This is a genomic window from Algoriphagus sp. (assembly GCF_024305035.1).
In the GTDB taxonomy this organism is placed as follows: domain Bacteria; phylum Bacteroidota; class Bacteroidia; order Cytophagales; family Cyclobacteriaceae; genus Algoriphagus.
Map to the genome: position 1 here is coordinate 1 of NZ_JAMWZB010000032.1, position 54,094 is coordinate 54,094.

47 protein-coding genes are annotated in these 54,094 nt (G+C 40.0%); 38 read left to right on the plus strand and 9 right to left on the minus strand.

Annotation, left to right across the window (positions count from 1 at the left end; genetic code table 11):
* The first annotated feature begins 110 nt into the window (after nucleotides 1-110).
* The 7 genes from Q0L00_RS16285 (at nucleotide 111) to Q0L00_RS16315 (ending at nucleotide 8,638) form a co-directional block, all read left to right on the plus strand.
* The gene (locus Q0L00_RS16285) at nucleotides 111-326 is read left to right on the plus strand and encodes a hypothetical protein (protein ID WP_297337950.1); all 216 of its coding nucleotides are present in this window, start codon (nucleotides 111-113) and stop codon (nucleotides 324-326) included.
* Nucleotides 327-578: 252 nt separating this feature from the next.
* On the plus strand, nucleotides 579-986 hold the full coding sequence (locus Q0L00_RS16290) for a hypothetical protein (protein WP_297337951.1): 408 nt from the start codon (nucleotides 579-581) through the stop codon (nucleotides 984-986).
* A gap of 922 nt (nucleotides 987-1,908) precedes the next feature.
* Complete coding sequence (locus Q0L00_RS16295) at nucleotides 1,909-2,844, plus strand: glycosyltransferase family 2 protein (protein WP_297337952.1); 936 nt, start codon at nucleotides 1,909-1,911, stop codon at nucleotides 2,842-2,844.
* Nucleotides 2,841-3,521, plus strand: a complete 681-nt coding sequence (locus Q0L00_RS16300; RefSeq protein ID WP_297337953.1) for a GNAT family N-acetyltransferase — start codon at nucleotides 2,841-2,843, stop codon at nucleotides 3,519-3,521. The genes Q0L00_RS16295 and Q0L00_RS16300 overlap by 4 nt, the downstream gene beginning before the upstream one ends.
* Nucleotides 3,522-3,567: 46 nt before the next feature.
* Entirely contained in the window at nucleotides 3,568-4,773 is a 1,206-nt protein-coding gene (gene rffA, locus Q0L00_RS16305) for a dTDP-4-amino-4,6-dideoxygalactose transaminase (RefSeq protein WP_297337954.1), read from the plus strand.
* 528 nt (nucleotides 4,774-5,301) lie between these two features.
* A complete protein-coding gene (locus tag Q0L00_RS16310) occupies nucleotides 5,302-6,987 on the plus strand; it encodes a DUF6044 family protein (protein ID WP_297337955.1) in 1,686 nt (561 codons plus the stop codon).
* Complete coding sequence (locus tag Q0L00_RS16315; RefSeq protein ID WP_297337956.1) at nucleotides 6,974-8,638, plus strand: DUF6044 family protein; 1,665 nt, start codon at nucleotides 6,974-6,976, stop codon at nucleotides 8,636-8,638. The genes Q0L00_RS16310 and Q0L00_RS16315 overlap by 14 nt, the downstream gene beginning before the upstream one ends.
* Here Q0L00_RS16315 and Q0L00_RS16320 read toward each other — a convergent pair.
* Nucleotides 8,628-10,028, minus strand: coding sequence for a hypothetical protein (locus Q0L00_RS16320; protein ID WP_297337957.1), 1,401 nt, complete (start codon nucleotides 10,026-10,028; stop codon nucleotides 8,628-8,630). The genes Q0L00_RS16315 and Q0L00_RS16320 overlap by 11 nt on opposite strands.
* Nucleotides 10,029-10,299: 271 nt before the next feature.
* Between Q0L00_RS16320 and Q0L00_RS16325 the strand changes: the two genes are divergently transcribed.
* The 23 genes from Q0L00_RS16325 (at nucleotide 10,300) to Q0L00_RS16430 (ending at nucleotide 34,238) form a co-directional block, all read left to right on the plus strand.
* Nucleotides 10,300-11,472 (plus strand): hypothetical protein, encoded by a 1,173-nt coding sequence (locus Q0L00_RS16325; protein ID WP_297337958.1) that lies wholly within the window; start codon nucleotides 10,300-10,302, stop codon nucleotides 11,470-11,472.
* 893 nt (nucleotides 11,473-12,365) lie between these two features.
* Nucleotides 12,366-13,142, plus strand: a complete 777-nt coding sequence (locus Q0L00_RS16330) for an ABC transporter permease (protein ID WP_297337959.1) — start codon at nucleotides 12,366-12,368, stop codon at nucleotides 13,140-13,142.
* A 330-nt stretch (nucleotides 13,143-13,472) separates the two neighbouring features.
* A complete protein-coding gene (locus Q0L00_RS16335; protein ID WP_363318558.1) occupies nucleotides 13,473-14,861 on the plus strand; it encodes an MBOAT family O-acyltransferase in 1,389 nt (462 codons plus the stop codon).
* Nucleotides 14,858-15,775: a hypothetical protein gene (locus Q0L00_RS16340; protein ID WP_297337961.1), complete on the plus strand. Its 918-nt coding sequence runs from the start codon at nucleotides 14,858-14,860 to the stop codon at nucleotides 15,773-15,775. The genes Q0L00_RS16335 and Q0L00_RS16340 overlap by 4 nt, the downstream gene beginning before the upstream one ends.
* The gene (locus tag Q0L00_RS16345) at nucleotides 15,772-16,473 is read left to right on the plus strand and encodes a hypothetical protein (protein WP_297337962.1); all 702 of its coding nucleotides are present in this window, start codon (nucleotides 15,772-15,774) and stop codon (nucleotides 16,471-16,473) included. Before Q0L00_RS16340 ends, Q0L00_RS16345 begins: the two co-directional genes overlap by 4 nt.
* Nucleotides 16,464-17,327, plus strand: a complete 864-nt coding sequence (locus Q0L00_RS16350) for a glycosyltransferase family 2 protein (protein ID WP_297337963.1) — start codon at nucleotides 16,464-16,466, stop codon at nucleotides 17,325-17,327. The genes Q0L00_RS16345 and Q0L00_RS16350 overlap by 10 nt, the downstream gene beginning before the upstream one ends.
* Before the next feature lie 2 nt (nucleotides 17,328-17,329).
* Entirely contained in the window at nucleotides 17,330-18,217 is an 888-nt protein-coding gene (locus tag Q0L00_RS16355; RefSeq protein ID WP_297337964.1) for a glycosyltransferase, read from the plus strand.
* Entirely contained in the window at nucleotides 18,214-19,002 is a 789-nt protein-coding gene (locus Q0L00_RS16360) for a glycosyltransferase family A protein (RefSeq protein WP_297337965.1), read from the plus strand. The genes Q0L00_RS16355 and Q0L00_RS16360 overlap by 4 nt, the downstream gene beginning before the upstream one ends.
* Nucleotides 18,995-20,257, plus strand: coding sequence for an ABC transporter ATP-binding protein (locus Q0L00_RS16365; protein ID WP_297337966.1), 1,263 nt, complete (start codon nucleotides 18,995-18,997; stop codon nucleotides 20,255-20,257). Before Q0L00_RS16360 ends, Q0L00_RS16365 begins: the two co-directional genes overlap by 8 nt.
* Complete coding sequence (locus Q0L00_RS16370) at nucleotides 20,254-20,985, plus strand: hypothetical protein (protein WP_297337967.1); 732 nt, start codon at nucleotides 20,254-20,256, stop codon at nucleotides 20,983-20,985. The genes Q0L00_RS16365 and Q0L00_RS16370 overlap by 4 nt, the downstream gene beginning before the upstream one ends.
* Before the next feature lie 2 nt (nucleotides 20,986-20,987).
* On the plus strand, nucleotides 20,988-21,962 hold the full coding sequence (locus tag Q0L00_RS16375) for a glycosyltransferase family 2 protein (RefSeq protein ID WP_297337968.1): 975 nt from the start codon (nucleotides 20,988-20,990) through the stop codon (nucleotides 21,960-21,962).
* Nucleotides 21,959-22,756 carry a glycosyltransferase gene (locus tag Q0L00_RS16380; protein ID WP_297337969.1) on the plus strand — a complete coding sequence of 266 codons (798 nt, stop codon included), beginning with the start codon at nucleotides 21,959-21,961 and terminating at the stop codon, nucleotides 22,754-22,756. Before Q0L00_RS16375 ends, Q0L00_RS16380 begins: the two co-directional genes overlap by 4 nt.
* A gap of 63 nt (nucleotides 22,757-22,819) precedes the next feature.
* Nucleotides 22,820-23,770, plus strand: a complete 951-nt coding sequence (locus Q0L00_RS16385; RefSeq protein WP_297337970.1) for a hypothetical protein — start codon at nucleotides 22,820-22,822, stop codon at nucleotides 23,768-23,770.
* A complete protein-coding gene (locus Q0L00_RS16390; RefSeq protein WP_297337971.1) occupies nucleotides 23,767-24,732 on the plus strand; it encodes a glycosyltransferase family 2 protein in 966 nt (321 codons plus the stop codon). The genes Q0L00_RS16385 and Q0L00_RS16390 overlap by 4 nt, the downstream gene beginning before the upstream one ends.
* Nucleotides 24,733-24,756: 24 nt before the next feature.
* Nucleotides 24,757-25,605, plus strand: coding sequence for a glycosyltransferase family A protein (locus Q0L00_RS16395; RefSeq protein ID WP_297337972.1), 849 nt, complete (start codon nucleotides 24,757-24,759; stop codon nucleotides 25,603-25,605).
* Nucleotides 25,602-26,501 carry a glycosyltransferase gene (locus tag Q0L00_RS16400; protein ID WP_297337973.1) on the plus strand — a complete coding sequence of 300 codons (900 nt, stop codon included), beginning with the start codon at nucleotides 25,602-25,604 and terminating at the stop codon, nucleotides 26,499-26,501. The genes Q0L00_RS16395 and Q0L00_RS16400 overlap by 4 nt, the downstream gene beginning before the upstream one ends.
* Complete coding sequence (locus Q0L00_RS16405) at nucleotides 26,488-27,363, plus strand: glycosyltransferase (RefSeq protein WP_297337974.1); 876 nt, start codon at nucleotides 26,488-26,490, stop codon at nucleotides 27,361-27,363. Before Q0L00_RS16400 ends, Q0L00_RS16405 begins: the two co-directional genes overlap by 14 nt.
* A gap of 138 nt (nucleotides 27,364-27,501) precedes the next feature.
* Nucleotides 27,502-27,801 carry a hypothetical protein gene (locus Q0L00_RS16410; protein ID WP_297337975.1) on the plus strand — a complete coding sequence of 100 codons (300 nt, stop codon included), beginning with the start codon at nucleotides 27,502-27,504 and terminating at the stop codon, nucleotides 27,799-27,801.
* A 21-nt stretch (nucleotides 27,802-27,822) separates the two neighbouring features.
* The gene (locus Q0L00_RS19740; protein WP_363318559.1) at nucleotides 27,823-27,984 is read left to right on the plus strand and encodes an FkbM family methyltransferase; all 162 of its coding nucleotides are present in this window, start codon (nucleotides 27,823-27,825) and stop codon (nucleotides 27,982-27,984) included.
* A 339-nt stretch (nucleotides 27,985-28,323) separates the two neighbouring features.
* Complete coding sequence (locus Q0L00_RS16415) at nucleotides 28,324-29,691, plus strand: glycosyltransferase family 4 protein (protein ID WP_297337976.1); 1,368 nt, start codon at nucleotides 28,324-28,326, stop codon at nucleotides 29,689-29,691.
* 805 nt (nucleotides 29,692-30,496) lie between these two features.
* Nucleotides 30,497-32,095, plus strand: coding sequence for a formyltransferase family protein (locus tag Q0L00_RS16420; protein WP_297337977.1), 1,599 nt, complete (start codon nucleotides 30,497-30,499; stop codon nucleotides 32,093-32,095).
* Nucleotides 32,092-33,165: a glycosyltransferase gene (locus Q0L00_RS16425; RefSeq protein ID WP_297337978.1), complete on the plus strand. Its 1,074-nt coding sequence runs from the start codon at nucleotides 32,092-32,094 to the stop codon at nucleotides 33,163-33,165. Before Q0L00_RS16420 ends, Q0L00_RS16425 begins: the two co-directional genes overlap by 4 nt.
* A complete protein-coding gene (locus Q0L00_RS16430) occupies nucleotides 33,156-34,238 on the plus strand; it encodes a glycosyltransferase (RefSeq protein WP_297337979.1) in 1,083 nt (360 codons plus the stop codon). Before Q0L00_RS16425 ends, Q0L00_RS16430 begins: the two co-directional genes overlap by 10 nt.
* Before the next feature lie 355 nt (nucleotides 34,239-34,593).
* Here Q0L00_RS16430 and Q0L00_RS16435 read toward each other — a convergent pair whose 3' ends face one another.
* From Q0L00_RS16435 to Q0L00_RS16450, 4 genes are all read right to left on the minus strand, one after another.
* Nucleotides 34,594-35,820, minus strand: coding sequence for a hypothetical protein (locus Q0L00_RS16435; RefSeq protein WP_297337980.1), 1,227 nt, complete (start codon nucleotides 35,818-35,820; stop codon nucleotides 34,594-34,596).
* A 231-nt stretch (nucleotides 35,821-36,051) separates the two neighbouring features.
* Nucleotides 36,052-36,318 carry an XRE family transcriptional regulator gene (locus Q0L00_RS16440; RefSeq protein ID WP_297337981.1) on the minus strand — a complete coding sequence of 89 codons (267 nt, stop codon included), beginning with the start codon at nucleotides 36,316-36,318 and terminating at the stop codon, nucleotides 36,052-36,054.
* A gap of 2 nt (nucleotides 36,319-36,320) precedes the next feature.
* Nucleotides 36,321-36,740 (minus strand): helix-turn-helix transcriptional regulator, encoded by a 420-nt coding sequence (locus tag Q0L00_RS16445; RefSeq protein WP_297337982.1) that lies wholly within the window; start codon nucleotides 36,738-36,740, stop codon nucleotides 36,321-36,323.
* Between the two features lie 506 nt (nucleotides 36,741-37,246).
* On the minus strand, nucleotides 37,247-37,372 hold the full coding sequence (locus Q0L00_RS16450) for a hypothetical protein (protein ID WP_297337983.1): 126 nt from the start codon (nucleotides 37,370-37,372) through the stop codon (nucleotides 37,247-37,249).
* Nucleotides 37,373-37,402: 30 nt separating this feature from the next.
* On the opposite strand from Q0L00_RS16450, the gene Q0L00_RS16455 reads away from it, so the two are divergent.
* The 3 genes from Q0L00_RS16455 to Q0L00_RS16465 all read left to right on the plus strand — a co-directional run bounded on the left by Q0L00_RS16455 (nucleotide 37,403) and on the right by Q0L00_RS16465 (nucleotide 43,752).
* Nucleotides 37,403-39,061, plus strand: coding sequence for a TlpA disulfide reductase family protein (locus Q0L00_RS16455; protein ID WP_297337984.1), 1,659 nt, complete (start codon nucleotides 37,403-37,405; stop codon nucleotides 39,059-39,061).
* Between the two features lie 2 nt (nucleotides 39,062-39,063).
* The gene (locus Q0L00_RS16460) at nucleotides 39,064-42,285 is read left to right on the plus strand and encodes a SusC/RagA family TonB-linked outer membrane protein (protein WP_297337985.1); all 3,222 of its coding nucleotides are present in this window, start codon (nucleotides 39,064-39,066) and stop codon (nucleotides 42,283-42,285) included.
* 117 nt (nucleotides 42,286-42,402) lie between these two features.
* On the plus strand, nucleotides 42,403-43,752 hold the full coding sequence (locus Q0L00_RS16465; RefSeq protein ID WP_297337986.1) for a RagB/SusD family nutrient uptake outer membrane protein: 1,350 nt from the start codon (nucleotides 42,403-42,405) through the stop codon (nucleotides 43,750-43,752).
* 286 nt (nucleotides 43,753-44,038) lie between these two features.
* Here Q0L00_RS16465 and Q0L00_RS16470 read toward each other — a convergent pair whose 3' ends face one another.
* Nucleotides 44,039-44,281 (minus strand): helix-turn-helix transcriptional regulator, encoded by a 243-nt coding sequence (locus Q0L00_RS16470; protein ID WP_297337987.1) that lies wholly within the window; start codon nucleotides 44,279-44,281, stop codon nucleotides 44,039-44,041.
* 105 nt (nucleotides 44,282-44,386) lie between these two features.
* Between Q0L00_RS16470 and Q0L00_RS16475 the strand changes: the two genes are divergently transcribed.
* Nucleotides 44,387-44,596 carry a hypothetical protein gene (locus Q0L00_RS16475; protein ID WP_297337988.1) on the plus strand — a complete coding sequence of 70 codons (210 nt, stop codon included), beginning with the start codon at nucleotides 44,387-44,389 and terminating at the stop codon, nucleotides 44,594-44,596.
* A gap of 733 nt (nucleotides 44,597-45,329) precedes the next feature.
* Here Q0L00_RS16475 and Q0L00_RS16480 read toward each other — a convergent pair.
* Complete coding sequence (locus Q0L00_RS16480; protein ID WP_297337983.1) at nucleotides 45,330-45,455, minus strand: hypothetical protein; 126 nt, start codon at nucleotides 45,453-45,455, stop codon at nucleotides 45,330-45,332.
* 30 nt (nucleotides 45,456-45,485) lie between these two features.
* Here Q0L00_RS16480 and Q0L00_RS16485 point away from each other — a divergent pair, with 30 nt between their 5' ends.
* The 3 genes from Q0L00_RS16485 to Q0L00_RS16495 are packed head-to-tail and all read left to right on the plus strand — an operon-like array spanning nucleotide 45,486 to nucleotide 51,966.
* Nucleotides 45,486-47,423 carry a TlpA disulfide reductase family protein gene (locus tag Q0L00_RS16485; protein ID WP_297337989.1) on the plus strand — a complete coding sequence of 646 codons (1,938 nt, stop codon included), beginning with the start codon at nucleotides 45,486-45,488 and terminating at the stop codon, nucleotides 47,421-47,423.
* Nucleotides 47,420-50,629 carry a SusC/RagA family TonB-linked outer membrane protein gene (locus Q0L00_RS16490; RefSeq protein ID WP_297337990.1) on the plus strand — a complete coding sequence of 1,070 codons (3,210 nt, stop codon included), beginning with the start codon at nucleotides 47,420-47,422 and terminating at the stop codon, nucleotides 50,627-50,629. The genes Q0L00_RS16485 and Q0L00_RS16490 overlap by 4 nt, the downstream gene beginning before the upstream one ends.
* A 17-nt stretch (nucleotides 50,630-50,646) precedes the next feature.
* Nucleotides 50,647-51,966, plus strand: a complete 1,320-nt coding sequence (locus Q0L00_RS16495; RefSeq protein ID WP_297337991.1) for a RagB/SusD family nutrient uptake outer membrane protein — start codon at nucleotides 50,647-50,649, stop codon at nucleotides 51,964-51,966.
* Nucleotides 51,967-52,013: 47 nt separating this feature from the next.
* Here the strand turns inward: Q0L00_RS16495 and Q0L00_RS16500 are convergent, their stop codons facing one another.
* Both Q0L00_RS16500 and Q0L00_RS16505 read right to left on the minus strand, forming a co-directional pair.
* Nucleotides 52,014-52,283, minus strand: a complete 270-nt coding sequence (locus Q0L00_RS16500; protein WP_297337992.1) for a DUF6520 family protein — start codon at nucleotides 52,281-52,283, stop codon at nucleotides 52,014-52,016.
* Nucleotides 52,284-52,842: 559 nt separating this feature from the next.
* Entirely contained in the window at nucleotides 52,843-53,295 is a 453-nt protein-coding gene (locus tag Q0L00_RS16505) for a MauE/DoxX family redox-associated membrane protein (protein WP_297337993.1), read from the minus strand.
* A 530-nt stretch (nucleotides 53,296-53,825) separates the two neighbouring features.
* Here Q0L00_RS16505 and Q0L00_RS16510 point away from each other — a divergent pair.
* Nucleotides 53,826-54,089, plus strand: a complete 264-nt coding sequence (locus Q0L00_RS16510; protein ID WP_297337994.1) for a hypothetical protein — start codon at nucleotides 53,826-53,828, stop codon at nucleotides 54,087-54,089.
* Nucleotides 54,090-54,094 lie beyond the last annotated feature (5 nt).

Genomic DNA, 54,094 nt, shown 5'->3' on the forward strand with positions numbered 1-54,094 from the left:
TTTCATTAGTAAAAAATCAAACTAAGCAAAGACGGGGTTGCTCGGGTGGATACGTGAAAAATATTGGTCTTTTCTTGAGAGGTTCACTGGCTCACTAAACCAATAACATCATGAGACTAGAAAAGAAAGAAACTTCAAGATCGATGTTTTCAGCACCCGGGTTGGAAGAAGTGAAATGCTTTTTTGCTTCTTCTGATTTTCCTTCTCAAGAAGGAGAAGTGTTTTATTTCTATTATCAGGCTTTGGGATGGCGGACTGAATCAGGGAGTCCAATCTACGATTGGAAGGCATTGGCCTCCCAATGGGTATGGAATCTAGAGAACTGAAGTTATCTAATGATTTGACCTGATTTTTTAAAGAAAAATTAGAGTCATTTCAGAATCCTCAGGCCTGAATAGCCAACATAAATAAAAGAAAATAGCGGGTCCTGAGAGGCTAAAATTGAACCCGTGGAAGGCGGAGCCAGGTGGGGATCGAGTGCAGAAACAGAGAAGTCCAGGTTACCTCGACCCCTTTTGGCTCTGCTCCCGAATGGCAGGGTAGCCTATAATTGCTGGAATCTCTATCATGAGCATAAGATGGAAAAAAAAAGTAGAAAACAAGAAGTGAACAGGTTTCCCCGTAGGGTGAGTAGTAGTTTAAGCGAGTCTCACTACCAGGAGTTGAAAGTAATCCTTTCCCGGGATCCAAGCCTTTCCATGAGCGAATTGATTCGGAGCATTTTACAGGCGAAGCGCATTCGGATTCAAATTCAGGAAAGAGGGCTTTCAGATGTGATGGAGGAGTTATTGTCCGTGGAAGCCCAGTTGAAAATGATTGGGAGTAAGGTCACTGTGGTAGTCAACGAGTTTCATGGAAATTCCAATTCTTTTCAAAAGTTCTTATTGGCTAAAAAGCTATGTGGTTTTCAAAGGAGCCTGCAAGGAGAAATGAAACACCTTGAACCAGTGTTGGAAAAACTTCAGCTCAAATGGTTGTCCGAATAGGTTGGAGAAAGTCAGTTTCTCAGTTGATTCAGGATCATGAATCCAAGTGACAGGAGTCTTGTGCAATCTTGATTGCTGATCAGGGATTCACCAAGGGTGCGGAGCAGCGCTCACCCGCTCAGTTGAGACGCAGGTTTCATTCACTTACTTCCTTAACTAGAAAGGCCAAAACAATCCCCTTCCTAAATCTTTATACGTTGCTCCGGAAGAACAACTTTCCAAGGAGCGTTTGGGAGAAATTTGTAAGGTCTAATTGGGAAAAGAGGAAAGCCTAATTAGGAAAGATGAAGCCTTTCCATCAATTCAGAAGATACTTCCATGAGCCAGTCGACTCCGTTGGAGCTGGTTCCTTTCCCCGATTTCCCAGCTTTCTTTGGGTTAATTTGTCGGAGGGGTAACCGATGATAGAACCCAAAAGTAAGGCAGAGATGAATCAATTAATCAAAAAGGAACTGGAATAGATGCTGGATGCCTCAGCTTTTAAGGATTTGATAATTAATTGATTGTATGCGCTGAATTCCATTCGTTTTTACGAATTTTGTACATTGAATTTTAAGCTAAATTTCCTTTTGAAGGGAACGAGTTTCAATTGAATACTCTTAGCTGAAGAATAGAATAGGCCACAAAATAAGGATTGAAATTCAATGCCCTTTGCTAAATAAACTCGTGATTCCAAAGAATGGCTGGGTTGACGGGGGAGTTTCAGGGGTAAATCCAGGAAGCTATTTTTTGCTCCTATCACCCTAAAGAATAGTGGGTTGGGTGCTCCGATGTATTTTATTGAATAAGTAAACCCGAAGGAAAACTTCTTACCTACCCAATTTTTATGTATAGGAAGTGAATGAATAATAGGTGAGCCGACCTTAAACTTCTTTTCTCCTTCATTTGACATGAGCTTCGCCTAAATTACTATTTTTACTGAATGCCTCACATTTCTATCGTTTCCCCGGTTTTTCAAAGCGCATCTTTGGTAGAGACCCTGGTCAGGGAAATAATCAAATCAATGGAACCTCTTAATCCAGATTTTGAGATTATCCTGGTTGAGGATGGAAGTACCGATGATTCGTGGTCTGAAATTACTCGGGTAGCCAAAATTTTCCCTCAGGTAAAAGGGATCAAACTCTCCCGAAATTTTGGGCAGCATTATGCCATTACTGCAGGGTTGGATCAGGCCAAAGGGGAGTGGGTAGTAGTCATGGACGCTGATCTTCAAGATCTGCCAAGTGAAATCCCCCAACTTTACCAAAAAGCTCAAGAAGGCTTTCAGATTGTGCAAGCCCGACGGGAAATCCGCCAAGATTCCTTTTTGAAGAAAGTGGGGTCTTTTTTATTCTACCGAATGCTTGCATGGTTAACCGGGGTGTCTCAGGATGAAAGCATCGCTAATTTTGGAATTTACCATCACCAAGTGATTAAAGAAATCATCGGGATGCGAGAATCCATCCGCTATTTTCCAACCATGGTGCAATGGGTGGGTTTTCGAAAAACCAGCATTCCCGTTACCCATGGAAAGAATGAAAATCGAAGGAGTACTTATAACCCGAAGCGGCTTTTTAACTTAGCCTTGGATATTATGTTGGCCAACTCGGATAAACCGATTCGGATGACAGTTAAACTGGGTCTTATCGTGGCTTTCACCGGGTTTCTATTTGCTGCATTCACGGCATGGCGCTATTGGAAGGGGGAAATCATTGTGGCAGGATATGCTTCCCTGATTATATCCATCTGGGTGTTGAGTGGCTTTTTGTTGATGACCTTGGGAATGGTGGGCCTCTATATTGGTAAGACCTTCGAGGGAGTAAAAAATCGGCCCATTTACGTTATTGAAAAGGAAACTAGTCCGATTTCAAAATCATGATTAGCTCCCTTGATTTTGATACCCGACTTTTTGGTTATCCGGTAGGCGCAGTGGATTGGGAAGCCGATTGTAAGGAAACTGATTTTCTTCGTGCGGTAAAGGATTTCAAATTGGTCTATGTGTTTTCAGAAGTTCCCTTGTCCTTTGCCAATCCCCAATTTCTTCCTGTGGATGTGAAAGTCCTGTTTGAAAAGGAATTGAATTTTTCCCAAGCTGTAGATGGGGTACAGGTTTTCTCCCAAGAAAATCCAGTCTCACTGAGTCAGCAGGAAAAGGAAGCCTTGCGTTTTTTAGCGCTAGAAAGCGGAGTATATTCTAGATTCAAAACCGATCCTAGGTTAGTAAATGAGAAATTTGAAAAGCTGTATGAACTTTGGATAGACCAAGCTTTGACAAAAAATGAACTGATTATAGGTACCCATTTGGAGGGAATGATTACCTATCGTATTCAGGAGAAAACAGGTAAAATCGGACTTTTTGCAGTACAACCAAATCATCGCCAAAAAGGATGGGGAAAAAAATTGGTTTCCGCGGCCGAACATTATTTAGGCGAAAAGGGAATAAAAAAACTTCAAATCCCAACCCAGGAATCTAACCAGTCCGCCATGGGCTTATATCAAAAAATAGGCTATCAAGTAGTCAGAAAAACCTATATTTATCATTATTGGAAGGATTAACCCTTCGATTGCGTGTCGCCTTTTGAAGAAATCCTGATCGACTCAAATGTCACTTTCCGAAAAAATGGATATTCAAATCCCGTTTAATAAGCCTTACCTCATTGGTACAGAACTGACCTATATTCAGGAAGCTGCAAAAAAGGGCAAACTCTCGGGGAATGGGGATTTTACTCAACGCTGTCAGCAGTGGATGGAGCAGACCTACGGTTTTACCAAATGCCTGTTAACCACCTCGGGTACAGATGCCTTGGAAATGGCTGCTTTGATTTTGGATATTCAGCCCGGAGATGAAATTATCGTTCCCAGTTTTACCTTTGTTTCCTCTGCCAATGCCTTCGCCTTGCGAGGGGCAAAACTCGTTTTTGTGGATAGTAAACCGGACTTCCCGGGACTAGATGAGCTGGCACTTGAAAGTTTAATCAGTCCGAGAACCAGGGCAATACTGGCGGTTCATTACGCTGGCGTGGCCTGCGATATGGAATTCCTTCAGCGACTCTGCGAGCAACATCATATTTACCTCATTGAGGATGCTGCTCAAGCCCTAGGTGGTTTTTATGAAGAAAAGGCCTTGGGTAGGTTTGGCCAACTTGCCGCATTTAGCTTTCATGAAACCAAAAACATTCATTCTGGAGAGGGAGGTATGTTGGTAATCAATGATCCCAAGCTGATCGCCAAAGCCGAAGTGATTTGGGAGAAGGGAACCGATCGATCTGCCTTTTTCAGGGGGGAATTGGATAAATATGGCTGGAAAAGTCTCGGGAGTAGTTTTTTGCCTTCTGAACTGACCGCTGCTTTCCTTTGGGCTCAATTGGAAAATAGTACTCAAATTCAGCAAAGGCGAAAGGCGATTTGGAAAGACTATTACCATTTTTTCTCCAATTCCTCTCACGAACTTCAAGTTTTGGATTCGGCTTATTTGGCCCAGATCAAGGATTCCTTGCAGGCGAACATGCAATCAGATCAGCGTTTTACAATTCAAACCCAGGAAGGCAATTACCACCTATTTTATCTCCTGCTTCCTTCCGGCCAGGTGCGAGATGTAGTGATCGCTGATTTAAAGCGAAAGGGGATACTCTCTGTTTTTCACTACCAATCCTTGCATCGCTCGGAGTTTTCCCAACATCATTTCCCCGACCAATATCTCCGATACCTTCCACACTCTGATCACTATTCGGATTGCCTTCTCAGACTACCCCTGTTTTATGAGTTGCCAGAGTTGGTGAAAGACTACCCATTCTCCACCAATGGTTAAATAGGGTTAGACTAGGTATATAACCGAGCCTTGCCGATTACTGATTTGTTAAGTTCCGAATTTCTTTCTTTAATCCCTGGATAGGAAGGCCAGTCATGAATCGTTTTAAAGCAGCGAAGAAAAGAGAATATGAGGGAAGAAATGAAGCTAGATCTCAATAAGATACGCCAATTGCTAAATCGAATTCATCGGGTTTATCTAGTATGGATTGGGAGGAAAACTAAAGTTGTTTAGCTCAATTTGGCTAGCAAATTCAAATCATGCGAAAATTAAGCTGCCCGAAATTTATTCTCATTATGATCGGGGATCATGAATTAATTTACCCCTGATTTTAGAGGATGGGATAGGGGGCCTAGGAAGGGCTTAATTTTGAATTTTGGGGCAATCAACTTGGATTTGAAAAACTTCTTAGATTTTTAGCTCTTTTGAAAATGGGGTATAATTTCTCGAACTCTAGTTCTCTTTTCCTCTTTTCCTGTACCTTTATCCCAACTTGATTCCAATAGAATTTTGCAAAATCAATCCCTGTTGAACTTTTGGAAATCAAACAAATTTGGGCTTGGAGGCCTGCTTTTGTTTTTCTTACCCTATTTGCTTTTAGGGAGTAACTCCATTTGGTATGCCAATGACTACCTTGAACTTGTCGTTCCTTGGTACAAATTAGTGATTGACCAAGAGGCGATTTTTAAATCGAATAATTTTCCCATTCTAGGGATGCTGGATCAGTTGCCCAGAGGCGTATTTGCCAGCGAGTTTTTTATAAAGACTTGGCTTTTTTATTTCTTCCAGCCCTATACCGCTGTTTTGGTAAACAAAATTTTAATTCATTGCATTGCCTACTTTTCTTTTATTCATATCCTCAGTCATTTCTTTAAAAACCGACTTAAATCCAGCCAAATTCAATGGATCTCTCTTGCCTGGGCTACCCTCGGGTTTTGGCCGGAAGCAGGTATAGCCGTGGCTGCCTTTCCTACTATTGCCTACCTCTTTTATTCTGCAGGAAAAGGAAAAAAATTGAATGGACCTCGAGCCCTCATCATCCTTTTTTACTCGTGCTATAGTTTGCTGCATCTCCATGGACTTTTTGTAGGCATAATCGCCTTTATTTATGGAATTGGAATCTGGATTAACTCAAAATCATTTCCTAAATCTTATGTTAGGCATTTTGTCCTATTCACACTTTTGGCGAGCCTGGCAAACTACCGGCATTTTCTACTTTTCTTTGGAGGGAGTTTTACCCCTCATCGTCTAGAATATAACCCGCATAGTTTTGCCGGATTTTATGAGAAGTTTTGGCCCACTTTCTTTGAATTTCTTTCGGATGGAACCCTTCATTCGGTAATTTTTAATCCTTTGATTTTATGGGGCGCCCTTATCCTGGGAGTCCTAGGCTTATTTAGGCCAAGTAAACCGGCCCAAAAAGCTGGAATGACACTGATCCTAGCACTGCTTATTGTCTTCTTTGCCGTTGGTTCGCGCTACTTACCCTTGATTGAACGGATGCCAATCGTTGTTCCGGTATGGTATTCTTGGGATAGATTTATTTTTGTGGCTTATCCCTTGATTTTCCTAAGCCTAAGCTTTTCCCTGATCCATCTAAATCGTGAATTCAAAACGTTAGATCAACTGATTTCCTTTTCCTTCCTATTGATTATCTCCTATAATTTCCTGGTAATTGATAACAATCACAGAAACTACGTTTTAAAACCTGTTTTGGGTCTTGGGGAGAAATATCCCTCCTTCCAAGCATTTTTTGCCGAACAGCAATTCGATGAAATAAAGCGAGAAATCCAAACCCGTGGAGGGGGGAAAGTGGCTTCCATTGGAATTCATCCAGGGATTTCTAGTTTTAATGGTCTCCATGCTTTGGATGGATATACCGGAAATTACCCCTTGGAGTATAAAAGACAATTCGGGGCCATAATCCAACCTGAGTTGGGCAAATCTGGAACTCAAAGTGATTTGTATCAACATTTTTTTGGTTGGGGAAACAAAGCTTACTTGTTTAACGAGCAACTCGGAGATGACTTTATGCGCTTTAAGTGGAAATCCAGAACACCGTTAAAAACTCAGTATAATCTCGAGTCTTTTAAAAGTATGGGAGGGAGATTTATAATCTCCACCGAAGTATTGGATCAAGAGATGACCGAGTTACTGAGAATTTTTGAAGATTCGGAATCCGCATGGACGATTTATGTATATGAGGTTCACTAACCCTTTTCTGATCTATCTGATAGGAGGTATTATCCTATTTCTTCCGGTCCTGATTTTGGGTGAGGATGTTCCTTTACCTATTTCTGATCAGTTGGATTCCAACCATGTTTGGTATAAAATCCTCAAAGATCAAGAGGCTTTTTTCAGGGCCCCTTGGGAGAAAATTGATGGATACTTGGGCAGTCAGTACCGTTTCACCTATCCCAGTCCTTTTAGATTAATTTCCCTGCTCTATGCCGTATTTCCAGTTTTTTATGCCTTAATTCTCCTAAAAGTCCTAATCTATTCGGTTGGTTTTGCATCGTTTTGGGCTTTTTTAAACCACCTTTCCTTGGGTAAATCCAGTCAGCGAGGCCTGTGGGCATTGATATGGGCCAGCTTGGCTTTTTATCCTTTTGCCGGTTTGGGCATAGCAGGACTTCCGATTTTATATTTCATATATTTATATTGGAAGGCAAAACGATACGCTTGGGCTTGTTTTTTATTGGCTTGCTATGTATTGGCATCCGATTCAGTGATTGTACTCATTCCAGTGGTTTTCCTTTTGGCTATGGTAAATGTGGCTTTTTACCTGCTTAAGATCCAAAGCCTAAAAATTCCATTACCTCTTTTTATTCTTTTTTTATTTTTAATTGGGGTCAAAGAATATCAGTTGATTTATGGCCTGGCATTTCAGAATGATTTTATTTCCCATCGAGTGGAATTTTTTGCAGATGGGCATATAGGCCAGCATTATTTTTATGCTGGCTCCCTGTGGATGCTCGGGCAATTGACTGGGGTCTCTCACCTGTTTATCCTTCCTGTACTATCCCTAATACTTTTCCTCAGGGGAATCCAGAAGGGATGGGATCTAGGCTATGCACTCCCTTTTCTTTTTGCTTCTTTTTTTCTAAGTCTGATGTCCGCTGCTTTCACTTTCCCGCCATTAGTCAATTGGCTATCATCCCTATCCCCAAGCTTCGGCTCGTTTAATTGGTCTCGGATATATCAGCTAATCCCCTTATTTATCCTACTTTCCTTGATTTCATTGTGGGCAAACCTAAAGACAAACTCTGCTCAAACAGCACTGATCATCCTTTTCTTAATTCAATTGGGAATAGGTAATTATGAATGGAGAAGTTTGCTTAAAAAAGCGATAGGGGTGGAGGCCTTTAGCTACAACCCAAGCTATAAGGAGTTTTACGATACAGGGTCCTACGAAGAAATCAAACAGGCGATTCCTAATTCATACCAGGGATATATTGCCCATTTGGGAATCCCTCCGGCAGTATCCTCTTATCATGGAATCAAGACAAGGGATGGATATCTTCCTTCCTATGACTTGAAAGATAAAAAGGCCATTCGCTCGGTAATCCACTTGGAGCTTGAAAAAAATGAAGCCTTTCGAAGAAATTTTGATTATTGGGGAAGTAAAGCCTACCTCATCCAATCCCATCATCCAGAATGGGTTTTACCCTTCAAAAAGCCGGATCCATCAGCGATTCCCAATCTACCCCCTCTCAAATTTGATTGGAAGACTCTTCGTGAAAAGGAAAATACCCGGTATTTGCTGAGCGCTTTTCCACTTACCAATAAACAATTGACACTTTTGTCCAAATTTGATCGGCCAGAATCAGTTTGGTCCCTTCACCTCTATCAAATCACGGAGTAATTGAATTTACGGATACCCTTAAAGGATTTGACTTAATTACTACATCCGGGGTTTTGGTGTTTTTGGTATAAAAAGGAGCAATGTAATGGATGCGGGATCCCTCAAATGTACCTAGTGGTAATTGATCAAAATCTATTTCTTCCAGGAGTGCAGCCTCAATTTTGATCCAATAGTCATGCTTTAAAGGCAATTGGTTTATTGCAGACATGATCTTTTCTTCTTGCAAAACTTTTAAACGGTGCTTTTGCTCAAGCCGCCAATACACTGCCTGATTGACATTGGGCAACATTCCCACAAATACCAGCAGTTGAAACCCAATCATGCCCCAACGAATAGTCCTCCTTAGTTCTTGGAAGAGTAAGTAGCTTACCAATAGACCTGGGGCAAAAAGTATCCTAAGTTCGATCCAACCACTTGCTTCATAGAACAAAAGAAGAAGCAAGAGATGAGTACCAAAAACCAAAACTCCTACCTGTAGAATTTTTGTTTTCCGCTTGGTATATAAATAGATCAAACCAGCAAATTGGATAAGCATACCGATTTTAATCAAATAATAAGCTTTTCCCTCACTATATAACATGAGGGCACCTAGGTTTTTGAAAAATTTGATTCCAACCTGCTTAACTGCTTGTGCTAATTCACCCGAAGTAAGAAATTCTACCACTGTGGCAAAATGGGTAGGAACAGATTCGGTTACTGCTAATTGAATTCCAAGACTGATAACAAAAAGCCCAAGCAGGCCTATCAGTTTTGAAATTAGGGGAAATCGCTTGGGCAAAAAGGGGAGAAGAGCAATTCCCCAAATCATCCAGGATGACCGGAATAAGGAAAATACCAATAGGAAGGCGAGGAAAACAAAATAGATTTTAAACTTACTTCGTTTTCCCCTTTCTGAAAGCTTGATCAATAGGATGCTGGCAATCATTGCTCCACATACATGGATCATTTCCTGCATGAGGCTAAAGGAATAAAATAGAATAAGTGGGTGAAGCAATAGCAAGCCAATCCACTCTTTTCGGTTCGGAATATTCGCACAGAAATAACCCAAGGCCGTAAGCAGAAATAGAAGCAGATTTAACCAAAGAAAATTAGCAGGGTTCCAAGAAAATAGCATTGCGATCCCCCCATGGATAATCGGATAAAGCGGACCATGGGAGTCGGCTCCAAACCAGGTAGATCCCCAACCGTCATAGGTGATGGCAGCTTGTACGGTTCCCCATTCATAAAAAGCTTTGGTATTGATTAGGTAAAGCCATTCATCTGACCAAAGTACCGGGAGTTGTCCATTTAAATACCAAAGAAAATAAGAGTAAGCACCCAAAACCATCCCTACAAGGGTCAGGAGGGAAAGATTAGTGATTTTGGTGGCTTCTAACTTTTTTAAATTCAATGGAGGAGTAAAATAAGTACGGAATTAAATCGCGGAATAAAGACCTTTAAACCCCATCTGATCCCAAGGACTTTTCAGGACATGCCAAATGTAAACTTTACTTTTGTGTAAGTTGAAAAAGCTACCATAAAATCTGATTGGGAAAAGATCCCAATGGGTAAATTTTCTTTCCGATATTGGCCTTTTCAAACCATCCCTTTTGGAATAAATTGTTGCTTTAAAAGCGAACACCTACGGAAAATTCACCTTATTAAAAAATTAATCGATCTAAGTGGGCATCTTTGATTCCAGAGCATCATTCAGGCTAATTTATCTCCTTGGGATTTCGGTTCCTTTACTGACGATGGCTTTGGTCGTATTGGCAGCGCTTTTCTTGGAAATCAATGCTGATATCAGTACCCACATAGACATGCTCTGGCATGCCGATGATCAGGGGAAATACAATGTGCCTCCCCTTTATTTTTTGAATTTGAAATGGCTGGGTAACCTTTTCTGGTGGAGACCCTCTTATAAAATTGCAGCGTTACTTTTACTTTGCCTGACGGTCTACTTTAAATTTCAATTAAGCCTAAACTACCTTAAAAAGAACTTAGAGGATCAAGCTGAATGGTATAAATGGAGTCCCTTAGCAGTTGGAGCGCTATTCTTTATCTTTCCTCTGGTGCTACCGGGTATGGAAGGGGAGCATTGGTATTTGGGGAAATTTACTTCCTCGATCTGGCTTAATTCCACTACTATTTTCGTATTTCCCTTTGCCCTTGCACTTTTTTTTCTCTCCTTTTCATGGCTTACTCAGCCCAATCCTACCGATTGGCAATTGATGATTCTTTTGGGATTAATCAATACTTTGATCAAACCCAGTTTTCTATTTGTGCTGATTCCTGGCTTGCCCCTATTTTATCTCTTGATTTATGGAAGGCCAAATAAGAATTTCATTTGGAGTGTATTGGCCTCTTTGATATGGTTAGGGACTTTATGGGTGACAAAGCATCTAATCTATGAATCTGCCATTTGGCAAGATAAAATATTTATGCTCTCCTATGATGCTGAGGTAATTATCAGTCCCTTGGCTGTTTTTAAACTACACTCCGAGACTTGGTTCTGGGACCTGATTTCAAGTTTTGCTCTTCTATTCCTCTCTTGGGCTTTTATTGGAAAAAAGCTCTGGAAACAGCGGGAATTTCAGTTTTCTCTACTTCTGTTTTTGGGAAGTATTGCCGTGTACCTCCTTTTTGCAGAAACAGGAGATCGTATGAGTCATGGGAATTTTTATTGGCAGATTCCGATATCCCTGTTTATCCTTCAATTGGTCACTTTGAAAAATCTTTTCACCAGTAGGCTTACAAAAGCTAAAACAATCCCTCTAGTCTTGGTCTGGACTTTTCACGCCGGATCCTTAATTGCATTTTTGCTACGCTGGATAACCCAAAATGAAATGATTTAACTACGCAAAGAGGATAAATAAGAGGATTAAAAATTTCAGAAGCCTTAATCCAAGAATCAGGAAAGATCAAATCGAGAAGTACGCTCGAATATTCCACTATTCTTAAATCCTGATTTTGAGAACAAAATGAGTAGGTAGCGATAAGTTAGAGTAGCGAAGCTCCCCAGTTGCCTGAACCTTTTATTAGAAACCCCAATTTGTATATCCATGCTTGGATTTTTAATACTATGCTATTCTGGTTCGATCATTCTCAACCCCGACCAACCGCATTTACGCTAAAGCGTTTTCCAACCACTTAAACAGTTCAAAAATCTATAGAAAATTCAATTTTCTTCAAACATTTGCTTTTTGAATTCAACCGAGTAATTTTATTACTCAGTCGAAGCTAGCTTCTAATCTTTGGCAAGCTATTTCAAAAAACGAACTAGTTTGTTGTTCTCCTTTAAGGAGCTAAAGTATTGGGAGTGAAGGGGCGAAGCTATTGGTAGACGAGTGTCTTTATTCGAAAAGAGTTTATCCTTAACAGCTGGAACCTTCGAGTTAAAAATCAAGACAGAGGAGAAAGCTGAAAATTCAGAAATTTCCTTTCTCAATTCTGAAATAATTAATCCAAGCCAATAAGTCTAGCAAAGAGTCAGCTCTTCGGTAAACGTATCTCAATTAAAGAGAAAACATCAGTCAATTAAGAAGTTAAGTCAATTTGCAGGAGGGAAGCCAACCCTAGACCTTTTTTCCTAGAATAATAATCCGTTCGAAGGTCCTTTCTTCTTTGAAGGAGATGAATTGTAAATCTTAATTTCAATACCCAAAATGCCTTATCAAGGCAATTTATAAATCACCCAACCCTGAACTCCCAACATTACAAAGTAATCGAACCCTCCTCCGGCTGGAAGATGGTAGATTTCAAAGAACTGTGGCGATACAAGGATCTTCTATACTTCCTAACGCTCCGGGGCATCAAAGCCCGATATGCACAGTCCATCCTAGGGGTTTCTTGGGCCATTATCCAACCCTTATTCACCACCGTGGTTTTTACCCTGGTTTTTGGTGGATTGGCTAAAGTAGACTCAGACGGGATGCCTTATATTCTCTTTTCCTATTTAGCCCTATGGCCTTGGAATTATTTCTCTGGTACCCTTACCGAATCAGCCAACTCCTTGATTCAAAATGCCAATATGATTACCAAGGTCTATTTCCCAAGAATGGTGCTGCCCTTATCGGCTATGCTTTCCAAGCTTCTGGATTTTATGATCGCCTTTGTAGTGGTAATTGGCATGTTGATTTACTTTGGGCAGGTTCCAGGATGGGGAGTGCTGTTTCTTCCCTTATTAATAGTCCAACTTCTCATGTGCAGCTTGGGAATCGGGATGTTTCTTTCCGCCCTTGCTGTTAAGTATCGGGATGTCAAACATGCCCTGACTTTCTTGGTCCAACTCTTACTTTATGCCGCTCCGGTGGTTTATAGTACTTCAGCCGTACCAGCAGAATACCAAAAATTCTACATTCTCAATCCTATGGTCGGTGTTATCGAGGGCTTCCGCGCCGCCTTTCTTAATCGCTCCATGCCTTGGGATTGGATTTGGCCTGGGAGTATTTTGGCAGTCGTATTTTTCGTTTTTGGGATGTTTTACTTCAGGAGGATGGAGCGGATATTTGCTGATGTGGCTTAATGAAATCCATTAGGCAAATTCTACAATTACGAAGAGAAGACAAGAAATTGGAAGAAAGGCTTGAAATGAGAGATAATAAAGAAATCTACCAAAACCTTAACTTAGCCTATTAGGCAACTCGAAATATATCTTGTCATTTAAACCTTCCAAGAGTCTTTCAATTTGATACTTTTATTACTATAGTAAGAAAGTAGAGCAAAACCAACTGACAAATAATTCTTTTCTTTGCTTTTCAACTCCTTTGAATTTCTAATCTTTCTACCACTAGTCTTCATTGGCTATTGGTTTGTATTTAAGAAAAATCTAAAACTTCAAAATGCCTTTATTCTATTGGCTAGCTATGTTTTTTATGGCTGGTGGGATTGGCGGTTTTTGGCATTGATTATAGCTAGTTCGGCATTGGACTATTGGTGCGGTCTTCGCTTATCAGGACCGAATATATCGAAAGATAGACAAGTGGCTTCGAATGATACTTCGATCGTCGACTACCGATCTTCAATCCTAAAACCTTTTCAGGGAAAGAATCTCTATTTGACTCTTTCTATTGCCTTTAACCTTGGCCTTCTTGGCTTTTTTAAGTACTTCAATTTCTTTATCGAGTCGGCTACGGATTTTATCCAACTACTAGGATTTCAAGCGCATGCCAGCACACTCAATCTAATTCTACCGGTAGGAATAAGCTTTTATACTTTTCAAACCATGAGCTATACCATTGATGTCTACCGAGGGAAAATGGAAGCCACCAAAGACCCAATTGCTTTTTTTTCCTTTGTAGCATTTTTTCCTCAACTAGTAGCAGGTCCAATTGAGCGTGCATCAAATCTCCTACCTCAGTTTCTGAAAAGGAGAGAATTCGAATACCAACAGGGTTCTGATGGGATGAAACTCATCCTTTGGGGACTATTTAAAAAAATGGTCATTGCTGACAACTGCTCATTGGTGGTCAATCCGATTTTCGAGAACTATCAAACCGCTTCTGGATTGGAATTGATTATGGGGGCAATACTCTTTTCTTTTCAGATTTATGGAGATTTTTCTGGCTATTCAGATATAGCAATAGGAACAGCCAAGCTTTTCGGGTTCGATTTAATGACGAATTTCAGAACCCCGTATTTTAGTCGAGATATCGCCGAGTTCTGGCGAAGATGGCATATTTCCCTTTCCACCTGGTTTCGGGACTATGTCTATATCCCGCTTGGAGGGAGTAGAGTTACCAAAACAAAAGCCATTCGTAATATCTTTATCGTTTTTTTGGTCTCGGGATTCTGGCATGGGGCCAACTGGACCTTTATCATATGGGGAGGGATTCACGCGGCCATGTTTATTCCCATTTCCTTGATAGGGAAAAATAGAGCGCATTTGCATGAGGGTGATCATGTGATACCTTCTGGAAAAGAACTGTTTCAAATGGCCTACACCTTTATTCTTGTCTGCGTGGCTTGGGTGTTTTTTAGAGCGGATACCGTGGGAGAGGCTTGGGGGTATTTCAATGGTCTTTTTAACAATTCTTATACGGATGGGTTTCGTTTTAGCACTTTTGTATTGTCAATTACTCTAGTTATAATTTTATTAAGTCTAGAATGGATTATGAAGGGCGATCAGGTTTTAAAGTTTAAAAACCCATTTCTTAGATATTCAAGTTATTTAGGGATTGTAGGGTTAATATTGTTTTATGGAGTATTCTTCAATCCTCAGGATTTTATTTATTTCCAGTTTTGAAAAGGTTTTTAATTAAAATTTTTATTTCATCAGGGTTACTTTTCATTTTTATTTTGGGGTATGGTAGTTTTTGCGATTTTTTCTTCCAACAGAAAAAATATTTAGATATCTCCGAAAAAAAACAATGGATTCTAGCTCAAGAAGGTGGTAATTGGGATTATGCCGTTTTAGGATCCAGTCGAGCATTTGGAGCATTTGATATGAATTTGTTAGATAGTTTGACTGGTTGGAATGGGATTAATCTTGGCTCTAATGGTAGTGGGTTCAAAGATAATTATTTGGTTTTATCTCTTTTTCTAAAGTCCAATCAAATAGAAAAATTGTTTTTGCAAGTGGATATGGCCTCTCTAAATTCCAAGTCCTCATTCAGTAATGAGTTTCATGCATTTACGTTTCTTCCTTATTGGGATGATCCAGAAGTTAGGATAGTACTTCAGGAAGAAATTCCAATTTTGAATAATTCAATAAGTTCAATTTTACCACAGTGGAGATACTTTTATTACAACAAATACTTCTCACCAAAGGAAGTAATACGTAGAGTTAATTTGAAACCATCAGTATCAGACATTTTTACAGATTATAAAGGAGGGATGAAAAATGCTGACTACACTTCATCAGAAATTAAGACTTATGTCCTTCCCCAAAAAAAAGACTTAGAGGATTGGAAGTACTTGTGGAAGATCAAATCTAAAGCTGAGGAAGAAGGTATCAATTTGGTCTTATTCTCTGCTCCTAGATATCAAGATAACCAAGATATATTAAAATCAATATTACCTCAAATTTCTAATAAATTAATTTTTCCTAATAATTTTGATATTAATAACTCCAAATTTTTTAAGGATCAAGGCCATCTCAATTATTATGGTCAAAAGGTTTTTACCATGTATTTCCATGAATTGATTAAGGAGTTATGAAAAAGCGAAGATTTATTTCGCTTTTTCATCAATTCTACAAGGAATTAAAAATTGCTAAAAGAAAAGGCAAGTCAATATTTAAACCTTTAAGATTTTTTTATCAATATATAAAACAAAATAGTGTTAAACGGAATAGGATGGAGTTGGGAATACCTTGGATGACTATTCCAGCTGTAAATTTTTTAGATAAATTAATTAAGGAAGACTTTAAAATATATGAATATGGATCTGGTGCTTCAACAATTTATTTTCTTAAGAAAGGTGTAAAAATCTATTCGGCTGAACATAGTAAAGATTGGTTTGAAATACTTGAACAATATATTAATAATAGTTTTCCAGGAAGTAACCCTGTTAAATTATTTGAACCTGTAAGATCGATTAGTTCTGAAGCCATTTACTCTAAAAAAGATCCAAAATATATTAATTTTGATTTCACACAATATGTAAACTCAATTAATAGGTTTGACGATCATTTTTTTGATATTATTGTAATTGATGGCAGGGTGAGAATTGCTTGTTTGAGGCAATCTATAAATAAATTGAAGGAAGGGGGATTTATTATATTTGATAATGGAGATAGAAATGAATATCATAATGAATTAAAGAAAATTGAAAAATTTCTTATTTTATCCGATTTTACTGTAACGTCATTTGATCTTTCATTTAATCAAACTAATATTTACCAAATTTGGAAATAAAAGTCTCCGCTGTAGTTCCAGTTTATAATTCTGTAAACACTTTAGAAAGGGCCATCAGGTCTCTATTGATTCAGCCAGAAATAAACGAGATTTTTATAGTAGATGATGGATCTTCAGATGGATCTTATGAATTAGCTAAAAGTCTGGAAATAATTCATTCTCTTTTAAAAGTCTTAACTCATGAAAACAGAATAAACAAAGGAGCTTCTGCTGCAAGAAATTTAGGTTTAACTTATTGCACAAATGAATGGATTCAATTCCTGGATGCTGATGATGAGTTATTGGATGGTAAAGTTACTAAAAATATTATTTATTTAATTAATAAATCAAGTTTAATAGTTGGTAATTCTATTTATAGGAATCAGTACGGTGAAAAAAAGAGACATTATTGGAAGAATTGGAAATTGGGCCTTTTGGTTACTAGGTTGGGTGTTACTTCAAGTAATCTTTGGTCAAAATATTGGCTTGTTAAAGTTGGAGGTTGGAATGAGTTAATTTCTAGTTCTCAGGAGTATGACCTGATTCTTAGACTTGCTAAAGTCAATCCTATTTTCTCATTTTGTCCTTATTTTTGTTCTGTAATTCATGAAGTACCCTCGTCAATCACTAGGTTAGGTTCCTTAAACAGTGAAAGGATCAAAAATAGTATGGAATTTCGATATCAAGTAAAAAAATTTTTAATTGAAAAAAAATCTTATTCTTTCATGCACAAAATGTTTTTTAATGGAATTATTGGCAATATTTCTAAAAAAAATAATGTTCCTGCCGAATATTCACTCCTGTTTTATTATATTTTTAAGTCCTATAAATTTTTATCTGATAGATTTGTAAATAATAAATATTCTATAAACTAGGAATGATATCTATTATAGTTGTTTCAAAAAATTTATTTTTTTTAAATCAATTTAAAGATTCTGTAAAAAATACAGTAGGAGTTCCATTTGAAATTATCGTAGTAGAAAATAATGATAGTTTATATTCTATTTCTAATGGTTATAATATTGGCGCAAAAGATGCAAGTTTTGATATTCTCTCATTTGTCCATGAGGATATAGTTTTTCATACCGAAAATTGGGGGAATATATTAATGAATTATTTCGAGACCCTATTCAATTCTGGTATTCTAGGAATTGCCGGATCTTCATATCTGCCTATTTCTCCTTCTGACTGGTGGGTGAGTGATTCAAAATACCTCCATTCATATTTTCTATCTAATCAGAAAAATGGTGTTGTCGGAAGAGGTGTAGTTTGCATAGATGGAGTACAAGATCCGCATCCAGTTTTTTCATTGGATGGTATGTTTTTAGCTATGAAGAAATCTGTATGGAAGGAATTCCAATTTGATGAGTCCTTAGATGGTTTTCATGGATATGATACTTCAATTTGTTATAAGGTTTCCCAGAAATATCAAAATTACTTCGTACCGGGGATTTTACTTGAACATTTTTCCAAAGGGTATCCCAATGAAAAATGGTTGCTAAATACAATTGCAGCCAACGAATGTGTTTTACCTTTCATTCTTGAGAAGAAAAAAATTGGGTCTTTGAATATTTCTTTGGAAATTAAATCTTATCGCTTGTTTTTAAGGCAATTAATGAAGTTTAGTTCTAATACTTCCTATAAATTTTTAAAAGCCTTTTATTATTTGGTGCCTGTTTTTAAGTTTACAAAAGATTGGCGAGCACTATTTTTTTTCATTCTTTATTTCCTTCGATATTTGATTCAAGCAATAAGGATAAAATGAAAGTTTTTAATAAAATGGTATCCGTTGTCATTCCGGTTTTTAACGCTGTTAATTTTATTGAACAAGCTGTAAATTCAGCTGTAAGTTTCGAAGAAGTTGGAGAATTAATCTTGGTAGAAGATGGTAGTAAAGATGAATCATATAACATCTGTTTTGAGCTCCAATCAAAATTTAAAAAAGTTCGCTTGATTACCCATCCAAAGAGAGAGAATAAAGGAGCTGCTTTATCAAGAAATTTGGGAATTATTAATTCAAGTTTTGATTTGATTTCTTTTTTAGATGCGGATGATGTGTATTATCCTAACCGATTTGAATGGTCATTAAAAGTTCTAATGGAAAATCCTAATGTTGACGCTTGTTTTGGAATGGTGGAAATGATATATGAAGATTCTAATATTAAAAAGATTTTTGGAACAACCTCTTGGGATGGAAAGTCTTCTTTACTTACTTATTTATTGAGGGGAGGATATTTTCATACTAATTCAATTACTGTTCGAAAATCCTTCTTTGAACAAGTAGGTTATTTTAATCAAGATTGTTGGCCTCATGAAGATATTGAGTTGTGGATCAGGATGGCTTCGATAGGTAAATTGGCACAAATTGAATCTAGGGAACCGATTGCTACTTATTGTATTCATGCGAATAATTTGAGTAAAAATAGAATTATTAACTCGCAATATTATTTTTACAAAATTTTATGGGGTAGTAGAAGTGATTTGAATTTTTCTAACCTTCAAAAAGTTTTGATTTTAAAAAAGCTATTTAAATCTATCATTAATGGGTAACTCGGTAATCAAAATCCAAAATCTTTCCAAACGCTATCGGGTAGGTTTAAAGGAAAAGGAAGCTGAAACCCTAACTGGACAAATCTCAAATGTGATTAAATCCCCTTGGCAAAATCTAAAAAGACTTCGGGAACTAAATAGATTTGGTGATGAGGACGAGTCTGTTTTCTGGGCCTTGAAAGACGTTTCTTTCGAAGTCAAGGAAGGAGAAGTTTTGGGAATAATTGGAAAAAATGGTGCGGGGAAATCTACCCTTCTTAAGATTCTTTCCCAAATCACTGAGCCTACATCCGGTAAAATAGAAATTCACGGAAGAGTAGCTTCACTATTAGAGGTCGGGACGGGCTTTCATCCCGAGCTCTCTGGTCGTGAGAATATCTATTTGAATGGAACCATTCTCGGTATGACCCGACGAGAGATAGATTTCAAACTAGATGAAATCATTGATTTTTCAGGGGTGGAAAAATTTATTGACACTCCTGTTAAATTTTACTCTTCAGGAATGAAAGTAAGATTAGGCTTTTCTGTTGCTGCTCACTTGGATCCAGAAATCTTGATTATTGATGAGGTTTTGGCAGTTGGGGATTTTGAATTTCAAAAAAAGTGTTTGGGGAAGATGGAGGATGTAAGTAAAAATCAAGGAAGAACTGTATTGTTTGTTAGTCATAATATGGGTGCCGTACAAACGCTTTGTTCTCGATCAATATTACTTGGGAAAGGAAGTTTTGTCGCATCTGGCGCAACAGATCATATTCTAAGCAGGTATTTAGGAACTGGAAATGCTGGCAATTTCTTCGAAATTAAAGATGGAATGCCAAAAGGAGAAGGAAATCAAAAGATTTCATTAAGAAATATTTTGATTTCAAGTGATAAAAATGTTCAAAGTCCAGTTACATCAGGAAATGAATTTTTCATTAGCTTGAATTTGAATTTTAATGAGCATGATTTTAATTATAGTGAAAGAGTTGATTTAAGAATAGATTCTCAATTAGGTCAAAGGCTTTTGTGGTTAAGTTCAAGGATTGAGGATCGTGTGGATTTAAGATCGGGTAAACTAATTTTCAAAATTCCAAACTGCCCTCTAGTCCCAGATGAGTATGTACTTACAGTTTATATCCATGATGGAATTGAATTAGCACATTGGCTTCCCGCGGTGACTACTTTTAAAGTAGAAGATGCTAAATATTTTGCTAATGGCCTACAGATTCCTAATGGTCAAACTAATATTATTTATCCATTTGAAATAGTTCAATGAAAGACTTTTTAATAAAATTTAGAGATAAGCTGTTTGGTATAGATAAAATTTCCTATTTTATCGAAAGCGAAACAAGTAAGAAAATTATTCTAGGAGATTTTAATAAGCGAGAATTGAAAGCTTTCGAAATTTTAAAGCCATATTTTCCAGAAGGTTTTCTTTTAGAAACATCCTATTCACTTTCTTTTCAGACAATTCAACATATTATTAATGATATTGTAATTTATAAGCCGAAAATTATATTCGAATTTGGCTCAGGTCTCTCTACGATGATTTTGGGTAATTTTATACAGAAAAATCATTTGGAAACTAGGCTAATCAGTATTGATGACGACTCCTCTTGGCAAGAGCTTCTTAAGAATCAAGGAGCTAAGGCTGATTTTTATTGTTTTCCTTTGGCAGAAAATCATCCATTTTCTTTTGAAGGTAAAGGAAAATGGTATAATATTCCCGATAATCATCCAATCACGGAACTTAAGTTTGACTTGGTTTTAGTAGATGCGCCAAAAGGAGATTTGAGTAAACTCTCCCGGTATGGATTTGTGGGGTTTATGATTAATAAGCTTTCAGATCAGGTAATTGTATATTTGGACGATACTCATAGGACAGATGAGCACCTTATTGCTCAATTTTTTCTTAAAGAAATAGGTGTACCAATGGTTCAAGAAAGGTTTTATAAGTATTCTCGTTTTTCATCTAGTAATTCTTTTAATACCTCACCTTCCTAATTGTGGAATCCAAATATCCAATCGTTTCCATCCTTATCCCAAATTACAACAAGGCTCCCTATCTAAGGGAGACATTAGATTCCATTTTGGATCAGACTTACACGAATTGGGAATGTATAATTGTGGATGATCATAGTACGGATAATTCTTGGCCGATATTGGAGGAGTATTTAAGTAGGGATTTACGATTTAAGGTTTTTAGAAGGCCTGATTATCTTCCTAAAGGAGGTAATTCTTGTCGAAATTATGCTTTTCAAATGTCAAGAGGGCAATTTATTCAATATTTAGATTCTGATGATATTTTACATCCTAATAAACTTTTTATTCAAATACCCTATAACCTGATTGATTATGGTTTAGTATCATTTTCAAATTGGGAGTTTTTCGGATCCCATAATTGTAATATTCATCTTAATAAGTATAAGTATGATGGAGAGTTAAATAATTCTTTTGATTTACTTTCAGAATTGTGGAAAGAACAAAAATTTGTTCCTGTTTTTTGTTTCTTGATTCCAAGAAATCTAATTGTTCATGAATGGAAGAGTTATCTTTTAAAAAATCAGGATGGTGATTTTTTCTTTAGGCTATTATTAAATGCTAAGTCAGTAAGGTTTATTGGCGATGCCTATGGATTTTATCGCATTCCCAGGAAATTTAGTGTTTCGGGAAACACATCCTTATCAGCTTTTCGATCTGATTTTGCAACTTTATTATCCTATGAGAGAATCTTAACTGATTGTTCAAATGATACCATAATTTCTGGATTAATTAATAATTATGTCCATTTTGTGGTTAGATCAATTGATGTTTTTCCGATTTTGGCAAAAATGGCATCTAGAAGAGTTTTAGTTCTTGATCCAAATTTAAAGTACGTGAATTTGTACAAGCGGTACTTTTATCTCTATAAGATTTTCGGTTTTGAATTTTCATATTGGATAAGATTGAGGTTTGTTTCATTAATTAGATTAATACGTTGATTTCCATTATTATCCCATGTTACAATTCAGGAGAGTACTTGAAAGAGGCAATTAATAGTTGCTATAATTCGAAATTTAAAGAAATTGAAATAATAGTAGTTAATGATGGGTCGACTGATAAATTCACATTAGACATATTAAATGATTATGGGAACCAAAATATAAAAATTTTGGAACAACCAAATAAGGGAGCTGCTGCGGCAAGGAATTTTGGAGTTAGTCATGCTAAAGGAGAGTTTCTTTTGTTTCTTGACAGTGATAACATAATTCGCCCAGATTATTTAACCAAATCTATAGAAGTAATGGTTAATAATCCTAGCATCGCCGTAGTATACAGCAAGCCATTTTTTTTCGGAGGAGATGCTGGGTCCAATCGTTTTGAAGTAAGAGATTTTTTATTTGACTCATTATTAGCAGGTAATTATATTGATATGTGTTCCTTGGTTAGAAAAAAGTTTTTTTTAGATTTAGGTGGATTTGATGAAAATAGAGAATTGTTTTTTGGAGAAGATTGGGAGCTTTGGATACGAATCTCACAAGCTGGTGGAGAGTTTTATTTTCTTAATGAAGTGTTATTTGAATATCGAATTAGAAGAGGTTCTCTAATAGATCAAGTTGATTTTCAAAAACGACAAACTACGCTTAAATATTTGGGGTCTAAACATGGTTATTTAATTCATTATCATTACAGACAATATTTCCGAATTTTGGAAAAAATCCAGCAAAATCCCTTTTCTTATTTTCTCAGAATTTTGTATTTCAAATACATTTTAAAAAAACCTCTGATCAAGTAGTTTAATCTCTTACATTTCTTGAATTCCATTTATTTCACACTCTGCTCCAATAATTATCTTTCCATGGCTATTTCACTGGGAGAGTCAATTATGCAATTTCTTCCTGATGCCAAATTTATAATCGGTTTGGTTGACCAATTTGATTCTTCGATAGATTATTCAAATATAAAGGATTTTGAAGTTTTGCCTTGTTTGGATTTGGGCTATCAAGAGTTCAAATCTATGCTTGATAAGTATGATATCGTAGAGTTTAATACAGCAGTAAAACCATTTTATTTCGAGTATTTATTTCAAAACTATCCTAGTACAAATCAAATTTTCTACCTTGACCCGGATATTGTCTTTTACCATTCACCTTTGGTACTGGAGAATGAATTTGGAAGAAATGAAGTCCTGCTTACTCCTAATCTGATTTATACTTCCAACAAACCGAGTTCTGGTGAATTTGCTTCACTGCGTCATGGTATGTATAATCTGGGATTTATAGGAATGAGACGGGGAAAAGAATCATTTCGACTGATCCAATGGTGGAAAGAACGGCTAAAGGAGCATTGCCGTATTGATAAGTGTCAAGGGATATTTGTTGATCAAAAATGGATGGATTTGGCTCCCATTTTTTTCGAAAAGATCATACCCGTCAAAAACCCCGGTTGGAATATGGCTTGGTGGAATTTTAGTGAGCGAAAACTTCTAGCAATCAAAAAAGGATATTTTGTAAATGAAATAACCTATCCTTTGATTTTTTTTCATTTCAGTGGCTTTAAACCAGGCTTGAAGAAAATTACAGAGCGAATTTTTTCTGAAATTATTAATCCCGAATCAGAACAAATTTTAACTGGCCTTTTTGAAGCCTACGAAGACAAACTTGTAAAGAATGGTTATCATAGTTTTAAAAATAAGAGGCCTCTTTTGAAATTTAATAATGAATCAAATTTATCAAAAATAAACTTAAAGGGTAGGCTGAAATCTAAATTAAAGAGATTTGTTAAAAAATTTTATTCTGAAGGCAGATGAATCCTGGTGTAAGCATTGTCATCTGTACCTATAATGGATTGGGGAAACTTTATGATACACTCCAACATATTTGCGAGCTAAAATCTAGGTATTCTTGGGAGTTAATTGTTATTGATAACAATTCGTTAGATGATTCATTTGAATTTTCTTTAAATTTTCTAAAAAAAACCAAAATAGATTATCGCGTTGAGAAATGTAAAGTACCAGGTAAAATGAATGCATTCTGGATGGGGATAAGGCTTGCCAATTATGACTATATATTAGATTGCGATGATGATAATCATCTTTTCTCTGACTACATTCAAACAGGATTAGACTTTTTGTTTTCTCATCCAACTATTGGAGCTTTGGGTGGATTAGGTATTCCGAAACTTGAATATACTCCGGATTGGTTCAGAAAATTTTCAAAATCCTATGCGGTAGGTCCTCAGGGGCAGTCCGGTGAAGTATTGGAACTGTACTCCCATCTTTATGGTGCCGGATGCTTTTATAAAAAAGCTCCTTTGCTTGAGCTTGAAAAAAGAGGGTTTACTTCACTTCTTACCTGCCGAAAAGGAGATTCTTTGAGTTCTGGTGGTGATGTGGAATTATGTTATGCACTTCAACTCATGGGGTTTGACTTGGTGTTTTTAGATAAATTGAAGTTTTACCACGCAATTCCACGTGAAAGACTAGATTTTGACTATTATCTTAAATTAAAAGTTGGAATCAGTTTAAGTTTTCCTATTTTGGCTAGTTATAGAGTAAATGAATTTAAAACTATAAGTCAATTTAAGAAACATTTATTTTATGCACTTTGGATCTCTTTAAAGGGGGTAATAAAGAGTTTTACTTTCCTAAATGAAACATATGAAGTACGTGTAAGTAAGGTGGTTACAATGACTAAGCTTAAATTTTTTTTTAAAAATTATTCCTTTGCAATTGCTGGATTCAATAGGAATAAAAAATTATTCAACCCCTAGTCAACCTTAAAATTTATTTATTAATTGAAGCCAAGATTTTCCGTCGTTATTCCAAGTTTCAACAGGGCAGCTACGTTAGAGAGGTCCATTGAGTCAGTTTTAGTTCAGACCTATTCACCACATCAAATTATTTTAGTTGATGATGGTTCTACAGACAGCACACAAAAAATTGTCTCTAAATTCCCTAAAGTTACATATCACTATCAAAAAAACAAGGGGGTTTCTGCTGCCAGAAATAAAGGTGTAGAGCTTGCTACAGGTGAATGGTTGATTTTTTTGGATTCAGATGATGAACTATTGCCAAATGCCTTATATGATTTTCAAAAAGAAATTGAAATATATAGGGACGTATTAGTATTCTCTGCTGGTTATATTTTGATTCAGGGGATAAGAAAAAATGAATTTATTCCAAAAGAAGGAAGATACATTGGACAAGTATCCGGAAGTTTTGTAATTAATAGAAAATTGTTTCTAAAGTTGGGAGGTTATGATACTCGTTTGAAGTTTGGGGAAAATACAGAATTATTTTTTCGAATTGAATGGCAGGGATATCAAGTAAAAAAAATCTTTAAATCGGTATTGTATTATTTTCAAAATCCTAATGGAGGAAACAATAATTTAACCAATGTCACTGAATCGCTAACTATTATTTTGGAAAAACATAATCATCTCTTATCCAATCGGATTAAGCGAATATATCATCAAATTCTGGGTGTGAATTTTATGAGATTTAGGAAGTTTTCTGAAGCTAGAAAACATTTACTTATAGCCTATAAGCTAAATTTTAAAAGGTTGGATACTTTTGGCAGATTATTTATTTCTTGTTTACCTTTCATCGCATTAAAGCTATATCCAGAAAGTCCTAAAAATTGACAAGATTAGGAGGTTTTATAGTTACCTACAATCGCCCACAGGTTCTATTGAGTACGATACAAAAAGTGTTTGACCAGAGTCATCCACCAGAGTTACTTTGGATTGTTGACAACTCCGATAACCTGGAAACTGATCATGCAATCGCCAGCCTTTTGGATTCTAGGCTTCACTATTATAGAATGGGTTATAATGCTGGTCCAGCCGGAGGGGCTGCGGTAGGTTTACAACTTTGTGCAGAATCTGGCATGGACTGGATTTACTGGGGGGATGATAATGATCCTCCATTCCAGATAGATTGTTTTGAAAAACTTTTAGCAATTAGGAACGATAATCATTTCGTTGGCATCCTAGGAGCAGTAGGCCATTTTTTTGATCGGAAAAAAGGGGTTATTAAGCGGATTCAATCCAGACTCTTGGAAAAAAAAGAGACATTGGAAGTTGATACTATAGCTGGAGGGATGTGCATGCTGGTGAATAGAAGGGTAGTGGATGAAGGAATTTTACCTGATCCTGAGTTGTTTTTCGGATTTGAGGAACTGGATTTCTGTCTGAAAGTAAGTCGTAAGGGATTTAGTCTATTGGTAGACTGCAAATTATTTTTAGAAGCAAGGGAGAGATTCAATAAAACTGGTTTTGAGCGACCCATTTACCTTAAAAAAGAGAATTTAAACCGTGAGTATTATAGTTTACGAAATTTACTTTTTATTTCAGATTCGCTAACGCTTAGGTCTATGCGTAATAATCTAATTTTAAAATGGATTCCTAAGTCTTTTTTTGGTTTCAGATATGGTCCAATATATGGGGTAAAAAATTTTAAAATGATTTATTTGGCATTTAATCATTATTTAAGAGGTATAAAAGGGGAAACTGTTTCCTTGCGAAATGATCAAAATTAATCCTTCAGTTATTTTTCTTATGGTGACTTATAACAGAAGAGATTTGTTGAACAGAATTCTTCAAGCAATAGAAAAGTTCCATTGGAAATTTACAGGTTTTATTATAGTGGATAATGGAAGTGATGATGGTACATCAGATGTATTAGAGGGATATAAAGAAAAACTAAATCTATTCGTGATATCAAGATCAGATAATATGGGCCATGGAGCTGGAATTGCATTGGGTCTCGATCATATTAGGTTGAAGAATCCTAATCTTGATTATGTTGTATTTTTGGAAGATGATAGTATACCCAAACCCGATTATTTGGAGTTCTTAGTAAATAAAATTCATTTTTCAGACATTTCAATGATTTCATCTGCAGGTTCCTTAGTCAGTTTGGGTAAACGAAAAGCTCTTTACCCCAATGAGGCAGAAATTCTAAAAGCAGATTTCGCATTATTTGATGGAGCCATTGCACGTTTTCAAGATTTACTTCAAGTAGGATTCCCTTTAAAGGATTGGTTTATGATGTTTGACGATTTTGAGTATTGCTACCGAATCCGAAAGGCTGGATTTAAAATTGGTGTGGTAAAAAATCCTTATTTGGAAATTTTACATGAGGGGTGGGGGGAAGGAAAGTCACACTCCCATCTTTGGAGGTCTTATTATCAATCTAGGAATTTTGTACACTTTGTAAGAATACATTTTTCACTCTTCACACTTCTAGATTGCTTGATTTTGCAAAGTAAGCGTCTTATTGGTGGCCTTTTTGCTGAAAACGGATGGAGAACATCAAAAATGAGATTGATGGGTATTTGTGCGGGATTTGTAGGAAAGAAGGGCAAGTCTTTGGATTTAAAGACCTTAAAGGAAGTTTAATTTATAAAAAGTCAGTTATCTAAGATTAAAAGGTGTGTGATTTTAAATTCAAAAAACTGGTTTTATCCAGTAAAGAAGCTATCTGGTGGTACCCACTTTTATTTTTTTCTAAAATATAGAACTAAATGTAATCTTGATATGATTTTCGATGTAGGAACAAATGTTGGTTCCTTTTTTAAAGATCTTAGTGACTATTTTCCAAAATCTAAATTTTATTGTTTTAAATCTTTTCCAAAATCTTTTGAAAAAATCACTTCTAATTTACCTGGGGAAATTTTTCAATTATATCAGCTTTCTTTTGGTGATCAATGGGGAGTGATATTAGTTAACGATAATGGGCTGACCAATTCAGAAACAAGTAGTTTTATTACTAATAAAATCGTAGTCAGTGATAAACATTGCGTATCAGTTCAGATTCATACTGTTGATGAATTCTAAAAAAGTTATTCAATCAATTCAATAGACTTGTTGAAAATAGACACTGAAGGATTTGACCTAAAGGTTTTGCACGTCGCTCAGAATATGCTAGTGAATGGCTCGATTAAATTGGTTTATATTGAATGCGGACTTGATCCAAGTATCGATTATCATGTATTTTTTCAAATATTCTTTCGTAATTAAACTCTGTTAATTTCATTTTATCGGAATTTTTCAAACAGATATTTAGTAAAATCAATAGGAGGGGACAATTTTCAAATGCCCTATTTATTCATAACTCAGAATCCCATAATGTCAAAACCTATTAACGATAATTGAAACTACTTTTCACTCAAGGTGTACTAGTAAACGCAAGAGCTGAACATAGCCACCCCTTCTTGGCCTGTGTCCTCACAGACCGAAACATAATATTGAAAAAAGGACTGGGAGGAGACAAATCCTTCGAAAAAAATAATTTATAAACCATGGTCTGATCCTTACCATGGTCCGTGTCTCCAACGACTGCTTGATAAAAATTTAACCTTGAAAATCCTCTTCACCCAAGATGCACTAGTTAATGCCGGGGCTGAACGCAGTCACTTAGAGATCCTTTCCCGATTTTCGGAGGAAGTTGATGTGGGCTTTGTGTATTTCTACCCTAAGGATGACCTCAAAAAAGCCTACCAGAGAGCCGGAATTCGGCTCTTTTTTTTGGATATCCCTGAATCATATCATTTTATTTTAGCGATCAGGCGACTAGTCAAGCTTATTCGACAAGAAAAGCCGGACTTGTTGGTTTCATCTCTCTGGCGAGCGGATATCATCACTCGGATTGCTTCCTGGATCACGGGAGTTCCTTTGGTAGGTACCTTAGTGAATGATAGCTATGCGCCACTCGCATGGACAGATAAGAAGGGACTGAAATATAAAGTAGTGTATTGGCTCGATCGATTGACTTCTAGTATTCCCATCCACTGGATCGCCAATGCAGAGGCCCTGACCAATTCCCATGTGAAAATGCTGGGAATAAAGAAGGATAAAATTTCCGTAGTTTATCGGGGTCGGCCTGTTCCTAAGCCTCGGTCTTTACCTGTTCCGCAGATGGAAGGTTTACCAAAGCCCGAATTAAATCATGAGAAATCTGTGGACTGTGAAGATATAGTTCAAGGTGATCATTCTCATCGGTCTGTGTCCTTACAGGCCGAGACCACCAATAGAAACTTCATCTCCTACGGTCGTCTTCTTGAGCGAAAAGGATTTCAAGATGCCATTTATGCTTTTTCAGAAGTCCAAAAAAAATACCCAGATTGTTCCCTGACTATCTTCGGAGAAGGACCTTACCGTAGAGAATTAGAAAGACAAGTCCATTACCTAGGCTTGGAAAAAACTGTTTTTCTCCCTGGCAAAATCCCAAATCCAATTGATACCCTAATCGATGGTTTTTACCTTGAAGTTTCAAATACTTCCAAACCTCAACACAAGGAAATTGTGAGTTCAACCTCAAAATCCACAATCTGTGTCCCCGCATACCGGAAAAATTACCAACAACTCACAAAAGCTCATTGCTTCCTCTTCCCAAGCTGGTACGAAGGCTTCTCCGGTGCCCTCATTGAAGCTATGATGGCGGGAATGCCCATCATAGCCTCAGATATCCCGATGAATTTGGAGGCCATTGAGAATCAAAAATCTGCTTTGGTATTTCCCGTTAAAGATGTTAAAGTCCTTTCAGAGAAAATGCTTTGGGCTATAGAAAATCCAGAAGTTATGACAATTTTAGGCAGTAAAGCTCAAAAGACAGCAAAGGAGCGATTTGATATCGATAAGATTGCCATGCAATATGAGGAAATGCTTTTCCAGGTTGCAAAAAGAAAAAAAATAGGTGAACCCAAGGTTAAAGAAAATGACCTGTGAAGCCACAGGACTTGGTGAAGAAAAATAATGGTAATGACGTGGCCAGTTTTCTCACAGACCACGTTGAGTGAAGCAATATCCCATCACTTGCCAGTGTTCTCACAGACCGAAATAAGATGAACATAGTAAACGTCTATCAAAATGAATGATTTTTTTATAACCGTCCGAAATTCACACATGGAATTCGATCAGGTTTAATTTTGGATTGATACAGTGAAAGATTGGAAGCAATTTTTCACAAGGATGGATTCAAGAAATTGATTTTATTCCCATTGAAAGAATTGGTCCAAAGTGGACGGATAATTATCTATGCTTTCGTCATTATGCCAAATCATATCCACTTGGTATGGGAAATGATAAAAATGAATGGAAAGGAAGCACCAGTCGCCAGTTTTAACAAATTCATAAGTCATTGAATTTCAAAAAGCCTCAAAGAAAATAATCCTGAATTAGGGGAATACCTCCTGTTCCTAGCCGAGAAAATAAACCGGACGGAAAATTTCGAATTTGACATAGAGATCCTTTGGTTAATGGATTTTTTCAAAAAGATTGAGCAAAAAATCACACATATTCACTTTAACCTTCTTCAAAGTCATTGGGATTTGTGTTTTCGCCCGGATGATTACCCCTAGTCATCGGCTATTTAAAAAAGAAGGAGTTGACCGGTTTAGGTTTTTGACTGATTACAGAAAAAGGTTTAAAGGGGAATATATTGGACTTAATTGGTAGGAATGCGGATCACGGGGTGAATAAATAAATGTGGCCTGTTTCGTCATAGACAACGGTAGAAGAAAAAAATGGGAAAATGGTTCGAATAGTTCTTTTATTGGATTCATTGGACGTATCGGCTTGGGTATGGGAAGCTGTTTTTCAAGTAAAGCAAGTTTCAAATGTCCAAATTGTCCTAGTCGTAATTAATGAATCCCCAAAAGCTAGTGGCAAAAAATCTCCCTTTCTTTATCGATTGTATCGCTGGATGGATCGAAACTTATTTTTAAAACAGCCTGATGCTTTTTCCAAAAAGAACTTGACTTCCATCCCTAATTGGGCAGTCCCGGAGTTACGTGTCAAACCAATCCAGAAAAAGTACTCGGATTACCTGGATTCCGAAACCTTACAACAAATCCAATCCCATCAACCAGATTTAATCTTACGCTTCGGTTTTCGCATTCTTAAGGGAGAAATTTTGAACCTCACTCGCTTAGGCGTTTGGTCTTACCATCATGGGGATCCAGCAGTTTATAGGGGAGGACCACCTGCTTTTTGGGAAGTAATCAAAAAAATCCCCATTACAGGTGTAGCCCTTCTTCAATTAACAGAAAAACTCGATCAAGGTCCAATCCTCTATCAGTCCTGGACTCAAACGGATCCACTTTCTGTGCAGCGAAATGCTAACCGGATTTTTTGGCTTTCTTCCTCCTTTCCAGCGAGGATACTCCAACTAATAAATCAAAACGAGGATTTTGACAAGGTAAAGAAGTTTCAAAACTATGGTCAACCAGTTCCTTTATGGAAAAATCCTAGCAATTGGGAGACACTAATTCATGTAGCCAAACTTTTTGGAAGAAATCTATATCGGAAAATTAAAGAACAAACTCAATTACCCCATTGGGAAATTGCCACACTTAATCTGATGGGAGTAAATAGCCTTAATGAATTAGATTTAACTAAGTGTAAAATTTTACATCCAGAGAAAGTAAATAACTATTGGGCTGATCCATTCCCCTTTTCTTTTCAGGGGCAAGATTACCTCTTTGTAGAGGAATTTGATCAAACTTTAAGAAAAGGATCTATTGCTTGTATTTTACCCGATGGGAATAGTAAAATAGTAGTGAACGAATCGTGGCATTTATCCTATCCCTTTATTTTAGAAGAGGAAGGAGAAATTCATTTAATCCCAGAATCTGCAGAAGCAGGTAAAATTTACCGTTATAAGGCTATTGAATTTCCTCTGAAGTGGGAGCGATTAGATGTATTTTTTCCCAAACCAGGCTATGACCCTACCCTTTGGAAAGATGAATCAGGATATTGGTTATTTATTAATGAAAAAGCTCATGAATCCTCCTCTCCATTTGACGAGCTTTTTTTATACCATTCCTTAAGTCTCGAAAATCCTGTTTGGAACCCCCATCCTAAAAATCCCATTGTATCGGATACCAGAAATTCAAGACCGGCAGGTAGACTTTTTTTTGAAAATGGAAAATTGTTTCGGCCCGCCCAAAATTCAGAAATCCGATATGGGTATGGAATTCAAATCAATGAGGTCAAGGTCTTAAGTGTGACAGATTATCAAGAAGTTGCCATTTCCAGCATACAGCCTTCATCCAACGACCCCTTTTTGGGTATTCACACCTTTAATCAAAACAAAGACTTGGTTTTTCTTGATTTTTACTCCCGAAGATGAAACTTGCTTTTTTGATTCATAAGGCCCAGCCTAGGGGGCAGGAGGTTTTCGCAGCACAATTGGGAAACCAACTCTTGCAAATGGGACATGAAGTAATTTTAATTTCGCTCTATGAAGGAAATTTTGATTTGGGTTTCAATGGTTCTTTTATTTCATTTAATTTTCCCTCCTCCATGGCACTTTGGCTGCCTTCAAGTTGGAAAAAACTAGACAGATTTATCCAAGGAATGCAGGTTGATATCATTCAAGCAAATGGTGGGGATACCTTAAAATACCTTGCTTTAAGCCGCATAATGTATCCTCTATCGGGTCGATTGATATTTAATAATGGAGGAGTGGTAGGTTATTATCTTACTACTTTTTTAAAGCGTAGCCTTTATCGTTTTTTCCTTATGAAATTTGATGCGGCAATTTCGGTAAGCCGTCATGCTCAATTGGATTTGTCCCAATGGCTTCCAGCTTCTTGTCTACAATTTCAGATCCCAATTGGTATTCCCCCCCATCAAACATTTAATCTCTCTAATGGTCCCAATCATCAGGTTTTTGTTCATATAGGCGGATTCAGTCCTGAGAAGAACCATAAGGAATTAGTTGAGATATTTATTAAACACCTAAAAAATCACCATGAGCATCAATTATGGATGATAGGAGAGGGGCCTAGCCGAATGGAGATTGAAGGAATGATTCAAGAACCGTACACTCAGTCTTTTCGATTTTTGGGTTCAGTAAAAGATCCTTGGGTATATGTTCCTCAAAATGCAATCCTATTATTGACAAGCCGAATGGAAGGTATGCCAGCGGTTATAGCTGAAGCCATGATGGCCAAAATTCCTGTTATCTCCTACGCAATAGGTGGTGTTGCAGAAATGGCCCAGGAGTTAGGCACGATTTCATTGATTGACTTTGGGGATCAAAGAAGCTTCTTAAAAGCTATGAAGTTCTGGTCAACAATGGGGCGAGATTCCATACAGGGCCAATTGCAAGAATCTTACGATTCGGCCATTAAACGATTTGATTTGAAGACAATTTCAAATCGTTTTTTGGATGTTTATCAAAAGGTATGCGGATAGTACAAGTGATTACTCGTCCCCAGCGAAGAGGAGCTGAAATTTTTGCCAGTCAATTGTCTGAACAGCTTGCAAAAATGGGACATGAAGTATTTCTGGTTTCGGTATATCAAGCTGACCAAGAACTCAGTTTCGATGGGAATCTCATCAAGTTGGACTTACCTTATCAGGGAAAACTAGATTGGGAAGGTTTTAAACATCTGTCTCAAGTATTTCGAAGGATCAACCCGGAAATAGTCCAAGCTAATGCTTCTGATACATTACGAATGTGTGTGGGGGCCAGTTATTTTTTTAAAGGTAGATATAAATTAATCTACAGAAATGCCAATCAAATGAGTGGATTACTGAAAAGTAAATTTCATCAATTCTGGAATCAATTTTTACTGTCCCATGTGGATGGAATCATTTCCGTAAGTAAAGCCTCAAAATCTGATCTTTTAAAGACTTTTTCTTTCTCAAAACCTATTACCGTCATACCTATTGGTCTTGTACCTAATGAAATTGAACAAAAATTACTAAAATCTGCTTCAGTTTTACCCAAGTCATATATATTACAAATAGGGGGACTAGTACCGGAAAAGGATCCTCTTGGGATGTTGGAGATTTTTATGAAGCTTGATATTCCTGATATGCATTTGATATTTTTGGGATCGGGTCCGCTAGAGGGGGAGTTAAAAAGACAAATAGCCGCAAAAAAATTAGAAAATCAGATCCTTCCTGTCGTAAACCAGGCTAATATTTTTCCTTTTTTATCTCAAGCTAAGGCATTGGTTCTACCCTCTAAAGTGGAAGGACTTCCGGGAGTAATTTTGGAAGCCATGTATTGTAAAGTTCCTGTAATTGCATACGACGTAGGCGGGATCCCTGAAGTAGTTATCAATGAAAAAACAGGTTGGTTGATACCTTACGGAGAGCAAGAAATTTTTGTAAAAGCCCTTAATCAAATTCTAAAAATAGAAGATCCTAAAACTATCCCACAAATACTCAATTCATACCAGCTAGTCACGACTGATTTTTTAATTCCTGAAATTTCCGAAAAATTTCTAGCGTTCTATCAAGAACTTTTTTCGCATTGATAATCAAACTCCCCACATACTTAAACTCATGAGTAGAATAAAACCTTCTCAACAGCGTAAATTTTGCTCACTTTATTTAATTCGACTAATGAATTAATCATAGGGTCTGTGCCCCCCTTACCGTTAGGCAGGTCTTCATAGACCATTTTTTTGTTCTAAATTTCTATCCCAGATAATGCTTTGAATCTAAAGTAATCTTTCTGGTCCCCATTTATCGGGATATGGGAAGTGATCAAACCACAATAAATCAAGCATTTAGTAAATCGGATAGAGCATCCCTACGGTGATTGAAATAAATGCAGTAAAGCGACGGATGAGATCGTAAAAAGAAGTCTAAGGCATATTTAGGGTTTAATTAGTTTGTCAATAGATTCTCTGCCTCAGCTATCTTTTGCCGTTCAGCTTCTACAATCCGATTAAATATTTGAGCTCTTTTTTTGATGCGGTTGGTTTTCTCCCAATCCATAAAAGCCACTACCACAAAAAGCATGTAGTACATAATTTGAGATTTCTGACGGATAATGATTCCCAGATTGGACATGATAAAGGTCATCGATATCGAAATAGAAATAAAGACTACAAAAGACATTTTAACCATGGCAGGGGCGATCCGAATGTAATCGATAAAGCGCTTTTTGAAGATTTTGCTAAACATGTAGATGTAAAGCGCATTTTCAAGTGATACTACCAAGCCCAAAGCATTGGGTGAATCAATAAACAAAGGGCGAAACCAAAAGGTGAATAATTTCATGGGTAAACTGTAATTATTCATATCAACACCGGATCCCGCAGATTGAAGGCGCTGAGCATTTAACGCCGATTCCTCTTCAAAACTATCAATCAGATTATTTGGATCATATCCTAGGTAAACCATTAAGTCTTCATATACAAAGACACTTACTACAAGTCCGGCTATAGCTACCAGATACTTTTGATAAACAGGAACTTTTTCTCTTCCCAATACAAAACTTACAGCCATCCCAATCAGTACTGCAAAAAGGATATGGGGTCGGACCATGTAGCATAAAAATCCTCCTAAGACTAAGTGATAGATTCGTTTCCCGGGCCAAGAAAGTCCATAGGTAAGAATTCCTATTCCAGCGAAAACTACCGCTCCTTTTCCCAATGAAGCAGTCCAAAAATGCATATTGGGGAGAAACATAAAAATCGTGATAGCATCCCAACCTTCAAACTTGGGATTGAAGCGTAGATTTTCTTTAAAAAAGCAGTAAAAATAAACGAAGCCCCAGAATCCTAACCAAGTGGTTAGGAACATCATCATATCGTAATTAAAACCAAAATAACGAATAAAAGGAAAGGCTAGCCATTCGACAAAGTCAGTTCCCGGGGCAAATGCATCAAACCAATTAATCCAGTGATTTTTTGTTTTAAGATAGTAAGAAACAGAATCTGATCTAAAAAATTGGGCATAAGTCCAATATACTAATCCAAAAAACATATGGTACCAAAACAGTTGATTCAATAGCCCCGCTTTCAGCCATTTATGTTCCTTTTGTAGATTGTTAAGGATAGGCTGACTGGCAAAAAAAAGAAAAAGAATAAGTAGTACGGCTCCTAGCAAAACATTTTGAATTGATGATTACAAGTTAATCTGTGGTTAAGGTTTTGCAAAAGAAAATAGGAGCATTTTTCATTTTAATAATACTAAATTTAGAAATTACTTCAAAGGTGGTATTAAGGATCTAGTTTTTTGGTTGTGAATTTTCCCGAAAAACTAGACCAGTCAAAGGTTTATTATTCACCCAATGAGGGAAGGAAAGTGAATACCTCAAGAAGTTCAATCCAAGGCGAGCTATTCACCTTTTTCAAAATAATTCTCAGAATAAACTGTCCGACTGTATTTTCCAATATTATAATTAATGCTTTCGGCTAATTCTAAAAGGTGTCTAGGATTAATATCATATAAATCACCTAGTTTAGCTGCTTGAAGTAAATCAAGTTTTTTAATCCCGTTTTCTATTGCTAAATACTCTTCAATTGAGGTGTCAATTTTTGCAGCAACTATATCAGAATCAAATTTATTTTCTTTTCTAAGTTTCTTTAAAATTGTATTTTTCATTTTTATTGATTGATTTTCAATGTTAGGTTTTTGACAAGTGATAAAAGTTCATTCTTTTCTTTCTTCAGTGTTTCTAACTCACTAATTAAGAAATTAATCTGAATATCTTTCTCACTGATAATCCTTTCATAGAGTTTATTAGGCTTGTCTTTATTTTCATTATAGGTTTTGGCTGCAAAAATTGATCTACTGTATTCCCCCGTATTATAATTGATTATCGGTAGTTCATTTGCCAAAAAATAATCTGGTTTCACATGGTAAAATTCTGCAAGTTGCTGAATTCGGTCTAAGGTCAGTTTGCTTTTCCCTGATTCCAGATTGGAATAGGTCTTTTGGTTGATGTTCAGGATATTGGCGACATACTCCTGAGAATAGTCTCGGGATTCTCGCAAAATCCGCATAATTTTCTGGGCATGGACCATAGTAGTACTTTTTTTACTAGACTAGAAATTCTTTTACTAAGGTAGAATTTTTTTACTTCACCTAAAATCTCTCCAAGAGCAATATTTGGATATGATTGATTACTAATACAATATAAGAAAGCTTTTGTGAGAAAAGAACAGAAATTGGGGAATAAAGTATTAAAAATCCATGAAACTGACTATAGACTTGATCATTTTAATATTTGAGAAATACAGTATTTTCCTACCAAATCTGAACTTATGGTACTCAGGATTGCCTTTGGACGAAAGACTTTATCCCCTAAAACCCAAACAACCTATTTAAACCTATTTTTTCCCCCGATTGCTTTCCGAAGGGCTTTAATTGCCTTCGGGAACCACCGCTACTGATCGGGGGGTGACGTAAATCCAGAAGGAGCTGATCGACTGCAGCGTATCATTTTTCCTTCTATTCTAATCTATTTCTTAATTCAAGACCGACCGATTCCGATGGCTATTGGGATCAGGACTGGAAAAGGTGTGTGCTTTCAGCAGACCGAGGTTTGATCGTCTTTTTTTGGATTATTCAGCTTCCTGCCTGTCTCTTCCATGCCCCCTTCCAGAAACAGCGGAGTCATCTGGGGTGAACCCATTTGAGAGGTGAGTCTCCACATCGAACTCCCGGTCTTTAACCTCTAACGAGCATGAAAAAAACACTACTTCCATGCTTCCTGGCATTGCTATGCCTATTTGGAAGCGAACTCAAGAGCCAAGTTGCTTGGTCACCGGAGGCGGATTTTCCCCACGGACACTATCTCCACCGGGGTGGGAATACCCATCCAGCTGATTTCCCCATGAACATATTTGGTTTAGTTGATAGCGACCAGGGCAGGAGTGCAGGGGAAAGGGCCCTCAGCTCGGACCCCGCGCCTGTCCCAGTCCTCACCAGCCAAAAGGAACAAAATTCAGAAAATCAGGAATCGGACCCGGAAAGTCCGAATTCTTGGGCCGTCTGTTTTGATTCTTCTCAGAATCATCCCATTGCCCCAAACCGGGCAAAAGAAGCTGCTTTCCCGGTGGCGGCGAATCACCCCGGGCGGGAGGAGTACAGCACTCCCGCCCAAAGGGGCGATTCACTTTCTGTAGGAGACCAGTTTCCTCCTCAACTCGGCTTTTCAGAGGTCTTAAACTACGATTCGGATGAACTGTATGTCTCGGACTTTCTGGGGAAATATGTCATTCTGCAGTTTTGGGCAACTTGGTGTTCTGCCAGTTCGGGTTCATTGCCCAAAGCTCAGCAACTGCAGGAAAAATATCGGGAGCAGTTCCAGTTTATCCCGGTCACCTATGAGTCCGCCGAAAAGGTGGAAAAGAAACTGGACTTCTATTCCTCCCTTCGATCACTGGATCTTCCGATGATAGTCAGTGAACGCCGCTTATCGGGACTATTCCCCCATATTTCCCTGCCCCATTTGGTCATACTGGATCCCAAGGGTAAAGTAGTGGCCATTACCGGATGGCAGGATATGAATGAAGCCAATTTGGATGAGCTGATTGCCACCGGCTCAGCGGACTTTCGACTGAAAGCCGATACCTCCATTCCCTTTTCCTTTGAGCAAAACCTGATCAGCGGCAATACCCATCTGCCTTCCAAAAACATCCGCTATCAGTCAGCCCTGACAGGTTACCTTCCTGGTGTTCCCGGAGGGTTGATGGATGATAGGGAAGACGGGGCGCACATCGTATTGGTCAACAATCCCCTGCTCAAATTCTACAGACTTGCCTATACGGGCAGAGACCTGGCCAATTACTTCGGTCCCAACCGCATGGAATTGGAAGGTTTTGAGGAAGATGAAATCACCACCCGAAAATCAGGACTGGACTACATCGAATGGATGGAGGAAGGCAACCGGGTATTCAGCTATGAGCTGATCGCACCTCCCGGAGTAGACCAATATCAACTGATGCGCGAAGACCTCAGACGCTACTTTCCCGAAATCCGGGCGGAGATTAAGACAAGAAAGAAAAAGGTCTGGGCCATCGTCCTGCCCGAAGGAAAATCCTATCCCAGGTCTACGGCGGAGAGTTCCTATGCCTTCAATCCCCATGAGGCCAAGCTGCGAAACTACCCTTTGCTCGGTTTGGTCTATCAGCTGAATATCTATTCCCTACAACGCTCACCTTATCCGCTGATAGACCTGACGGGGATCGATTACCCCATTGATTTGGATCTGAAAGCCAATTTCTCCCAACCCGAGGCCCTCAAAAAAGCCCTGCAGGAGGCAGGCTTGGATCTGGAACTCCGGGAAGCTGAGATTCCGGTATTGCACCTGAAGAAATTAGAAACCCTAACCCAAAAATAACCATGAGAAAATTTACCCTACTTCTGCTTGGATGGGGGATCCTGCTGATCCATCAGGTCCAAGCCCAGTCAAACGTCAGCATAGAAGGCCTCGTCAGGGACAGCCAAAGCGGCGAACCCCTTCCAGGAGTAACTGTATTGATTAGTTCGGAAAACAAGGGAACGGTCAGCGATGAAAGCGGAGAGTTCAGCCTGAAGATTGCTCCCGGGAGCTACGAGCTGGTCTTCTCCTACCTGGGATACGAAAAACAAATCCGCCGGGTGAATGCTACCGAGAACCTGAAGTTGCAAATCAGCCTCCAAGCTCTGGATATGGATTTGGAGGAGGTCCAGGTGCTCTCCACGGGATATCAGAGCCTTCCAGCCACCCGGGCTGCGGGCTCCTTTGCCCAGGTGGAGGAAGAATTGGTCAACAGGCGGGTCAGCACCAATCTGTTGGACCGACTGGAAGACGTTACCCCCGGACTGATCTTCAACCGGACCGGAGATGCCGCACGGGACCCGATCTCCATCCGGGGGCGAAGTACCTTGGGACGGTTTAACCAACCCCTGATCGTGATTGACAACTTTCCCTTTGACGGAAGCCTGGAGGATATCAACCCCAATGATGTGGAGTCCATGACCGTACTCCGGGATGCGGCGGCGGCCTCGATCTGGGGAGCAAGAGCCGGAAACGGAGTGATTGTCATCACCACCAAAAGCGGCAGAAAAGACCAGCCACTTCGGGTGGATTTTAATTCCAATGTGAACTGGATCGAGCCTCAGGATGCTTTCCGTTCGGAAGACATGGCCGTTTCGGATTTCATCGGAGTGGAGCGCATGCTCTTTGGAAACGGCTTTTACAATGCCACCGAAAACAGTCCCAACAAGCTTGCCTTGACGCCGGTGGTGGAAACCCTTATTTTGGAACGGGACGGGGTAATTTCAGAGGCGGAAGCCAATCAGCGGATCAGTCAGTTGGGATCCCATGACTGGCGGGCTGACCTCAACCGCTACCTGTATCAGCCTCAGGTGAATCAGCAATACAACGTGGGTTTGTCAGGAGGATCGGGCATCCAGTCCTATCGGTTCAGCCTGGGCTACGATCGCCTGGACGGAGCCCTACGGGGCAACCGTTCGGAGCGGTTAACGCTGAACTTCAGGGAAAACTTCTCCCTTCTGGATGACCGGCTGAAAATTGAGGCCGCTTTTTATGGAGTCAAGCAAAACGGGCTGGATCAAAATATCCGGCCCAATGATATCCGGCTCTCAGCCACCACGCCGATATACCCTTACGCAAAACTGGCAGACGAGAATGGGAATCCCTTGGAGATTGTGACCGAACTCCGGGAAGGATTTAAGCGGGAAGCCGAATCCGCAGGCTTGCTGGATTGGGCCTACCGTCCCCTGGATGAATTTGGCAAAGGAGTTACCCAAAGCAACCGCAACGATTACAGGATTAATTTTACCCTGGACTACCGAGTCTGGGATAACCTGAGACTCTCCGGCCGCTATCAATATTGGGAGCAAAACCGAAATTCGGAAAACCTGAATACCCTGGAGAGTTATTCCACGCGGGATTTGGTCAATACCTTCACCCAGGTGGAGGAATCGGGACAGTTGAGCTTTCCTGTCCCTCGTGCGGGGATTTTGAATGTGAGCAATGCCCAGTCCTCCAGCCATTCGGGCAGGATGCAGTTGGATTACTTTAAAGAATTCAATCAGGATCTGCGATGGGATTTGCTTTTGGGCGGGGAAGTCAAAGCCCTGAGGGGAAGAACTTTTGCCGCAAGACGCTATGGATACAATCCGGAATTGGCATCCAGTCAGTCCGTGGATTACTTTACCCAGTTTAGCCGCTATACCAACCCCAATGCCACGGTAAACATCTCCGACGTGCAAAGTCAGGGGTTGACTACCGACCGGTTTTTATCCGCGTTTGCCAATTCATCCCTGAGTTATAAAAACCGCTACCTGATTACGGCCAGCCTCAGAAGGGATGCCTCCAACCTTTTTGGAGTGGCTGCCAATATGCGGTCCGTTCCCCTGTGGTCAGCCGGGGCGGGTTGGACTATAAGTGAGGAAGAGTTTTATAATTGGTCCGGGATGCCCTATCTCCGGATGCGGTTCAGTTATGGATACAACGGAAATGTGGACCGCAGCCTGACCGCGTTCACCACCGCACAAGTGATCAATGTCAATTTCCTGACCCAGTTGAACTATGCGCAGATCATCAATCCGCCCAATCAAAACCTGAGATGGGAGCGGATTGCCATCGCCAATATGGGATTGGATTTTGAGACCCGATCCGGCAACATCTCAGGTACCCTGGAATTCTATTCCAAAAATGGACTGGATCTAATCGGTCAATCACCTTTTGCCCCTTCCACGGGGATTACGGTGTTTTCGGGAAACAATGCCAGTACCAACACGATCGGCTATGACTTGAATCTGACCAGTAAAAACCTGAATGGGAGACTGGGCTGGACCACCCATTTTCTCATCAGCGGTCTGAAAGAGAAAGTGACTTCCTACGAATTGGATATTCCGGCAGCCAGCCTGATCAACTACGGGGTATCGGGCAGGGGAGGAGAATATTATCCGGTGGAAGATCGGCCTTTGTTTGGGGTGTACAGCTATGAATGGGGAGGATTGAATCCCGAAACGGGAGCCCCCCAAGGCTTTCTGGAAGGGGATTTAAGTGAGGATTACCGCTCGATTATCAATTCGTCCACCTTGGAGTCTATCCGCTACCACGGTCCGGCCAGACCCACCTCCTTCGGGGCGATCCGGAATGACTTGAGCTGGAAAGGCTTTCATCTTTCAGTCAATATCAGTTACCGGTTGGGGTACTTCTTCCGAAGGAGGTCTGTGGAGTATTTCCCGATTATGAGGGCTCAGGGAGGGCACGAGGATTTTGCCCTGCGTTGGAGGGAGCCCGGGGATGAACTGACCACCCAAGTGCCTTCCATGCCTGATCGTCTGGACTCCTTTCGGGATCAGTTCTACCGAAGCGCTTCGCATCTGGTGGAGCGGGGAGACCATGTCCGTCTGCAGGACATTCGGCTGGGCTATGACTTCAGCGGAAATTCGGGGATCATGAGGGGGGTTAAAAACGCTCAGGTGTTCCTTTATGCCAATAATATTGGGATCATCTGGAAGGCTACCCAAACCGATCTCGATCCTGATTTTGGTTTCAACAGACCACTCCGTAGCCTGGCTGCGGGACTTCAACTTCAATTCTAATAGTTTACACCAAAAGGGAAAAGGCCAAACACTTTCTTCATAGAGGGGGGAGTTTCCCCCGGATTAATTCGGCCCGCCCGAGATCAAGCTCCGGGCCCCTTTTCAACTTACTTAACCATGAAAAAAACAATCAATATTCTTCTTCTTTCCCTCAGCGGAATGCTGTTGGCCTGTGAAGGCTTTTTGGATCCAAAGCCCGATCAGGGATTATTGGCTCCAGATTCCCTGGATGATGTACAGCTCCTATTAGACAATACCGATGTGTTTAACAGGCAGGCCTTCTTGGTCAATGTATCGGCAGATGATTTCCGGACTACTTCTGAGGCTTATCAGGGCATGAATGTATTGGAGCAGGGAGCCTACCTTTGGTTGGATGATCCCTATCAGGGCTCGAATATCCTGGATTGGGAAGTAGCTTATCGGCAGGTATTCTATGCCAACGTGGCTTTGGAGACCTTGGATAACTTTTCCGGCCCGGAATCGGAACGAGCTGATCAGCTCAGGGGTATGGCCTTGTTTTATAGATCCTATGCTTACTATCAGTTGCTGCAACAATTTGCTCCTGCCTATCAGCGGGATGGCGGGAATGAGGAACTGCTGGGAATAATCCTTCGGGAGCAGGCCGATATCAATGATGCTTCCCAAAGAGCAAGTCTTGCGGAATCCTATGAGGCTTTGTTGGGTGATTTGGAATTGGCTGTCGGATTACTGCCCACAACCCAAGAGCCGAAGACCAGGCCAACAAAGGCGGCAGGATATGCACTCCTGGCCAAAGTTCATCTGCTCCGGTTTGACTTTGAGCAAGCAGGGGAAGCCGCCGTAAGGGCATTGGAAAATTATCCGGACCGGCTGGATTTGAATGAAATCAATGTCAGTACCCTGCGTCCCTTCGAGCGTTTTGGTCCGGAGACCATTTTCTATTCCATCCTGCATTCCCATGCTTTTTCCAGAGGAACACAAACCTATGTAGACAGCCTTTTGATTCAATCCTACGAGCCTGGGGATTTACGCAAGGAAGCCTATTTCAATCTCAGAGAGGAAGGCTTGTATAACATGACCGGACACCACACCGGAAGCACCTTGGTATTTGGGGGATTGACGGTGGGAGAGCTTCAGTTGATTGCCGCAGAGTCCTTTGCCAGAATGGGCAATGAGGCTTTGGCCCTTACCTATTTGAATGACTTGTTGGAGAACCGGTACCATAGGGAAGACTGGGAACCCTTGGAAGGCTTGGTTGGAAATGAGCTGATGGACCGGATTTTACTGGAGAGACGAAAAGAATTGATGGGGAGAGGAATTCGGTGGACCGATTTGAGACGTTTGAACCAGGAAGAGGAGTTTAAAAAAGAACTGGTAAGAGAGATTGACGGGCAGGAATTTCGTCTGGAGCCCGAGTCCCCGGCTTATGTCTTTCCCATTCCCGACAATGAAGTGATCAGGAGTGGGGTGGAGCAAAATCCAAGGTAATTGAAAAACCCAAGGCCCGTCGGAAGGATTTTGTAAATCTCAGTAAACTAGAACCAGTTCAGAATCCAATCTGAACTGGTCTTAAAAATAGTTATTATTGAGTTTTAAGGAGATTTAAATTACTACTCTGCTACGATCAATTTGATCAACTCAACCCTACGGATAGACCTAAACTCATATTCAATTAAAATTACTGGAGATTTCTGGTTTTTTAATAGTTAGTTTGATCAACTTCACTACTTAAATCTGTAACCAAATGGCTTATTCTCTCCCTGTTAGTTCACTATTATTTGGCAATGTCTCTTTTAGAGGCCTTACTTGGTAATTCTATATCCTGACAGACAAACTCCAGTAATTTACAAGGATCCTCATCGATCGCTTTTGCAATCAGGTAAAGTTCAGCTGCTGTGAATTTGGTGTTAGGTCTAGTTGCTAATAAACTAATTCTTTGAGTTGTTAAGCCAGTTTTTCTGGCTACGTCTGATTGGTTTATTGATTTCTTACTAAAGTACTCTCCTAATCTTGTCATGAATAAAATCTTTATATGAATGTAATAATTATTGAAAAAAATCAAGAAAAAAGTGATAATAATTTTTTTGTTATCATTTAAAAAATGATAAATTTACAGAAAAACATGATTATGATTCAAAGAAACAAAGGTGATACCCAAAGGTTGAATGTCCATTTTAGTCTTGAAGCAAATCAAGCTTCAAAGATTAAAGAGGCATTAATTCGGACTTTAGACCGAATCTTAGTCCAAGAAACCGATCAGGAACAGCTAAATGATATTAGGGAAATTTATAAGCTATTGGAATATTTTTCAGAACCTGTTGAGAAAAAATGAAAGTGGCAAATATTCCTACTATAAAGCCAAAATTCTCTAATTGTATTGATTAGTATACCATCAGAAAAGATCAATCTATTACAGTATTAGTAGTGAAATATTACGCTGTGTAATTCACAGAATTTGAGGTCCATGTCCTTAAAAAATCAAAAATATATCTTGACTGGATTTTAAACTTAACACTTTTACTCACTGGAAATTCCGTAAACCCGGACGTACCATAATAAGCCAGTGGGCGACGATTAAAACGGCATCAGGTAGCTACCATTGCGTAGCAAAATGGTTACATTTTTACCTGATACTGGTATTTGGTTTAAAGCTTAGAGCTTTGCCTTTTGATTTATTTTGCTGCCTTAATTTGGCATGGTGGGAATTTAGTTTCCTTATGGCATACAGCCTAAAAACGTATGGGTTCTACTCGATTTGTAAACCGTAAAGCAATTAAATATGGAAAAGTCTTTACACTTTAAGATGAAAGGAATCAGCCCTTTTGACCGGCTCTTTCCCCGTAAACCCAAACAACCTATTTAAACCTATTTTTTCCCCCGATTGCTTCCCGAAGGACTTTAATTGCCTTCGGGAACCACCGCTACTGATCGGGGGGTGACGTAAATCCAGAAGGAGCTGATCGACTGCAGCGTATCATTTTTCCTTCGATTCTAATCTATTTCTTAATTCAAGACCGACCGATTCCGATGGCTATTGGGATCAGGACTGGAAAAGGTGTGTGCTTTCAGCAGACCGAGGTTTGATCGTCTTTTTTTGGATTATTCAGCTTCCTGCCTGTCTCTTCCATGCCCCCTTCCAGAAACAGCGGAGTCATCTGGGGTGAACCCATTTGAGAGGTGAGTCTCCACATCGAACTCCCGGTCTTTAACCTCTAACGAGCATGAAAAAAACACTACTTCCATGCTTCCTGGCATTGCTATGCCTATTTGGAAGCGAACTCAAGAGCCAAGTTGCTTGGTCACCGGAGGCGGATTTTCCCCACGGACACTATCTCCACCGGGGTGGGAATACCCATCCAGCTGATTTCCCCATGGACATATTTGGTTTAGTTGATAGCGACCAGGGCAGGAGTGCAGGGGAAAGGGCCCTCAGCCCGGACCCCGCACCTGTCCCAGTCTTCCCCGGCCAAAGGGAACAGAAAGCAGGAAATCAGGAATCGGACCCGGAAAGTCCGGATTCTTGGGCCGCCTGTTTTGATTCTTCTCAGAATCATCCCATTGCCCCAACCCGGGCAAAAGAAGCCGCTTTCCCGGTGGCGGCGAATCACCCTGGGCGGGAGGAGTACAGCACTCCCGCCCAAAAGGGGGAAGACTCTCCTTTTACACTAAGGATTGAAGTCAATGCCTCGGATACTGCCGAACTATCTCTTCAGCTAATCCATGACCAATTGGATTCCAAATTCGGATACCAAAGCATCAAAAATGTAAAGCTGGAGACCACTCCAGGTTCACTATTGGAAGGAATTCCCAGGCATAGATCCGCAACCGTTCAGGTACCCACCGCTTCCCCCTTCAGCAGGCTGAAAATCGCCAGCCGCAATCAGGAAATAGTCAAGGACCTCTGGATTCAACCCGGAGACTCTTTGGCTCTGAGATGGGACAATGAAAGCCGAAAATTGTGGGTATGGGGTCCCAGTGCCCCAAAAGTTAAAATCCAGCTGGAGCTCCTCCAGGTAGAGGAGGAAATGAAAATCCAACTCAGCCCCGCCATGATCATTTCCGATTCCATGGCCATGATCTCTAGTGCTGATCAAAAGAAGCGGTATCAAAATACAATTCAGGAATACCGTCCGGGATGGAACAGGAAAATCAGCTGGGCACAGACAGAGAGCCAAAAAATACAACGTGCGGACCAGCTTTTGGATTTGGCCAGCAACAAGCACCCAGTTCTTACCCAATTGGAGGCGTATCAAAACCGGTTGAATCCGGCGCTATTTCATTGGCTTCAGTCATTCTGGACGGGAAGACTGCTCAAACCGGCTTTGGAATTTGTCAGAATCTGCAGGCCACAGGCTGGAGAATGGGGTGAACTGATCCTCAATAATGGTCTTCAGGCAGAGGAGTATGCTGCTGATTTTTCAGGAGCGCTTTTTCCACAGGAATTCGTGGAGGCCCTCTACCTGGAACAGGTTATTCTGGGCAACCTAAGCGGAGTTTCCTTTGAGCACCTTTCAGAAGCCCTTCCCGATGCGCTCAGGAATCAAGTGAATGCATTCTACCTACTTCGGGAATATAAAAGTCTGGAGGATCCGGACTCCCTATTCAAGGCAACTTTAGCTTCCTCCAAATCGGAAGCAATAAATACCCATTTAACTCAAGTCTATCAGAATAATTTGAGAGGACGGGAATTTACCGCAGAACCATTGGAGGATAGAAATGGGGTAGAAGTCAGCCCGGAAACCTGGAAAGGAAAATTGGTATTTCTGGATTTCTGGCTGACCGGATGCGGAGCCTGCCTGAGTTTTGCCAGTGATCAGTTCCTTCCGGTAGTGCAGGAATGGAAGGATCATCCCGATCTTCTTTTTGTCACCATATCCGGAGACAGAGATCGGAATAGATGGCTTAAAAGCGTCGAAAGTGGGAAATATACTTCGGAAGAAAGCCTTAACCTCTACTCAGGAGGACCGGAGCACCCCTTACTCAAAAAATTTCAGATCAGATCTTTCCCCACCCAAATCCTTCTGGATCCCAAAGGAAAAATCCTGCAGACGGGAAACTTCCCAACAACCCCTGAAGGATGGTCGGATTTATTGGAAAACTACCTGAACACGGGTTCCAACCCTTCAAATTCTACCCCAACCAAAACTCCATTGCCATGAAAAAAATACATAATAAAAGACTGCCCAAACTGGCAGTTACCTTGATTTTCTGTTTGCTGTGCTGGTTTACGGCAACTGCCCAAAATACGGAGCGTAAATTCACTGTTTCGGGCAAACTGACCGATGACTCGACCAAAGATCCGCTTCCCGGAGCTTTCATTCTGGTCAGTGGACAAGCAGCCTCAGCCGTTTCGGATGAAGCGGGCTTATATTCCCTGTCACTTCCAAAAGGGAACTATGAATTGACCGTCAGTTTTGTAGGTTTTAAGTCTATTCAGCAGGATATCGAACTGGAGGCTGATCTGAAGATGGACTTTGCACTGATACCGGAGGATTTCAGCCTGTCCGAAGTAGAAGTGGTCTCTACCGGATATCAGGAGATTCCCAAAGAAAGAGTAACGGGATCCTTCGTGCAGCTCGATCAAGACTTGGTCAACCGCAGGGTGAGCACCTCCATTTTGGACAGGATAGAAGACGTATCCAGCGGGGTGATATTCAACCGGACCACGGGGGGCTCCGATCCCATCAATATCCGGGGAAGGGCAACGCTGTTTGGCAACACCACCCCGCTTATTGTGATAGACAACCTTCCCTATGAAGGTTCCCTGGAGTCAATCAACCCCAATGATGTGGAGTCAATCACCATTTTAAAGGATGCCGCGGCTGCTTCCATCTGGGGAGCCAGGGCCGGCAACGGGGTTATCGTAATCACCACCAAGTCCGGGAAGTTTGACCAGCCCCTCCGGTTTTCTTTTCAGGCCAATACCAACCTGATTGAAAAACCCGATTTATTCTATGCACCCCAGATGGAGATCAATGATTTTATCGCACAGGAAAGATCCCTGTTTGATGCGGGATATTACAACTCCATGATCACCTCAATTGCCAGACCGCCCCTGTCCCCGGTGGTGGAGACCTTACTTCAGGTGCGAGAGGGGACTCTGTCAGCCGCCGAAGGGGATCGGATGTTGTCAGAATTGGGAAGATATGACAGCAGAAGAGAACTTTTAAATTATTACTACCGGCCGGCAGTCAATCAGCAATATGCTTTTCAGGCTTCAGGAGGAGGAGCCGCCCATCATTTTAATTTTTCGGGTGGTTTTGATCGCAATGCGGCAAGTGTAATCGGAAATGAGGAGGACAGGGTAACCCTAAATGCCAGACAAACCTGGAAACTGCTGGGTCAAAAACTTCAAATCTCCACCGGAATCTATCTCAGTAGAGGACGGAGTATTCAGACCACCGAATTACCCAATCCCCGACCCTATGAGCGGTTGGCTGATGAGTCTGGAAATCCACTGCCCATAGTGGCCTCACTCAGTAACCGGTTTGTCGAAAGTACGGCAGACACGGATCTTTTGGATTGGAGATATATCCCGCTCAATGAAATCGGGAAGAGAAACCAGCGCTCAACCTCACTGGATTTCAGAGGAAACCTGGATTTGGTTTACCAAATCCTTCCGGGCTTGCAGGCCGAAGCCCGGTACCAATACTGGACCAACCAGTTGGAACAACGAAATCTGGAATCCCCGGAGCTTTATGAAATCAGGGACCAAATCAACCGCTATACCCAAGTTGGGGAGGACGGAACCCTGTCATTTCCCATCCCCAGGGGAGAACGGTTCACCAGCGGTCATTCAAATTCCATCAGCCATAACCTCAGAACGAATCTTCGATATCATTTAAAAAACAAGGATCACGAATGGAATGCTTTGGCAGGCTGGGAACTTCGGGATCTTACTATCTTATCCGATGAAATGCAATACTTCGGATACGATGACCAAAGAGGTTTGAGTATGCCTGTAGATTATTTTACCCGTTTTCCCCAGTTCCAAAATCCGGGACTTAGCCTGACCATTCCCTATGGCGGGGAACATTCAGGTATTACCGATCGCTACATTTCCTACTTTGGAAATTTGGGCTATTCCTTCAAAAACAAATACCTGTTGACTGCCAGTGCAAGAAAAGACCTGTCAAACCTATTTGGTGTGGAGACCAACCAGAGGGGAGTACCGCTTTGGTCTGCGGGAGCGGGTTGGATCATCAGCGAAGAGGCTTTTTACAACTGGAGCAAGCTGCCCTACTTAAAGTTGAGGCTGACCTATGGGTTCAATGGAAATGCGGATAAAAACACCACCGCCTTTACCACTGTCAACTACAGCAACAATCATCCCTACATTCCCGGGTACCGATACGCCTTCATCTCCAATCCTCCCAATCCCACCCTGCGATGGGAAAGAATTGGAATCTGGAACATGGCCCTTGATTTCGAATCGAAAAGCGGAAGGGTTTCCGGTTCCCTTGAATTTTACAACAAAAACGGGAATGACCTGATCGGGGAGACCGAAGTGCCGGATTCCAACGGAATCTATCAGTATCGGGGGAACTTTTCATCCACCCAAACCAGAGGGTTTGATATCACACTCACTACCCAAAACCTGAAGTCCTCCCTGGATTGGAGTACCCAGTTTTTGATCAGTGGCTGGAAAGACGAAGTCACCGAATTTGAAGGAGCCCGCTCCGCGATCCAGTATTTTGGAAGCAATGCAACCAATGTGATTCCTTTGGAAGGTAGACCCCTATTTTCCATTTATTCCCTTCCATGGGCAGGATTGGATCCTACAAATGGGAATCCGTTGGGATTTTTCAACGAGGAACCCTCGGATAATTACCTAGGGATTCTGACCTCGGCAACCCCGGAGTCCATCCGTTTTCACGGTTCGGCAAGGCCTACCCTTTTCGGTTCTGTCAGAAATAACCTGGCCTGGAAGGGCTTCTCCCTGTCGATGAATATCACGTTCAGATTGGGCTATTATTTCAGGAGAAGTTCGGTGGATTATACGGCCCTATCCAGAGGCCAAGTAACCCATTCCGATTATTCCCTGCGCTGGCAAAACCCGGGTGACGAATTGACTACCCAAGTGCCTTCCCAGCCCCCGGTTTTCAATTCCCTGAGACATACCTTCTATCAGGTTTCCTCGGTTTTGGTGGAGCGGGGCGATCATGTCCGACTTCAGGATATCCGCTTGGGATATTCCTGGTCCAGATCAACCAGTCCGAGTCTTCCGGTTGAGGGAATGGAACTCTATGCCTACTTCAACAATCTGGGATTGATCTGGAAGGCTACTGACCAACCTATAGATCCGGATTTTCCAACCCTAAAACCCCAGCGCAGTGCCGCCATCGGCTTGCGAATCGATTTCTAACCATAAATGACAACACGATGAAAAAATATAGTTTTATCTTCCTGGTCCTTGGACTTTGGTCCTGCGATGGTTTTCTGGACGAAAAGCCCAATAAAACCATAGACTCCCCGACCAGTTTCGAATCCCTACAGGCCATATTGGACAATTCGGGTACCATGAATTTACACCCTGCACTTTCCCTGATTGTAGGAGGGGAGTATTTCTCCGATGATGCAGGAGTAATGGCCCTTCCTCCGTGGCAGCAAAACCTCTACCTGTGGAAATCCCAGCCTTTTCAGATAGATGATCAGGTATTTGATTGGCGGAGTATGTATAATCAAATCCAGCATGCCAATGTAGTGTTGGAGGAGATTGAAAAATTACCTTCTTCAGACCCCCGTTGGAATACGATAAGAGGCTCAGCGCTTTTCTTCAGAGCTCATGCTTATTTCAATATTTATTCTCTTTTTTTGGATGGCCCCAATCTTGAATCGCAGGGTTTGGATGCAAAAGTTCCAATCCGGAAGGGTACGGCGATCACCTTAAGTTCGGAATTCGCAGGGAAGGAAGAAATCATTGATCTGATCAAATCGGATCTCAATGAGGCTGAATCGCTTTTGCCTTCTCAGGCACAATATCCCTTTAAACCCACCAAAGTAGCTGCACAGGCGTTGAAAGCCCGTGTGTTTTTGGCCTGGGAAAACTATGAAGAGGCTTTGCTGGAGGCTGAAAAAGTATTGGGCTCCTATTCGGAGCTTCTAGATTATAATACGTTGGATCCACAGGTGACCTATCCCTTTCCGCTATTTAACGAAGAGGTGATCTGGCAGTCCAGATTGGGAGGATATAGTTTTATGTATTCCCAAACAGCGTTTCAGGTTGATCCGGAATTGTATGAGCTATACGATTCTCTGGACTTGAGAAAAGAATTGTTTTTTGTCACCAGAACAAATGGATTTCTCAATTTTAGAGGGAGCTATGATGGGAGTATTACCCTGTTTTCCGGGATTACCACCGCAGAAATTTACCTGACCTTGGCCGAGAGCTTGGTTCGGACCGGGGATTGGATGACAGGGGTGGATTACCTCAACCAATTCTTAAGCAACAGATATCCTTCGGATATATCACCATTGGAGTTTAGTTCTCCCGAAGAAGCACTTACCCGAATCCTTGAAGAAAGACAAAAAGAGCTTGCATTTCGGGGAATCCGATGGTTGGATTTAAGAAGACTGAATAAAGATCCTGATTTTCAGGTAACCTTAACCAGAAATTTTGAAGGTCAGGAGTATAGGTTGGAGCCAGATGGTGCGGCTTACCTGCTTCCGATTCCGCCCAGAGAGTTGAGTTTTGCCAATTGATTAATCAGGGCAGAGAGAGCTCCTCTGCCCTGAAATCAACCATCAGCCTATGGAATTAAGACAAATTTTTTGTCTGTAGTTCCGATAGGGTTCATCAGATTCGGTTCACTGTATAAACAGGCCTCAGAACCGAGATCACATTGATAATTTACCGGGTTTTGGGGATCGTTGACCCTAACCCAAGTAATGCCACCGTCCGGTGTACCATATTCCGCATCTGAATTTTCACTTGACGGATTGGCGAAATTCATCGCCATGGCCAAGGTTGCTCCCAGCACCATAGCTAGGGCGGGGAGCAGGTTTTTGAATTTAATCATATAAAGTACCCTTTTTTAACAGATCAAAAAGAGCGAAACCGTTTGGGATTCCTTCGGGAAGCAGTATCAGTTGCTTCCTTGGGAACGTGGTTAAAGTGCCTACTCTGTTTCAAGGGTTTTCGGCTTCCCCCGGCAGGTTCATCGGTATTGGCTTGCTTCTCACCCAAGCCATCGAGAAGAATGAACCTGTTATTTTCTTGAGCTATTGTCTCATTTTTATTTCATCTTTTTCCGGATAGGGGCTCATCACCCCTAGGCCGTGGGGCAGTTCAGTACTCGCTGCCCCTAAATTTTTTTCTCAAACTCTTGAAGAGTTTTTCCTAGTTGGAAGTAAGTGTTTGGCGGGACTGGAATAAGCTTCTGATCCCTTGGAGGGATTTTGCTATCTGACTTTAGCTTTTAAGCGGGTCAGATTCGGCTATTCACTGTTCCTTACTTCTTCTTCTTTCATTAGTCATCATTTCTACCTCATGATTCGTTTATTTTTCTTTTTCTTTTTCCTATTTCTATCGATGGTTCATCCTGTGTGCTTGAGCCAACAGGTACCTTTAGATTTGATTTAAGCTGAGTACATCGATTCTTTTCTAATTTTCATTCCATCACGGGTTCTACTATTCCAAAGCCCATATACCGCCAGTCCTATCAATCCCAAATTCAAGACAAAATGCTCTGCCCATCCCAGGCTTTCGATGATCCCCGCACAATTGCAGGGTATCCTGGGAAATGCGCCCAGCCAGATCAATCCCACATAAGTGATAAACACCGTTAGAACCAGCAAGCTCCCAACGTATCCCCACCACCGAGTGACTGAAAAGAGTAGGAGCAGGGCAATTACCAACTCCACCCCGGGAACCACATAGCTCAGGGCTTCTGCCAACTCTCCCGGAAAAGTCTGATTGTGAAAGGCCTTTCGGCTCTGCTCGAATCGGATTATTTTTTCCAAACCGGTGTAGGCCCACACGAGAATCAGAATTAGGGTGGGTACGAGGGCAGTTTGTGAAGGCTTATCCATGGTTTATGTGATCTAGTTTCATCTGTGTATAATTTGTTTTTTAGCGGTCATATGGAATCTCGCAATTCTAATCATCCCGGTGTGTAACGGATACGTCATGCTCGATTTCATCCTTTATTTGATTTTGGCTCTGGCTTTATTTTTTCTCCTTCGATTGAGGCCTTGTTGTCGGGGTCAATCCATGTTTGGTAAAAATGGAAAAAAGGAAGTATTAAAATTCACAAGTTAGGACATGAACCATTTTTTGGTGTCAATGACACTTTTTTCGGGTGTAGCTCTTAGTTTTTCGGTTAAATATTTGGTTTTTAGAATTTTGGCATGTAAAATCCATCATGAACAGGAGAAAAGATAAATTCTTTCCTAGGTTGTATTGACCATTCGGGAAAGAGTTTAAACGCCTTTATAGATATTCTACATTTCTTTGCTGGTAATTGACAAGTTAGATTAAAAAAAGGTATTTTATAATTAATTATTGATAACAGCCTTTTTATAAAAAAAAACTATTTAGAAGTTAAATTATATAGAAAATTATGGATTTTGAAAATGAAATATTGAGTTTGATTAAAACTGGTAAGCTTGACTTGATTTCCACGCATAAGCACCTAAGCATCCCTGTAATCAAGCGTATTTACAAGAAAATGAAACTTAAACTTATATTTGATAGTATTCAGGTCGATAATGAAAACGTTATAATCAATGGACATCATCGATATATTGCTTCCAAGCTGGCTGATTTTAATTTAGACGTATCCACCCGAGCAACCCCGTCTTTGCTTAGTTTGATTTTTTACTAATGAAA

Coding starts and splice junctions, on each gene's coding strand:
- Q0L00_RS16345 (WP_297337962.1), top strand. CDS start 15,772: ATGAAAAAGCGAAGATTTATTTCGCTTTTTCATCAATTCTACAAGGAA.
- Q0L00_RS16490 (WP_297337990.1), top strand. CDS start 47,420: ATGAAAAAAATACATAATAAAAGACTGCCCAAACTGGCAGTTACCTTG.
- Q0L00_RS16370 (WP_297337967.1), top strand. CDS start 20,254: ATGAAAGACTTTTTAATAAAATTTAGAGATAAGCTGTTTGGTATAGAT.
- Q0L00_RS16465 (WP_297337986.1), top strand. CDS start 42,403: ATGAAAAAAACAATCAATATTCTTCTTCTTTCCCTCAGCGGAATGCTG.
- Q0L00_RS16315 (WP_297337956.1), top strand. CDS start 6,974: ATGAGGTTCACTAACCCTTTTCTGATCTATCTGATAGGAGGTATTATC.
- Q0L00_RS16410 (WP_297337975.1), top strand. CDS start 27,502: ATGATTTTCGATGTAGGAACAAATGTTGGTTCCTTTTTTAAAGATCTT.
- Q0L00_RS16420 (WP_297337977.1), top strand. CDS start 30,497: ATGGTTCGAATAGTTCTTTTATTGGATTCATTGGACGTATCGGCTTGG.
- Q0L00_RS16450 (WP_297337983.1), bottom strand. CDS start 37,372: ATGTGGAGACTCACCTCTCAAATGGGTTCACCCCAGATGACTCCGCTG.
- Q0L00_RS16480 (WP_297337983.1), bottom strand. CDS start 45,455: ATGTGGAGACTCACCTCTCAAATGGGTTCACCCCAGATGACTCCGCTG.
- Q0L00_RS16405 (WP_297337974.1), top strand. CDS start 26,488: ATGATCAAAATTAATCCTTCAGTTATTTTTCTTATGGTGACTTATAAC.
- rffA (WP_297337954.1), top strand. CDS start 3,568: ATGTCACTTTCCGAAAAAATGGATATTCAAATCCCGTTTAATAAGCCT.
- Q0L00_RS16385 (WP_297337970.1), top strand. CDS start 22,820: ATGGCTATTTCACTGGGAGAGTCAATTATGCAATTTCTTCCTGATGCC.
- Q0L00_RS16295 (WP_297337952.1), top strand. CDS start 1,909: ATGCCTCACATTTCTATCGTTTCCCCGGTTTTTCAAAGCGCATCTTTG.
- Q0L00_RS16455 (WP_297337984.1), top strand. CDS start 37,403: ATGAAAAAAACACTACTTCCATGCTTCCTGGCATTGCTATGCCTATTT.
- Q0L00_RS16300 (WP_297337953.1), top strand. CDS start 2,841: ATGATTAGCTCCCTTGATTTTGATACCCGACTTTTTGGTTATCCGGTA.
- Q0L00_RS16445 (WP_297337982.1), bottom strand. CDS start 36,740: ATGGTCCATGCCCAGAAAATTATGCGGATTTTGCGAGAATCCCGAGAC.
- Q0L00_RS16285 (WP_297337950.1), top strand. CDS start 111: ATGAGACTAGAAAAGAAAGAAACTTCAAGATCGATGTTTTCAGCACCC.
- Q0L00_RS16505 (WP_297337993.1), bottom strand. CDS start 53,295: ATGGATAAGCCTTCACAAACTGCCCTCGTACCCACCCTAATTCTGATT.
- Q0L00_RS16425 (WP_297337978.1), top strand. CDS start 32,092: ATGAAACTTGCTTTTTTGATTCATAAGGCCCAGCCTAGGGGGCAGGAG.
- Q0L00_RS16440 (WP_297337981.1), bottom strand. CDS start 36,318: ATGAAAAATACAATTTTAAAGAAACTTAGAAAAGAAAATAAATTTGAT.
- Q0L00_RS16475 (WP_297337988.1), top strand. CDS start 44,387: ATGATTATGATTCAAAGAAACAAAGGTGATACCCAAAGGTTGAATGTC.
- Q0L00_RS16330 (WP_297337959.1), top strand. CDS start 12,366: ATGGTAGATTTCAAAGAACTGTGGCGATACAAGGATCTTCTATACTTC.
- Q0L00_RS16510 (WP_297337994.1), top strand. CDS start 53,826: ATGGATTTTGAAAATGAAATATTGAGTTTGATTAAAACTGGTAAGCTT.
- Q0L00_RS16290 (WP_297337951.1), top strand. CDS start 579: ATGGAAAAAAAAAGTAGAAAACAAGAAGTGAACAGGTTTCCCCGTAGG.
- Q0L00_RS16360 (WP_297337965.1), top strand. CDS start 18,214: ATGAAAGTTTTTAATAAAATGGTATCCGTTGTCATTCCGGTTTTTAAC.
- Q0L00_RS16485 (WP_297337989.1), top strand. CDS start 45,486: ATGAAAAAAACACTACTTCCATGCTTCCTGGCATTGCTATGCCTATTT.
- Q0L00_RS16460 (WP_297337985.1), top strand. CDS start 39,064: ATGAGAAAATTTACCCTACTTCTGCTTGGATGGGGGATCCTGCTGATC.
- Q0L00_RS16500 (WP_297337992.1), bottom strand. CDS start 52,283: ATGATTAAATTCAAAAACCTGCTCCCCGCCCTAGCTATGGTGCTGGGA.
- Q0L00_RS16390 (WP_297337971.1), top strand. CDS start 23,767: ATGAATCCTGGTGTAAGCATTGTCATCTGTACCTATAATGGATTGGGG.
- Q0L00_RS16365 (WP_297337966.1), top strand. CDS start 18,995: ATGGGTAACTCGGTAATCAAAATCCAAAATCTTTCCAAACGCTATCGG.
- Q0L00_RS16430 (WP_297337979.1), top strand. CDS start 33,156: ATGCGGATAGTACAAGTGATTACTCGTCCCCAGCGAAGAGGAGCTGAA.
- Q0L00_RS16355 (WP_297337964.1), top strand. CDS start 17,330: ATGATATCTATTATAGTTGTTTCAAAAAATTTATTTTTTTTAAATCAA.
- Q0L00_RS16470 (WP_297337987.1), bottom strand. CDS start 44,281: ATGACAAGATTAGGAGAGTACTTTAGTAAGAAATCAATAAACCAATCA.
- Q0L00_RS16495 (WP_297337991.1), top strand. CDS start 50,647: ATGAAAAAATATAGTTTTATCTTCCTGGTCCTTGGACTTTGGTCCTGC.